Source organism: Bacillus sp. TL12 (assembly GCF_022625245.1).
Classification (GTDB): domain Bacteria; phylum Bacillota; class Bacilli; order Bacillales; family Bacillaceae_G; genus Bacillus_A.
The window spans coordinates 1-57,671 of record NZ_JAJJBY010000003.1 but is presented as its reverse complement, the minus strand read 5'-3'; the positions used below and the strand labels follow the sequence as shown (position 1 = coordinate 57,671).

53 protein-coding genes and 2 pseudogenes (1 of these 55 running past the window's edge) are annotated in these 57,671 nt (G+C 34.9%); 48 read left to right on the top strand and 7 right to left on the bottom strand.

What is annotated here, in order from left to right:
• The 7 genes from nheB to LOK41_RS03890 form a co-directional block, all read left to right on the top strand.
• A protein-coding gene (gene nheB, locus LOK41_RS03920) for a non-hemolytic enterotoxin subunit B (protein ID WP_241815342.1) crosses the window boundary here: on the top strand, nucleotides 1-163 show its end. 1,046 nt of this gene lie to the left of the window's left edge; only the last 163 of its 1,209 coding nucleotides appear in the window; its start codon lies off the left edge, out of view; the stop codon is at nucleotides 161-163.
• Nucleotides 164-346: 183 nt separating this feature from the next.
• Complete coding sequence (nheC, locus tag LOK41_RS03915) at nucleotides 347-1,435, top strand: non-hemolytic enterotoxin subunit C (protein WP_241815341.1); 1,089 nt, start codon at nucleotides 347-349, stop codon at nucleotides 1,433-1,435.
• 218 nt (nucleotides 1,436-1,653) lie between these two features.
• Complete coding sequence (locus LOK41_RS03910; protein WP_241815340.1) at nucleotides 1,654-2,601, top strand: sugar-binding transcriptional regulator; 948 nt, start codon at nucleotides 1,654-1,656, stop codon at nucleotides 2,599-2,601.
• A 363-nt stretch (nucleotides 2,602-2,964) separates the two neighbouring features.
• Nucleotides 2,965-3,636 carry a deoxyribose-phosphate aldolase gene (deoC, locus tag LOK41_RS03905; RefSeq protein ID WP_241815339.1) on the top strand — a complete coding sequence of 224 codons (672 nt, stop codon included), beginning with the start codon at nucleotides 2,965-2,967 and terminating at the stop codon, nucleotides 3,634-3,636.
• Nucleotides 3,637-3,747: 111 nt separating this feature from the next.
• A complete protein-coding gene (locus LOK41_RS03900; RefSeq protein WP_241815338.1) occupies nucleotides 3,748-4,929 on the top strand; it encodes a NupC/NupG family nucleoside CNT transporter in 1,182 nt (393 codons plus the stop codon).
• Nucleotides 4,930-4,965: 36 nt separating this feature from the next.
• Entirely contained in the window at nucleotides 4,966-6,267 is a 1,302-nt protein-coding gene (locus LOK41_RS03895; RefSeq protein WP_241815337.1) for a pyrimidine-nucleoside phosphorylase, read from the top strand.
• Nucleotides 6,268-6,290: 23 nt separating this feature from the next.
• A complete protein-coding gene (locus LOK41_RS03890) occupies nucleotides 6,291-6,686 on the top strand; it encodes a cytidine deaminase (RefSeq protein WP_241815336.1) in 396 nt (131 codons plus the stop codon).
• A gap of 149 nt (nucleotides 6,687-6,835) precedes the next feature.
• Here the strand turns inward: LOK41_RS03890 and LOK41_RS03885 are convergent, their stop codons facing one another.
• Nucleotides 6,836-7,066: a DUF896 domain-containing protein gene (locus LOK41_RS03885; RefSeq protein WP_241815335.1), complete on the bottom strand. Its 231-nt coding sequence runs from the start codon at nucleotides 7,064-7,066 to the stop codon at nucleotides 6,836-6,838.
• Between the two features lie 504 nt (nucleotides 7,067-7,570).
• Between LOK41_RS03885 and LOK41_RS03880 the strand changes: the two genes are divergently transcribed.
• From LOK41_RS03880 to topB, 8 genes are all read left to right on the top strand, one after another.
• Nucleotides 7,571-8,467: a LysR family transcriptional regulator gene (locus LOK41_RS03880; protein WP_241815334.1), complete on the top strand. Its 897-nt coding sequence runs from the start codon at nucleotides 7,571-7,573 to the stop codon at nucleotides 8,465-8,467.
• Between the two features lie 59 nt (nucleotides 8,468-8,526).
• A complete protein-coding gene (locus LOK41_RS03875; RefSeq protein ID WP_241815333.1) occupies nucleotides 8,527-9,375 on the top strand; it encodes a YitT family protein in 849 nt (282 codons plus the stop codon).
• Nucleotides 9,376-9,715: 340 nt separating this feature from the next.
• Entirely contained in the window at nucleotides 9,716-10,774 is a 1,059-nt protein-coding gene (locus LOK41_RS03870; RefSeq protein WP_241815332.1) for a lactonase family protein, read from the top strand.
• A 417-nt stretch (nucleotides 10,775-11,191) separates the two neighbouring features.
• Nucleotides 11,192-11,503, top strand: coding sequence for a metal-sensing transcriptional repressor (locus tag LOK41_RS03865; protein WP_277818470.1), 312 nt, complete (start codon nucleotides 11,192-11,194; stop codon nucleotides 11,501-11,503).
• Nucleotides 11,504-11,515: 12 nt separating this feature from the next.
• Nucleotides 11,516-13,912, top strand: coding sequence for a heavy metal translocating P-type ATPase (locus tag LOK41_RS03860; protein ID WP_241815331.1), 2,397 nt, complete (start codon nucleotides 11,516-11,518; stop codon nucleotides 13,910-13,912).
• Nucleotides 13,913-13,932: 20 nt separating this feature from the next.
• Entirely contained in the window at nucleotides 13,933-14,136 is a 204-nt protein-coding gene (gene copZ / locus LOK41_RS03855) for a copper chaperone CopZ (RefSeq protein ID WP_174101333.1), read from the top strand.
• 418 nt (nucleotides 14,137-14,554) lie between these two features.
• Nucleotides 14,555-15,838 (top strand): aminopeptidase P family protein, encoded by a 1,284-nt coding sequence (locus LOK41_RS03850; RefSeq protein WP_241815330.1) that lies wholly within the window; start codon nucleotides 14,555-14,557, stop codon nucleotides 15,836-15,838.
• Between the two features lie 242 nt (nucleotides 15,839-16,080).
• Nucleotides 16,081-18,225, top strand: a complete 2,145-nt coding sequence (topB, locus tag LOK41_RS03845; RefSeq protein WP_241815329.1) for a DNA topoisomerase III — start codon at nucleotides 16,081-16,083, stop codon at nucleotides 18,223-18,225.
• Nucleotides 18,226-18,372: 147 nt separating this feature from the next.
• Here topB and LOK41_RS03840 read toward each other — a convergent pair whose 3' ends face one another.
• Nucleotides 18,373-19,566: a nucleoside transporter C-terminal domain-containing protein gene (locus LOK41_RS03840; protein WP_241815328.1), complete on the bottom strand. Its 1,194-nt coding sequence runs from the start codon at nucleotides 19,564-19,566 to the stop codon at nucleotides 18,373-18,375.
• Between the two features lie 402 nt (nucleotides 19,567-19,968).
• On the opposite strand from LOK41_RS03840, the gene brnQ reads away from it, so the two are divergent.
• From brnQ to LOK41_RS03820, 4 genes are all read left to right on the top strand, one after another.
• A complete protein-coding gene (gene brnQ / locus LOK41_RS03835) occupies nucleotides 19,969-21,321 on the top strand; it encodes a branched-chain amino acid transport system II carrier protein (RefSeq protein ID WP_241815327.1) in 1,353 nt (450 codons plus the stop codon).
• Between the two features lie 153 nt (nucleotides 21,322-21,474).
• A complete protein-coding gene (locus tag LOK41_RS03830; protein WP_241815326.1) occupies nucleotides 21,475-21,894 on the top strand; it encodes a VOC family protein in 420 nt (139 codons plus the stop codon).
• A gap of 396 nt (nucleotides 21,895-22,290) precedes the next feature.
• Nucleotides 22,291-23,946, top strand: a complete 1,656-nt coding sequence (locus LOK41_RS03825) for a copper resistance CopC/CopD family protein (RefSeq protein WP_241815516.1) — start codon at nucleotides 22,291-22,293, stop codon at nucleotides 23,944-23,946.
• 38 nt (nucleotides 23,947-23,984) lie between these two features.
• Nucleotides 23,985-24,611 (top strand): YcnI family copper-binding membrane protein, encoded by a 627-nt coding sequence (locus LOK41_RS03820; protein ID WP_241815325.1) that lies wholly within the window; start codon nucleotides 23,985-23,987, stop codon nucleotides 24,609-24,611.
• A gap of 48 nt (nucleotides 24,612-24,659) precedes the next feature.
• Here the strand turns inward: LOK41_RS03820 and LOK41_RS03815 are convergent.
• Nucleotides 24,660-25,439 (bottom strand): annotated as a pseudogene (locus LOK41_RS03815) (DMT family transporter); the annotation flags it as partial.
• Between the two features lie 66 nt (nucleotides 25,440-25,505).
• Here LOK41_RS03815 and LOK41_RS03810 point away from each other — a divergent pair.
• From LOK41_RS03810 to LOK41_RS03780, 7 genes are all read left to right on the top strand, one after another.
• Nucleotides 25,506-26,375: a LysR family transcriptional regulator gene (locus LOK41_RS03810; protein ID WP_241815324.1), complete on the top strand. Its 870-nt coding sequence runs from the start codon at nucleotides 25,506-25,508 to the stop codon at nucleotides 26,373-26,375.
• A gap of 128 nt (nucleotides 26,376-26,503) precedes the next feature.
• Nucleotides 26,504-26,935: an Rrf2 family transcriptional regulator gene (locus LOK41_RS03805; protein WP_241815323.1), complete on the top strand. Its 432-nt coding sequence runs from the start codon at nucleotides 26,504-26,506 to the stop codon at nucleotides 26,933-26,935.
• Nucleotides 26,936-27,037: 102 nt separating this feature from the next.
• Nucleotides 27,038-27,688 (top strand): DsbA family oxidoreductase, encoded by a 651-nt coding sequence (locus tag LOK41_RS03800; protein ID WP_241815322.1) that lies wholly within the window; start codon nucleotides 27,038-27,040, stop codon nucleotides 27,686-27,688.
• 73 nt (nucleotides 27,689-27,761) lie between these two features.
• Complete coding sequence (locus LOK41_RS03795; RefSeq protein WP_241815321.1) at nucleotides 27,762-28,364, top strand: nitroreductase family protein; 603 nt, start codon at nucleotides 27,762-27,764, stop codon at nucleotides 28,362-28,364.
• Nucleotides 28,365-28,393: 29 nt separating this feature from the next.
• Complete coding sequence (locus tag LOK41_RS03790; protein ID WP_241815320.1) at nucleotides 28,394-28,786, top strand: nuclear transport factor 2 family protein; 393 nt, start codon at nucleotides 28,394-28,396, stop codon at nucleotides 28,784-28,786.
• A 537-nt stretch (nucleotides 28,787-29,323) separates the two neighbouring features.
• Nucleotides 29,324-30,577, top strand: a complete 1,254-nt coding sequence (locus LOK41_RS03785; RefSeq protein ID WP_241815319.1) for a hemolysin family protein — start codon at nucleotides 29,324-29,326, stop codon at nucleotides 30,575-30,577.
• A gap of 444 nt (nucleotides 30,578-31,021) precedes the next feature.
• Nucleotides 31,022-32,056 carry an AI-2E family transporter gene (locus tag LOK41_RS03780; RefSeq protein WP_241815318.1) on the top strand — a complete coding sequence of 345 codons (1,035 nt, stop codon included), beginning with the start codon at nucleotides 31,022-31,024 and terminating at the stop codon, nucleotides 32,054-32,056.
• Nucleotides 32,057-32,128: 72 nt separating this feature from the next.
• Here the strand turns inward: LOK41_RS03780 and LOK41_RS03775 are convergent, their stop codons facing one another.
• Nucleotides 32,129-33,073 carry an L-lactate dehydrogenase gene (locus LOK41_RS03775; protein WP_241815317.1) on the bottom strand — a complete coding sequence of 315 codons (945 nt, stop codon included), beginning with the start codon at nucleotides 33,071-33,073 and terminating at the stop codon, nucleotides 32,129-32,131.
• A 643-nt stretch (nucleotides 33,074-33,716) separates the two neighbouring features.
• Here LOK41_RS03775 and LOK41_RS03770 point away from each other — a divergent pair.
• The 10 genes from LOK41_RS03770 (at nucleotide 33,717) to LOK41_RS03725 (ending at nucleotide 42,916) form a co-directional block, all read left to right on the top strand.
• Nucleotides 33,717-34,640: a CobW family GTP-binding protein gene (locus LOK41_RS03770; RefSeq protein WP_241815316.1), complete on the top strand. Its 924-nt coding sequence runs from the start codon at nucleotides 33,717-33,719 to the stop codon at nucleotides 34,638-34,640.
• Nucleotides 34,641-34,974: 334 nt separating this feature from the next.
• Entirely contained in the window at nucleotides 34,975-36,192 is a 1,218-nt protein-coding gene (locus LOK41_RS03765) for a substrate-binding domain-containing protein (RefSeq protein ID WP_241815315.1), read from the top strand.
• A 102-nt stretch (nucleotides 36,193-36,294) separates the two neighbouring features.
• Nucleotides 36,295-37,068, top strand: coding sequence for an ABC transporter ATP-binding protein (locus tag LOK41_RS03760; protein ID WP_241815314.1), 774 nt, complete (start codon nucleotides 36,295-36,297; stop codon nucleotides 37,066-37,068).
• Complete coding sequence (locus LOK41_RS03755; protein ID WP_241815313.1) at nucleotides 37,046-37,750, top strand: branched-chain amino acid ABC transporter ATP-binding protein; 705 nt, start codon at nucleotides 37,046-37,048, stop codon at nucleotides 37,748-37,750. Before LOK41_RS03760 ends, LOK41_RS03755 begins: the two co-directional genes overlap by 23 nt.
• 26 nt (nucleotides 37,751-37,776) lie before the next feature.
• Nucleotides 37,777-38,637 carry a branched-chain amino acid ABC transporter permease gene (locus LOK41_RS03750; protein ID WP_241815312.1) on the top strand — a complete coding sequence of 287 codons (861 nt, stop codon included), beginning with the start codon at nucleotides 37,777-37,779 and terminating at the stop codon, nucleotides 38,635-38,637.
• A gap of 1 nt (nucleotide 38,638) precedes the next feature.
• Nucleotides 38,639-39,643, top strand: a complete 1,005-nt coding sequence (locus LOK41_RS03745; RefSeq protein ID WP_241815311.1) for a branched-chain amino acid ABC transporter permease — start codon at nucleotides 38,639-38,641, stop codon at nucleotides 39,641-39,643.
• A 167-nt stretch (nucleotides 39,644-39,810) separates the two neighbouring features.
• Nucleotides 39,811-40,254: a MarR family winged helix-turn-helix transcriptional regulator gene (locus LOK41_RS03740; protein WP_241815310.1), complete on the top strand. Its 444-nt coding sequence runs from the start codon at nucleotides 39,811-39,813 to the stop codon at nucleotides 40,252-40,254.
• Nucleotides 40,255-40,305: 51 nt separating this feature from the next.
• Complete coding sequence (locus LOK41_RS03735; RefSeq protein WP_241815309.1) at nucleotides 40,306-41,247, top strand: ring-cleaving dioxygenase; 942 nt, start codon at nucleotides 40,306-40,308, stop codon at nucleotides 41,245-41,247.
• A 16-nt stretch (nucleotides 41,248-41,263) separates the two neighbouring features.
• The gene (locus tag LOK41_RS03730) at nucleotides 41,264-42,337 is read left to right on the top strand and encodes an LLM class flavin-dependent oxidoreductase (RefSeq protein ID WP_241815308.1); all 1,074 of its coding nucleotides are present in this window, start codon (nucleotides 41,264-41,266) and stop codon (nucleotides 42,335-42,337) included.
• Between the two features lie 12 nt (nucleotides 42,338-42,349).
• Complete coding sequence (locus tag LOK41_RS03725; protein WP_241815307.1) at nucleotides 42,350-42,916, top strand: NADPH-dependent FMN reductase; 567 nt, start codon at nucleotides 42,350-42,352, stop codon at nucleotides 42,914-42,916.
• A 261-nt stretch (nucleotides 42,917-43,177) separates the two neighbouring features.
• Here the strand turns inward: LOK41_RS03725 and LOK41_RS03720 are convergent, their stop codons facing one another.
• Both LOK41_RS03720 and LOK41_RS03715 read right to left on the bottom strand, forming a co-directional pair.
• Nucleotides 43,178-44,119 carry a Na/Pi symporter gene (locus LOK41_RS03720; RefSeq protein ID WP_241815306.1) on the bottom strand — a complete coding sequence of 314 codons (942 nt, stop codon included), beginning with the start codon at nucleotides 44,117-44,119 and terminating at the stop codon, nucleotides 43,178-43,180.
• Between the two features lie 74 nt (nucleotides 44,120-44,193).
• Nucleotides 44,194-44,403, bottom strand: a complete 210-nt coding sequence (locus tag LOK41_RS03715) for a hypothetical protein (RefSeq protein WP_241815305.1) — start codon at nucleotides 44,401-44,403, stop codon at nucleotides 44,194-44,196.
• Between the two features lie 234 nt (nucleotides 44,404-44,637).
• Here LOK41_RS03715 and LOK41_RS03710 point away from each other — a divergent pair, with 234 nt between their 5' ends.
• The 6 genes and pseudogenes from LOK41_RS03710 to LOK41_RS03685 all read left to right on the top strand — a co-directional run.
• A complete protein-coding gene (locus LOK41_RS03710; RefSeq protein ID WP_241815304.1) occupies nucleotides 44,638-44,856 on the top strand; it encodes a hypothetical protein in 219 nt (72 codons plus the stop codon).
• Nucleotides 44,857-44,919: 63 nt separating this feature from the next.
• Complete coding sequence (locus LOK41_RS03705; protein ID WP_241815303.1) at nucleotides 44,920-45,249, top strand: hypothetical protein; 330 nt, start codon at nucleotides 44,920-44,922, stop codon at nucleotides 45,247-45,249.
• A gap of 63 nt (nucleotides 45,250-45,312) precedes the next feature.
• Nucleotides 45,313-45,543, top strand: a complete 231-nt coding sequence (locus LOK41_RS03700) for a hypothetical protein (protein ID WP_241815302.1) — start codon at nucleotides 45,313-45,315, stop codon at nucleotides 45,541-45,543.
• Between the two features lie 173 nt (nucleotides 45,544-45,716).
• On the top strand, nucleotides 45,717-46,988 hold the full coding sequence (locus LOK41_RS03695) for a hemolysin family protein (protein ID WP_241815301.1): 1,272 nt from the start codon (nucleotides 45,717-45,719) through the stop codon (nucleotides 46,986-46,988).
• A gap of 267 nt (nucleotides 46,989-47,255) precedes the next feature.
• The gene (locus tag LOK41_RS03690) at nucleotides 47,256-48,017 is read left to right on the top strand and encodes a TerC family protein (RefSeq protein ID WP_241815300.1); all 762 of its coding nucleotides are present in this window, start codon (nucleotides 47,256-47,258) and stop codon (nucleotides 48,015-48,017) included.
• A gap of 613 nt (nucleotides 48,018-48,630) precedes the next feature.
• A pseudogene (locus tag LOK41_RS03685) lies at nucleotides 48,631-48,825 on the top strand (tyrosine-type recombinase/integrase); the annotation flags it as partial.
• A gap of 299 nt (nucleotides 48,826-49,124) precedes the next feature.
• Here LOK41_RS03685 and LOK41_RS03680 read toward each other — a convergent pair.
• Entirely contained in the window at nucleotides 49,125-49,748 is a 624-nt protein-coding gene (locus tag LOK41_RS03680) for a histidine phosphatase family protein (RefSeq protein ID WP_241815299.1), read from the bottom strand.
• A gap of 735 nt (nucleotides 49,749-50,483) precedes the next feature.
• Between LOK41_RS03680 and LOK41_RS03675 the strand changes: the two genes are divergently transcribed.
• The 6 genes from LOK41_RS03675 (at nucleotide 50,484) to LOK41_RS03650 (ending at nucleotide 57,601) form a co-directional block, all read left to right on the top strand.
• The gene (locus tag LOK41_RS03675; protein WP_241815298.1) at nucleotides 50,484-51,887 is read left to right on the top strand and encodes a cytochrome ubiquinol oxidase subunit I; all 1,404 of its coding nucleotides are present in this window, start codon (nucleotides 50,484-50,486) and stop codon (nucleotides 51,885-51,887) included.
• Complete coding sequence (cydB, locus tag LOK41_RS03670; protein ID WP_241815297.1) at nucleotides 51,874-52,890, top strand: cytochrome d ubiquinol oxidase subunit II; 1,017 nt, start codon at nucleotides 51,874-51,876, stop codon at nucleotides 52,888-52,890. The genes LOK41_RS03675 and cydB overlap by 14 nt, the downstream gene beginning before the upstream one ends.
• Complete coding sequence (gene cydD, locus LOK41_RS03665; protein ID WP_241815296.1) at nucleotides 52,890-54,611, top strand: thiol reductant ABC exporter subunit CydD; 1,722 nt, start codon at nucleotides 52,890-52,892, stop codon at nucleotides 54,609-54,611. Before cydB ends, cydD begins: the two co-directional genes overlap by 1 nt.
• Nucleotides 54,608-56,332: a thiol reductant ABC exporter subunit CydC gene (cydC, locus tag LOK41_RS03660; protein ID WP_241815295.1), complete on the top strand. Its 1,725-nt coding sequence runs from the start codon at nucleotides 54,608-54,610 to the stop codon at nucleotides 56,330-56,332. Before cydD ends, cydC begins: the two co-directional genes overlap by 4 nt.
• A 348-nt stretch (nucleotides 56,333-56,680) precedes the next feature.
• Complete coding sequence (locus LOK41_RS03655; RefSeq protein ID WP_174101296.1) at nucleotides 56,681-56,902, top strand: hypothetical protein; 222 nt, start codon at nucleotides 56,681-56,683, stop codon at nucleotides 56,900-56,902.
• Between the two features lie 249 nt (nucleotides 56,903-57,151).
• Nucleotides 57,152-57,601 carry a DUF6376 family protein gene (locus LOK41_RS03650; RefSeq protein WP_241815294.1) on the top strand — a complete coding sequence of 150 codons (450 nt, stop codon included), beginning with the start codon at nucleotides 57,152-57,154 and terminating at the stop codon, nucleotides 57,599-57,601.
• The last annotated feature ends 70 nt before the right edge of the window (nucleotides 57,602-57,671 follow it).

Genomic DNA, 57,671 nt, shown 5'->3' with positions numbered 1-57,671 from the left:
AAAATATGACTCTTTACTTCAAAATGTTGAATCTATTAGCCCTAACGATCTTGTTTTCATCAAAGAAGATCTAAATATTGCTAAAGATAGCTGGAAAAATATTAAAGATTATGCTGAAAAGATTTATGCTGAGGATATTAAAGTAGTAGATACAAAAGCGTAATAAACCACTAATGCTTTATATAGAGATACTTGACAGTTTTTTCGGATATATAAAGTATGTGATGCAGGTCTCCTGTTCAATTTTGATCAGGAGATTTTTAATCTCATTATTCGTGAGAATCGTTGAGATAAAGAAGATTTTAGTTAATAAAAGTTTCACTTTATACAAAAAGTAGGTGGAGATATGAATAAGAGGTTTTATAAGAAAATCGTGTTGTCAATGATGGTTCTTGGGGTTACGACAAGTAATATCGTACCACTTCATCCTCTTGCAGCAGAACAAAAAAGTCAAATGCATTCATTACAAGAAAGTGAGAAGAACTATTCCCTTGGTCCTGCTGGATTCCAAGATGTAATGGCGCAAACAACATCTAGTGTATTTGCAATGGATTCGTATGCGAAAACAATTCGGGATCAACAAGAAACAGATTTGGGTAAGATAAGTTCGATAAATGGTGATTTAAAAGGGAATATGCTCAAGCATCAAAAAGATGCAAAAGTCAATGCATCTTTTTGGCTAGATGAAATAAAACCTCAAATTATGAAAACAGATCAAAATATAGTGGAATTTAACGGAACCTTTCAGTCTTATTACAGCAGTCTAATAGCAGCTGTTGACCAAAAAGACAGAGAAAAATTGAAATCTGAATTAGGAAAATTATACAATATTATTTTGACTAATCAGAGCGAAGTGGACAAGCTATTAGAAAATCTAAAAACGTTTCGAAATAGAATGGCCGAAGATACAAAAAGCTTTAAAGATGATTCAAATCAATTAACAGCAATTTTGGCAAGTACGAATGCTGGAATTCCACTTTTAGAGCAGCAAATCAATACTTATAATGATTCAATTAAAAAAAGTAATGATATGCTGATTGCAGGGTCAGTGCTTTGTGCGGCGTTAATTACTTGTCTTGCCGGTGGACCGATGATTGCTGTTGCCAAGAGAGATATTGCAAACGCAGAGAGAGAAATCGGAAATTTAAAGGCAAGAATTTCCGGGGCGCAGACAGAGGTAGCAATTTTGACCGATGTGAAAAATAAAACAATAAATATGACGGAAACAATTGATGCAGCTATTACTTCTCTTCAAAATATTTCAAATCAGTGGTATACAATTGGTGCTAAGTATAATAATTTGTTACAAAATATAAAAGGTATCAGTCCTGAGGAGTTTACTTTTATTAAAGAAGATCTGAATACAGCTAGAGATAGTTGGCAGGATGTCAAGAATTATACAGAAAAATTACATGAGGATGTAAAAGTAAAATAAATAGAGAGTAAAGAAAACGGATATGTTGTAGTAAGGAGAATAAAGAGCGACTTGTTGGTGAAAATTTTCACGCTATAAATCGGTCATTTTGAAGTGATTTATCCGTGAGAAGTTGGCTATTAATTCAGATGGTCGAATTTTCTAGAATAAAGCGGTATAATGCTTGTAAGTACGATGTATGTGAGTATAGAAAATGTAAGGAAGGACATATAGTTAGTATGGATAAAGAAAAACAACAACTAAGCGTTGAAGTTGCAAGATTATACTACCAATCTGATTATAGCCAACAAGAAATTGCTAATAAATTGAATATCTCTAGACCAACCATTTCAAGACTGTTAAAATATGCGAAAGAAAAAGGGTTTGTTCAAATTCATATAGCGGATCCATTTGCTGATCTAGATAATGTAGGTAACCTACTTAAAGAAAAATATAATTTATTAGAAGCGCACGTAGTATTTTCCCCTGTACCAGAGTACACGGCGATTACGGAGTATATCAGTAAGTATGCTGCTGAATATATGGAGAAGACTGTTACAAATGGTGATATCGTCGGTGTGAGCTGGGGAACAACTATGTATGAAATCGCGAGAAAAATTGTGCCGCAGCATGTAAAAGGGGTAGAGGTTGTTCAATTAAAAGGAGGCATTAGTCATTCAAGTGTTAATACGTATGCAAATGAAACGATTGCCTTATTTGCGGATGCCTTTCAAACAACACCACGAAACCTACCACTTCCAGTTATATTTGATAACGCAGTTACAAAGGAATTAGTGGAACAGGATAGACATATCCACCATATTATTGAAATGGGAAAACAAGCGAATATTGCGATTTTTACAGTCGGAACTGTTCGAGATGAAGCTTTATTGTTTCGGTTAGGCTATTTAGATAAACAAGAAATGAGCTTATTGAAAGAACAAGCTGTCGGTGATATTTGTTCACGTTTCTTTAATGGTGAAGGTAATATTTGCAGTGAAGAAATTAATCAGCGCACAATTGGTATTGAGTTAGAGGAGTTGCGCTTAAAGAAACGCTCCGTTCTTGTGGTTGGGGGTTCTAGAAAAGTAAAAGCGATAGATGGTGCGTTAAGCGGGGGATATGCGAATGTGTTGATTATCGATCAACATACTGCAAAGGAGCTTTTAAATTATAAAAGAGGTTAGAAAAGAAGGTTTCTCAAAAGTATAGATTTGAGAAACCTTCTTTTCGTATATGGCTGTGCAATATATGCGCTTTTCAATAAAAATTTCATGATGAAATAATGGTTTGCATAAGAAATTTGTGAAATAGATTTTTTTATCCCACATTAACGGGTAGTAAAACTCCCACTGATTAAAGTTTCACTTTATGAATGAATTTTGTGTTTTATGAGGGAGCTGTTAATATGACAGCTCTCTTTTTGTGTCAATTTTTAAAACTTATTTCACTATCTCAAAAAAATGTTGAACATAATTTCAAAAGTGTGTTTACATTTGTTCAAAGTGGAGTTAGAATGAAGTTGTTAAAAGATATGAGGAGTGAACAAAATGAACATTGCAAAGTTAATTGATCATACAGTTTTGAAACCAAATTCTACAAAAGAAGATGTTATGAAAGTGATTGAAGAGGCGAAGGAATACAATTTTGCCTCTGTTTGTATTAATCCTACATGGGTAAAATTAGCTGCTGAAGAATTAGCAGGACACGATGTGGATGTTTGTACAGTTATCGGATTCCCTTTAGGTGCAAATACAACTGAAACAAAAGTATTTGAAACAAAAGATGTAATTGCAAAAGGTGCAACTGAAGTAGACATGGTAATCAATGTCGGTGCATTAAAAGATGGCGACAATGAATTCGTTGAAAATGATATTCGTGAAGTTGTACAAGCTGCAAAAGGAAAAGCACTTGTAAAAGTTATTATTGAAACTTGTTTATTAACAGATGAAGAAAAAGTACGCGCTTGTGAATTATCTGTAAAAGCTGGTGCTGATTTTGTAAAAACTTCAACTGGATTCTCAACTGGCGGAGCAACTGCTGAAGATATCGCATTAATGCGTAAAACAGTTGGACCAGATGTTGGTGTGAAAGCATCTGGTGGCGTTCGTACACGTGAAGATGCAGAGAAAATGGTTGCAGCTGGAGCTTCTAGAGTTGGAGCGAGCGCTAGTGTTGCAATCGTATTAAATGACGAAAAAGGCGCTTCAGACAATTACTAATTTATAAAGATTTAGAAGCAATAGATACACAAATTGCAGGGAGCATGGTGTATCTATTGCTTTACTAATTGAAAAACATGTAAGCGGATACGGAAAAGGAGGGAGAATTTTATGAAATATGTAATCGGTATCATAGGCTTGATTATTGTGCTAGGCATTGCATGGTTAGCTAGTAATAATAGAAAGAAAGTGAAATATCGTCCTATTGTAACGATGATTGTACTTCAGTTTATTTTAGGATTTTTACTATTAAATACAAGCATTGGAAATGTACTAATTGCCGGGATTGCAGATGGTTTTGGACAGTTGTTAAAGTATGCTGGTGATGGTGTTAATTTCGTATTTGGCGGTCTAGTAAATCAAAAAGAATTTTCGTTCTTTTTAGGAGTATTAATGCCAATTGTTTTTATATCAGCTTTAATCGGTATTTTGCAGCACATTAAGGTATTGCCAGTCATTGTAAAAGCGATTGGTTTAGCTTTAAGTAAAATAAATGGGATGGGGAAACTTGAATCGTATAATGCGGTGGCTTCAGCAATTTTAGGACAATCAGAAGTGTTTATTTCTGTTAAGAAGCAACTAGGTTTACTATCAGAAAGAAGATTATATACATTATGTGCGTCTGCAATGTCTACAGTTTCGATGTCCATCGTCGGATCCTACATGGTTTTATTAAAACCACAGTATGTTGTAACCGCTTTAGTACTTAACTTGTTTGGTGGATTTATTATTGCTTCTATCATTAACCCATATGAGGTTACTGAAGAAGAAGATATGTTAGAAGTACAAGAAGAAGAGAAAAAGACCTTTTTCGAAGTATTAGGGGAGTATATAATTGATGGTTTTAAAGTTGCTATTACAGTAGCAGCTATGCTAATTGGATTTGTTGCTTTAATTGCTTTCATTAATGCTGTGTTTAAAGGTGTAATCGGTATCTCATTCCAAGAAATTCTTGGTTATGTATTTGCGCCGTTCGCATTTATGATGGGAGTTCCGTGGCATGAAGCTGTGAACGCAGGGAATATTATGGCAACAAAACTTGTATCAAATGAATTTGTAGCTATGACAAATTTAGCGCAAGGGAACTTTAATTTCTCTGGAAGAACAACAGCTATTATATCTGTGTTCCTTGTTTCATTTGCGAATTTCTCTTCAATTGGAATTATTGCAGGAGCTGTTAAGAGTTTGAATGAAAAACAAGGGAATGTAGTAGCAAGATTCGGTTTGAAATTACTTTTCGGTGCAACGTTAGTAAGTTTCTTATCAGCAACGATTGTGGGCTTACTATATTAAAAGTTTCATAGAATATAAAAAGGATTGGTGATTAAGATGAGAATGGTAGATATTATTGCAAAAAAACGTGATGGTAAAGAGTTAACAACAGAGGAAATCGGGTTCTTTATTGAAGGATATACAGATGGAACAATACCTGATTATCAAGTGAGTGCGCTGGCAATGGCTATCTTTTTCCAAGACATGTCTGATCGTGAACGTGCTGATTTAACGATGGCCATGGTGAATTCTGGAGAAACAATTGATTTATCAGAGATTGAAGGGGTTAAAGTAGATAAGCACTCAACTGGTGGTGTTGGGGATACAACAACATTAGTTTTAGGACCATTAGTAGCTGCTTTAGATGTACCAGTTGCAAAGATGTCTGGCCGAGGTTTAGGACATACAGGTGGTACGATTGATAAATTAGAAGCAGTAGAAGGCTTCCATGTTGAAATTACGAAAGAACAATTTATTGATTTAGTGAACCGTGATAAAGTTGCAGTTATTGGACAAACAGGAAATTTAACACCTGCTGATAAAAAAATCTATGCACTACGCGATGTAACTGGAACAGTGAATTCGATTCCATTAATTGCAAGTTCGATTATGAGTAAAAAAATTGCAGCTGGTGCTGATGCAATCGTTCTTGATGTTAAGACAGGTGCAGGCGCATTCATGAAAACGGAAGAAGATGCGAATGAATTAGCACATGCTATGGTACGAATTGGAAATAATGTTGGGCGTCAAACGATGGCTGTTATTTCAGATATGTCGCAACCGCTTGGTTTTGCGATTGGTAATGCGCTTGAAGTGAAGGAAGCGATTGATACGTTAAAAGGAGAAGGGCCAGAAGATTTAACAGAATTGGTGCTTGTATTAGGAAGTCAGATGGTCGTGCTTGGTAAGAAAGCAAATACATTAGAAGAAGCACGTGAAATGTTAATCGAAGTGATGAAAAACGGAAAGGCAATCGAGAAGTTTAAAGAGTTCTTACACAATCAAGGTGGGGATAGTTCGATTGTAGACAATTCAGAAAAGTTACCACAAGCAAAATATGTCATTGATGTACCAGCAAAAATTTCAGGTGTTGTATCTAACATTGTGGCAGATGAAATTGGTATCGCAGCAATGCTTTTAGGCGCAGGACGTGCGACAAAAGAAGATGAAATTGACTTAGCAGTTGGTTTAATGTTACGTAAAAAAGTGGGCGAAGTTGTAAAAGAAGGAGAACCACTTGTTACGATTTATGCAAATCGTGAAAACGTAGAAGATGTAAAAGGGAAAATTTATGAAAACATTTCTGTATCAGAAACTGCTGAAACTCCTAAATTAATTCATACAATTATTACTGACTAAGTACATTTTGAGGGGGAAATCACATGGATAAAAAAAGATATATTGAAGAAGCGACAAAAGTGTTAGAAAAAGCGTATATTCCATATTCTAAATTTCCTGTTGGTGCCGCGCTAGTTACGAAAGAAGGTAAAGTGTATACTGGTTGTAACATAGAAAATGCTTCTTACGGTTTATGTAATTGTGCGGAAAGAACAGCTATATTCAAAGCAGTATCAGAAGGGGAACGAGATTTCAGTTATTTAGTAATCACAGGTAAAACAGATAATCCAATCTCGCCATGTGGAGCTTGTAGACAAGTTATTGCGGAATTTTGTGATCCGAAAATGCCAGTGTTGCTAACAAACTTAAAAGGTGATGAAAAAGAAGTAACGGTTGAACAATTACTGCCAGGGGCTTTTACAATCGCAGATTTATCTTGAATGTAAGAGTGTTTTAAATTATGAAGTAATCGGATTAGAGATAACGAGATTACATGCTAAAAAGAGCCATGATTTCTAAATATAGAAATTTGGCTCTTTTTATGTTGCTATTATTTTGCGAAATTGTTTGCTCAGCTCAATTTTAGATTTCATTTTCTAAGGTTCATACGATTTTGTGCATGCTGTAAAGTAGGCGGAGTTACGTTTTCTCCGTTAGGATCTACAATCGTTGTATTTAATAAAATGGAATCTAAACTCCCGCGAAATTCTTTCATATAGTTTTGTCGTAACATTTGTTGTTCCTGTTTTTCAGTTTCTTTTAGCCCGGTCGTTCTTTCTTTTTTTGCTAGTTCATTAATACGAAATAATATATTTTTCATTATGTTCACCTCTTGTTCTTAATTATAAAATAGTTACTTACTAATTTATAGTAATTGTAGTATTTCTTTTTGATTATGTCAATAGTTAGTTGTAAATGAAAAAGGCACTCTTTTTTCAAGAAGAGTGTCTAACTGTACGATATTAAGTTCATCCATCATTTTTATAAATGATTTCTATTAAAATAATTCATTTTATTTATTTGTGTTTTAAATATATAATGGCGATTAGATGAGTGTAAAGAAACAGCTGTTTCATGGATGATTAAAGTAGAGAATAAACGTTCTTCAGAGACTTGTTTAATGTGAAAATATGTGAGTTAGTAAAACCAACTAAATTTATGAGAATGATTATTTTTATTGGAGTTTTGTTAAATGATGGACTGTGTTTTTGCGTAAATGGAAAACCGTATAGCTTACATATTCATTTTCGCATTATTATAGAGATATGATTATAAAAAGAAAAGTATCCAGACGGTATAGGATCGTACAACAGGAGGAGTAAGTATGGAGCTGCGCCATTTGAAAACTTTTATTATTGTAGCGGAAAGCGGTGGCTTTACAAGGGCTGGAGAACAACTTGGGTATACGCAATCGACAATCACCAATCATATTCGATCGTTAGAAGAAGAGATTGGGAGTCCATTATTTGATCGCCTTGGCAAAAAAGTAATTTTAACTGATATAGGGGAGCATATGCTTTCGTATGCGCATAAAATATTGGAATTATCAAATGAAGCATTGGAATCATCTCAAATGAACGGGGAATTTTCAGGGACAATACGCATTGGAGCGAATGAGTCTTTAATGATTTATCGATTACCTGCTGTTTTATATGAATTTAAAAGAGAGTATCCACAAGTACATATCATTTTACAACCATCAGAGAGTCAAGAATTGCACAATGAACTAAAATCAGGGAAATTTGATTTTGCTTTATTTACACATCCAGAACAACTAGGTACGGATATCGTTACCCATTCTCTTGTTCAAGAGAAGATTGTGCTTATTGCTCCGCCGAAACATCCACTCACAAAAAAAGTGAGCGTTAGCCCTGCTGATTTAGAAGGAGAAATGTTGTTGCTTACAGAGCCAGGGAGTTACCGAGATTTGTTAGAAAGACGGATTAAAGAAGAGGGTATTAACTGTTCTCATATTCATTTTTGGAGTATTGAAGCGATTAAACAAACTGTTATGTGTGGGTTAGGAATATCTTATTTACCATTTATAACGGTAAAAGAAGAAATCGAGCAAGGCAAGTTAAGTGTACTACCATGGACGTATAGCGAGGATTTCGTTACAACTGAATTGGCGTATCATAAAAGTAAATGGTTAACTCCTGCAATGAAGAAATTAATTGAAATGATAGAAAAGCATGCAGAGGAATGGAAAGAATTCGCTTGATTCTCTGATCTGAAAGTAGGCTGAAAAAATATACATTGGGGTAGATAGGGGGAAAAGTAATGAATGAAAGAGTAATGAATGAGGGAGTAAAAGAAGTAGCGCTTGTCGTAATTGGATCATTATTGTTTGCGATTGGAATTAACTTTTTTGCTATTCCAAATAGATTATCTGAAGGTGGCATTATTGGACTTACAGTTATTACATATTATTTATTTGAATGGTCACCAGGTACTGTAAACCTGTTAATAAATGCAGTATTACTTGCAATTGGATATAAGTTTTTTGATAAAAAGACAATGGTGTATACAATACTTGGTATTGTCTCTTCATCTTTCTTTTTATATATCACAGAAGATATAGCGACTCCGGTAAATCATGATACATTATTAGCTGCTCTATTTGCGGGTGTTTTCGTTGGCGTTGGTTTAGGATTTATGTTCCGGGCAGGTGGTACATCAGGCGGCTCTGCCATTCTAGCACAATTAGCAAATCAATATTTAGGTTGGAGTGTTGGAAAAGGTGTATTAATTATTGATATCGTCGTTATTGCAGGCTCCGTATTCATTATTGGACAGGAAAAAGCGATGTATACGCTGGTAGCGGTATTTATCGGTGCAAAGGTTATTGACTTTATTGTGGAAGGATTGAATACAAAGACCGCTGTAACGATTATTTCAAACTACCCAGATATGATTAGAGAATCCATTATGAAGAATATGACACGTGGTGTAACGGTATTAGAAGGAAAAGGCGGTTACACAGGAAATAACAAAGAAGTATTATATATTGTCATTAATAAACAAGAGCTCATGCAATTAAAGAAAGTCGTGAGTCAGAAAGATGAAAATGCATTCGTTGTTATTCACGATGTACGTGACGTGTTAGGTGGCGGCTTTAAAGCGAGTTAAAAAAACTGGTCCTCAATTTTGAGGGCCAGTTTTTTGTTGGAGTTGGTAAATAGATTGTTTAGCAAAAGAGTGTAAGAATGAGAGGAATCGTTTAGAGATGTATGATTTGTCTTAAATTGAATAACATGTATACAAAAATTAAAAGCTAGAGATTGTGAGATCATATAATATAGATAGATCTTTTAATTAAACTATTGTTTAAAGAAGGGGCTTTTTATAAATAGAACGAATTGATGTATGATTATGTGTATACATTTTGTTTTATTTTTATTTCGATGTTCGTAAGGTTGTTGAGTTCTAAGAGAAGGCAATCAATTATTTCAGAGGAGGATCTAAAAGGATGGATAATAGTAAGTTTATCGGCTATCTAGGAACGTATACGAGAGGAAACAGTGAAGGGATTTATAATTTCACGTTGGATACACAGGCAGCAACAATTAAGGAAGTGAATTTAGTAGCTAAATTAGATAATCCTACATACTTAGCTATTAGCCGAGATAATCGATTTCTGTACTCCGTTATTAAAAAAGGGGAGTTCGGTGGAGTGTCTGCTTTTTCTATTAATAATGATACAAAGCATCTCGAACAAATAAATAGCCAAGTGTTACGTGGGGCACCCCCATGTCATGTGAGTGTTGATAAAACAATTCAAACGGTAGTTTCAGCAAACTACCATAAGGGAACAATTGAGTCTTATATAGTAGATAGAGAAAACGGAACTATAAATCCAGTAACATCTGTTATTGAGCATAAAGGATCGGGTCCGAATAAAGAGAGACAAGAAAAGCCACATACACATTACGCAGGATTTACACCTGATGACAGATATGTAGTAGCTATAGATTTAGGAATTGATCAATTGATTACGTATAAAGAAAATAGAGGTGTTTTAACGGAAGTCAACCGATTGTCGGTTAAACCGGGAAGTGGTCCAAGACACCTTGTATTTCACCCAAATGGAAGATACGTTTATGTTATGACGGAGCTTAGTTCAGAGGTAATTGTTTTAATGTATAATAGCGAGAATGGTGAATTGCAAGAGGTTGAATATATTTCCACTATTCCAGACGAATTTAAAGAAAATAATCAAGGTAGTGCAATTCAAATATCTTCTGATGGTCGTTTTGTGTATGCGGCAAACAGAGGACATAATAGTATTACTGTTTTCAGTGTCAATCAAGATTCAGGGAAACTTATTTTTGTTGAGTCTATATGTACGGAAGGGGACTGGCCACGAGATTTTGCATTAGATCCTACTGAGAAATTCCTTATTGCTTTAAACGAAAGATCTCATAATATTGCAGTGTTTTCAAGAGATGAATTTACGGGTAAATTAAGACTTTTACAGTCTGATGTTACAGTACCTGATCCGGTATGCATTAAGTTTTTGAATGTGTAAGTCGAATTACTGTTTATAGAGGAATGTTATTCATAATGCTTAAAATTAAAAACGTATGTTCATTTTTATGAGCATACGTTTTTAATTTGTTTATTATAGGCCTATTAACAACTAGAAGAGGAGAGTATGCTATCAATCAAAATAGAATTCGATACGCTCATACTACAAGATATAATAAAAATCATATACCTCATTAGGGTACCTTAAGCTGAAGAACATATAGGCAGCAAAAAGAATCAAGATAAAACAAAGTGTTAAAGGTGATTATTTCAGCATTTTGAAAACGAACGTATCATCACTACAATCCCGTATGTTTAAAGATTTTTTAAAAATAGGCATGTAATTAGTTGCGCTTTATACCCCTTACCCGTATAATGTATGTAAAGAGAGTTGATTTCAATAACTGGGGTGATATTGATGGGGCATTGTGAAGATAATGAAACAAATCCAAAAATGGTTCCTCGTACAGAAGAGGAAATTCAAAATGTAATAAAACGTTTAAAGCGTATTGAAGGGCAAGTTCGCGGTGTTCAAAAAATGGTTGAAGATAATCGCTACTGTGTTGATATTTTAATCCAAATTTCAGCGATTAATGCAGCTTTAAATAAGGTAGGTTTTTCTTTGTTAGAACGTCATACAAAGCATTGTGTAGCAAAGGCAATTCATGAAGGGAATGGAGATGAGTCTATTCAAGAATTAATGAATGTCATAAAACAATTTTCAAAGTAGGGGGAATATACAATGGATAACCAAAAACATGTTACGCTTGGAGTTACAGGAATGACATGTGCAGCTTGTGCAACTCGGATTGAAAAAGTATTAAATAAAATGGATGGAGTAGAAGCTAATGTAAATTTAGCTATGGAAAAAGCAAGTATCAAGTATAATCCATCCCAGCAAGAAATCTCTACTATAAAAAATAAAATTGAAAAATTAGGCTATAACGTAGTAGAGGAAAAAGTTACTTTAGATATTGAAGGAATGACATGTGCAGCTTGTGCAACCCGAATTGAAAAGGTGTTAAACAAAATGGAAGGCGTTTCGAGTGCAACAGTTAATTTAGCTACAAACAGTGCGGTTGTAGAATACAATGAAGGCTTACTTTCTACAGAAAATATTTTAGAAAAAATTAAGAAGATAGGGTATAAGGGACAAATACGTAGTGAGGATATAGATCGTTCAGAGAGAAAAGAAGAGGTAATTAAGGAGAAAAAGCGTCAACTTATCATTTCTATTATCTTATCCTTACCTTTACTCTATACAATGGTAGGGCATATGCCATTTGATACGGGGCTACCGATGCCACATATTTTAATGAATCCATGGTTTCAACTTCTATTAGCAACGCCGGTTCAATTTTATATTGGTGGTCATTTCTATGTTGGTGCTTATCGTGCTCTTAGAAACAAAAGCGCGAATATGGATGTACTAGTTGCCTTAGGAACATCAGCAGCTTACTTTTATAGTTTATATGAAGCATTGAAAACATTGAGTAATTCGGCATACGTTCCTGATCTGTATTTTGAAACAAGTGCAGTTTTAATTACATTAATTCTAGTTGGAAAGTATTTTGAAACATTAGCAAAAGGACGTACAACAGAAGCAATTTCTAAATTATTGAGTTTACAGGCTAAAGATGCACTTGTTGTGCGGGAGGGTCAAGAAATACGAGTCCCCCTTGAAGAAGTAGTTATTGGAGATACGATTATTGTAAAACCAGGTGAAAAAATACCTGTGGATGGTATGGTAACTTCAGGGATATCTTCCGTTGATGAATCTATGATTACTGGAGAATCTATTCCAGTGGATAAAAAAGAGAGAGACGCTGTTATTGGCGCTACTATTAACGCAAACGGTGTTCTGACTATTAGAGCTGAAAAGGTTGGAAAAGATACAGCTTTAGCAGGCATTATTAAAATTGTTGAAGAAGCTCAAGGTTCTAAAGCGCCTATTCAAAGATTAGCAGATGTTATTTCGGGTATTTTTGTACCTATTGTTGTGGCTATTGCTTTAGTTGCTTTTATTGTATGGTATTTCTTTATTATACCAGGGGATTTACCAAAAGCATTGGAAGTCGGGATTGCCATCCTTGTAATCGCTTGTCCGTGTGCATTAGGTCTGGCTACACCAACTTCTATTATGGTTGGTACAGGAAAGGGAGCAGAGAAAGGAATTCTCTTTAAAGGAGGTGAATTTTTAGAAGGAACGCATAAAATCAATGCTGTGTTACTTGATAAAACAGGAACAGTAACAAAAGGGAAACCGGAAGTTACTGATGTATTAGAATTTGAACAAGGTATGCTCGATTATGCCATTTCTGCTGAAAGTGCCTCTGAACATCCATTAGCACATGCCATTGTTGAATATGGAAAGAAAAATGAAATTAAATTGAAAGATTTAAAGCAGTTTTCAGCCATTCCAGGTCATGGTATTGAAGCGAATATTGAAGATAAAAAAATCCTTGTTGGAACACGTAAATTAATGAATGAACAATCAGTAGAAATATCACAGCATGAAGAAGTTATGAAAGAATTAGAGTATCAAGGTAAAACAGCAATGCTTGTTGCAATTGACGGAAAACTTGCTGGAATTATCGCTGTAGCTGATACAGTAAAAGAAAGTTCAAAGTATGCGATTCAAACATTAAAAGAAATAGGGATTGAAGTATACATGGTGACGGGAGATAATAAACGTACAGCTGAAGCGATTGCGAAGCTAGTTGATGTTGATCATGTATATGCAGAGGTATTACCAGAAGATAAAGCTAACATTGTAGATGATTTACAAAAGCAAGGAAAACGAGTAGCAATGGTGGGAGACGGTATTAATGACGCACCAGCTCTTGCAAAAGCGGATATCGGTATGGCGATTGGAACTGGTGCAGATGTAGCCATTGAAGCAGCAGATGTTACTTTAGTTGGTGGAGATTTATCTCATATATCAAAAGCAATTGAGTTAAGTCGTAAGACAATGAAAAACATTCGTCAAAATCTATTTTGGGCTTTATTTTATAATGCGATTGGCATTCCGGTAGCTGCGGCTGGATTATTAGAACCTTGGGTAGCAGGGGCAGCAATGGCATTTAGCTCAGTATCTGTTGTGACTAACGCGCTTCGCTTGAAACGCGTCAAAATATAAATGAAATGGAGGAATGTACGATGACTATCACATTAAACGTACAAGGAATGACATGTAATCACTGTAAAATGGCAGTAACAAACGCACTTACAGAATTAGAAGGAGTACAAAACGTTGAGGTGCATTTACAAGAAGGAACTGTAAATGTAAAGTATGATGACACAAAAGTAGATGCAGACAAAATGAAAGAAGTTATTGAAGATCAAGGATATGATGTGAACTAATAGATAATCTCAATTATCTATTAGTTAAAAGGCCGCTTTATAAAAGGGGCCTTTTTCTTTTTAGTAATATATATTTAGGATAATGATATGTTATATTTTCTAGTTAATCGGATTTACAATAATGAAAACTTGATTAAGATGAAAAAACGATTAAAAAACAATAAATAGCCCGCGCATTTATTGTTTTTTTTGGCTAAATTACCAGAAACTACTGGCTTGTTTCATCATTCATTATCACTGAACTTTTCCTTTTGCATAGTTGAGGATTCTAGGTTGAAATGATAAATCACATGTAATCTATTCTTTTGCTTGAGTTTATCGCTAGGTGATTAATTGAAGGAAAATTCTAACGATAATACAATTAAATAAACTGGATAGATAGTTTTAAGGGGATTTATAGAACTTAAGGGGGATTGTTATGAAGCAATCATTTTTTATTGAAAATCGAAAAAGGTTAGCAGAAACATTGCCAGAGGAGTCTGTTACTATTCTATTTGGGGGACAGGCGCCTTATAAGTCGGCTGACGAACATTATAAATTTGTGCCAAATCGAAACTTCTATTATATGACCGGTATCGACGAGCCTAATATTATTCTTATGTTAAAAAAAGTAGGCAATGCAGTGGAAGAAGTGCTTTTCATTGAAAAAGCGGATCCGGTTCTTGAAAAATGGGTAGGCAAAACAGTTTCAAAGGAAGAAGCACAAACAATTTCAGGTATAAAAGCAATTGTGTACTTAGAAAGTTTTGAATCATCAATAGCACGGACATTTTTTGCAGAACATGTGAAGCATGTGTATTTAGATTTGGAGCACCGCGAGTGGGCAGGGACGCAGACAAGGACGTTGGCGTTCGCTAAGCATGTAAGAGAACATTATCCACATCTTTCAATTGGTAATGTCTATCCGAATATTTGTGAATTGCGAGTATTTAAAACTGATGAAGAAATTGAAAAAATAAAGGAAGCTATTATGGTTACAAAAGAGGGCATTTATAATGTGCTGAAGCATGCCAAAGAGGGTATGATGGAATATGAATTGGAAGCTCATTTTGATTTTACGCTAAAGTCATCCGGTATTAAGCATCATGCATTTAATATGATTTTGGCGAGTGGTAAAAATGCAACCGTGCTACATTATGAGGATAATGATTCTAAAGTTAATAAAGGTGATCTGGTGCTGCTTGATCTTGGGGCTCAGAAGGACTACTACAATGCTGACATCAGCTATACGTTCCCTGCAAGTGGAACATTTTCGAATCGCCAAAAACAGATTTACAATATTGTGTTAAAAGCACTGAGGGAAACAATTGAGATTGTGAGGCCGGGATTAAAATTCGCGGCATTAAATGAACATGCAAAAAAGGTGCTCGCCGAAGAGTGCAAGAAGATCGGTTTAATCCAAGAAAACTCAGAACTATCCAAGTATTATTATCATGGAGTGAGCCATTTTCTCGGTTTGGATACTCATGATGTAGGTTCGTATAAAGACCGAGTGCTGGAGGCTGGTATGGTCATTACAGTGGAACCTGGTTTATATATTGAAGAAGAGGAAATTGGAATACGTATCGAGGATGATATCCTAGTTACTGAAGAAGGATACGAAAACCTATCAAAAGATATGATTAGAACGGTTGAAGAGATTGAGAATTTCATGGGAACATACAATTTATATGTGAAAGAAAGGCAGATTGTTGCAAAATAATGGGGATAAAAGGCGCTCAATTTTGGGCGTCTTTCTTATTTAAGAAGCGTAAAATAAGGGGTGTATATGTATGATATATAATGAGTTCCTATTGTGAAGGTGTGAAGGTTAAGCGTATAATATTGTAGGTCTAAAAAAATATAAGACAAATTGTGAATGATAAAAATGATAGATATTTTTTCATCACTTATAAAAAGAGATAAAATGAAAGTAGTACTGGAATTTAGATAGGGAGTTATAAAATGAAATTAATTATTGCCGAGAAACCCGATCAAGGTTTGGCTCTTGTTTCTCAATTTAAATATCGCCGAAAAGATGGTTATTTAGAAGTAGAAGCAAATGAGTTATTTCCCAATGGAGCTTACTGTACATGGGCAATTGGTCATTTGACGCAGTTATGTAATCCGGAGCATTATCACGCTGAGTGGAAAAAATGGTCATTAAATACATTACCAATGATCCCAGAACGTTTTCAATTTGAAGTTACAAAATCAAAATATAAGCAATTTAATGTTGTGAAACAGTTGTTACATAATCCGCAAGTGAAGGAAATTATTCATGCAGGCGATGCGGGGCGAGAAGGGGAATTAATAGTACGAAATATTATCAACCTTTGTAACGTACAAAAACCGATGAAACGCCTTTGGATTTCGTCTTTAACGAAGCAAGCGATTTATCAAGGGTTTAAAAACTTACTTGATGAGTCAGATACGATTAATACGTATTATGAAGCATATACAAGGTCATGCGCTGATTGGGTCGTTGGGATGAACGCATCACGCGTCTTTAGCATTCTGTTAAAGAAAAAGGGAATGAATGATGTATTTTCGGCTGGCCGTGTACAGACGCCGACATTAGCTTTAATCGTAAAACGTGAAAAGGAAATTGAAAACTTTAAATCAGAACCATTTTGGGAAGTGTTTGCAACCTTTAATATAGAAGGAAAGAAATATGAAGGAAAGTGGGAGAAGGATAATGAGTCCCGCTTAAAAGATCCTGATATGGCAAATAAAATCGCAGCATTTTGTCAAAATAAACCGGCTGAAGTAAAGGAAATGAAAACGGAGCGGAAAGAGTTTCAACCACCGTTTTTATTTAATTTATCATCACTGCAAGCAACAGCGAATAAAGCATTTAAATTTTCACCGAAAAAGACCCTTGATATTACACAAGCTTTATATCAAAAAGGGATTGTGTCTTACCCTCGTTCGGATTCTAACTATGTAACACAAGGAGAAGCAGCAACGTTTCCTGACATCTTACAAAAGTTAAGCCAGTTTGATGATTATAAAGATTTGTTACCTGCGCCGATTGAGTCCATTATGAATAATAAGCGATATGTGAATGAGAAGAAGGTTACGGATCACTACGCCATCATTCCGACTGAACAAGTAACAAATCCAAGTAAACTATCTGGTGATGAAAAGAAAATTTATGATATGATTGTTAGAAGATTAATTGCAGCACATTATGAAGTTGCAATTTTTGATTATACAACAATTACAACACTTGTTGATGGACGTGCAGAATTTATTTCAAAAGGGAAACAACAAATTCAAGAAGGCTGGCGCAAAGTTATTTTTCAAGATGATAAAGACGATGAAACGATTCTTCCAATTGTAGCAGAAGGTGAGCAAGGAAAAGTCGTAAAGGTGAAAGTGAAAGAGGGAAAAACGCAGCCGCCAAAGCGTTATACAGAAGGACAGCTTATTACGCTAATGAAGACAGCTGGGAAGTATTTAGATAATGAAGAGCTTGAGAAAGTATTAAAGAAGACAGAAGGTTTAGGTACAGAAGCAACTCGTGCTGGCATTATCACAATGCTGAAAGATCGTAAGTATATTGATGTGAAGAAAAACCAAGTATACGCAACAGATAAAGGGAAAGTATTAATTACCGCAATTGGTGATAAAATTTTAGCCTCCCCAGAAATGACTGCAAAGTGGGAACAGCGTCTTGCGGAAATTGGAGAAGGTACAGCTTCACCAGCAACCTTTATGGAACAAACGAAAAAGTTATCAGCGAAAATTATTGAAGATGCGATTGAAATGTCTGAGAAATGGAATTTTACCGGATTGAATGTAGAGTCGATTGAACGTAAAGGATCGAAGTTTACAACAGGTAAAAAAGTAGGACAATGTAAAAAATGTGATGGCGATGTAATCGATAAATCGACTTTTTACGGTTGTTCGAATTATAATACAACTCAATGTGATTTCACGATCTCCAAAAAAATATTAGGAAAAACGATTTCACAAAAGAATATGACGAAGCTATTAAAAGGTGAACAGACGGATTTAATTAAAGGTTTTAAAAAGAATGATAAAACGTTTGATGCGAAGTTACAGTGGAAAGAGAATAAAATAATTTTTGTGTTTGAGAAGTGAGAAAAGGTGTTACGACATGTCGTAACACCTTTTTTCTAAGTATTTGTTTGAAATGCTAATTCTTATTGTTAATGGTGTGGTGAATATTTCCTTGCGTTGTTAACATAATTTTCATATGTAAAGGGGTCATGTATCTTTCATATTCACTTACCATACAAAGAGCCCCACAAGCATAGCACTCAATAAGGAAACAGCCATTCCACTAACAAGAAGCTTCCAAACATTCTTCCCGATAATTGCTGATTTTTCTGCACCAAATAATGAATTGTAAGTCCCATAAATCATACCAACTGTACTAAAGTTAGCAAAAGAGGCTAAAAATGTTGTTGCAACTGCAACTGTATGTGCAGGTAAAGAGTGTAAATGTGATTTTAAATCCATCATCGCAACAAATTCATTAGTTGTTATTTTTATCCCCATTAATTCAGCGACATACATAGCATCAGTGCCTGATAAACCAAGTAAAAAAGCAAAAGGACTAAAGATAATAGAGAAGATTTTTTGAATTGTTAAACCTGCTACAAAGAAACTTAAAATACCATTTAAACATGCTGTTAATGCTACATATCCAATTACCATAGCTAAAATAACAATAACCATATTCATCCCAACTAACATACTATTTGAAATGGTAGAAAAGAAATCTTTTTTTTCTTTTTTTGGAGGTGAATAAATAATATCTTCTTCTTTAGTGATTTCTAAAGGATTTAAAACATTGGCTAAAATTAATGCATTTAAGCAGTTTAAAGGGATTGCGCTGAAAATATATGTTGCTGGAACCATTGATAAATAAGCACCAAGAATGGACCCGCTGACGCTACTCATACTCATAATTCCAAAAGTCAACAAACGATTTTCTTTTAAAACAGATAATTGATCACGAACTACAGCAAGTGCTTCCGTGTTTCCTAAAAACATCATTTGAATGGAAAAGAAACTTTCTAACTTTGGTAAGCGCGAAATTTTTGAAATGATTGCACCTACTTTATCAATAATCCAAGTTAAAATTCCAAAATAAGAAAGAATATCAAAAAATGTAATAACAAAAATGATAGGAAGTAATGCACTGAAGAAGAAGTCAATCGTTTGATTTTCCATAGCTGATGGAAATGCAAAACGAATACCTTCATTTGCACACGATATTAGCCAAGTGAAAAATGACGCGATTTTATCAATTATGATGTTTCCAAATTTGGTTCCTAACATAAACCATGTAATAAAAAGTTCAAGGATTATCAGAATAATGATTGGTTTCCATTTTATTTTTCTTTTATTAGGTGAACATAAGAAAACTACTAATAATACAATGAAAATTCCTATAATATTTAATATCAAATTCATGTCAACAACTCCTTGAGGTTTATTATTTGTATATAAAAAAGCTCTTATTCTTCATATTTTGGCTAATGAATAGAAATTATGAAAAACAAGAGAGAAATGTAAAAAATATGAAGTGAGTCTATTTTAGGAAAAGTTATTATTTTTTAGGTGTTTTTAATTTGCGAAAAATATTGTTAAGTTTGAAATAATTATGAAAGAAGCTGAAAGTATGAATGGGATTTTATTACATGAATTTTTATGCTGAAAGTGAATTTAATTAAAAAATTCAAAAAATAGTATTGAAATATATTATTCTTAAGACTATAATAAGTGAGAATAACACACTAACTGATTAAAAATTCAGAATCTTCAATTAGTTAAAATTGGAAATTAGATAATGTATTTTATAATGGAGGTTGTATCATGGCGAATAAAGTACCTTTTTCGTTCATAGTAGTTATCGGATTAATGTTATTTGCTCTCTTTTTTGGAGCAGGAAATTTAATTTTCCCTGCGATGTTAGGTCAATCGGCTGGAACAAATATTTGGGCAGCGAATGCGGGTTTTTTAGTAACTGGGGTTGGACTACCGCTACTTGGTGTATTAGCATTTGGATTTTCAGGTAAAGAGGATTTACAATCACTGGCAAGCCGTGTACATCCTATTTTCGGAATTGTGTTTACGACAATTTTATATTTAGCAATTGGTCCATTATTTGCAATACCGAGAACGGGTAATGTTTCCTTTGAAATTGGTCTTAAACCTTTTGTACCAGAAAGTTTAGGATCTATGTCTTTAATTATTTTTACAATTATATTTTTTAGCATTACTTGTTTTTTTTCGCTCAATCCCGCGAAAATTGTCGATATTGTTGGGAAAATCTTGACGCCAATTAAACTAACGTTCATTGGAATTTTAGTAATTGTTGCTTTCATTCGTCCGATAGGGGATATGCAAGCACCTGTTGAAACGTATACATCTAACGCATTCTTCAAAGGGTTTCAAGAAGGATACTTAACAATGGATACGCTTGCATCTTTCGTATTTGGCATTATTATCATTAATGCTATTAAAGAAAAAGGCGCAAAAACGAAAAAACAAATTATGGTTGTTTGTGCAAAAGCAACGATTATTGCAGCGACAGTATTGGCAATTCTTTATACAGCGCTTTCTTATATGGGAGCTTCAAGCGTAGCAAAACTTGGACACTTGGAGAATGGTGGAGAAGTTTTGGCAAAAGTTTCAAATTACTATTTTGGTTCATATGGTGGGGTATTATTGGGATTAATGATTACAGTAGCTTGTTTAACGACTAGTGTAGGACTTGTTTCAGCATGTTCTTCATTTTTCCATAAACTATTTCCAAATGTATCTTACAAAAAAATCGTTGTTATTTTATCTGTTTTTAGTGCAATTGTTGCGAATGTAGGATTAACGCAACTCATTGCAGTTTCTGTTCCAGTATTAACAGCGATTTACCCATTAGCGATTGTACTAATCTTTTTAACATTTCTCCATTCATTATTTAAAGGGAGAAGGGAAGTGTATCAAGTAAGCTTACTGGTAACGTTTATTATAAGTTTATTTGATGGGTTAAATGCAGCTGGAGTAAATATCCAAGTAGTGAACCATGTATTTACTAAATTTCTTCCGATGCACGAAGTAGGGCTAGGATGGATCTTCCCAGCTATTATTGGTGGGTTTATTGGGTACGGTATTAGTCATGTAAGAGTGAAAAATGAAATTCATTCTGGCGTAGCAAAAGTAAATAAGTAGTTATATGTCACAAAAAAGTTATAGCGTTTATTTCTATAACTTTTTTGTTATTATAGGAGATAAATGGCTGAGTTGTTATAGTGGGTAACCGTACGAAATAGCCATTAATATATCTTTTATAAAAAAAGTAAAAGTGAATTTAGGAGAAATATAATGAACAAAAAAATTGATCATATCGGTATTGCTGTTCGAGATATAGATAGTAGTATACGTTTTTACGAGAAGGTTTTATCAGGAACATTAATAGATCGTTATGTAAGTGAGGCGGCAGGTGTTGAGAGTGAAGTGGCGATTCTTGAAGTAAATGGCGATAGAATTGAATTGCTTGCACCGACGAATAATACAACTTCACCAATTGCAAGATTCATCAAGCAAAAAGGAAAAGGTGTACACCATATTGCTTATCGTGTAGACAATTTGGATGAAGCTTTAGAGGAATTAAAACAACAAGGGATTCGAACGTTGGAGCATACATTACGTATAAACAAGCATGGTAGAAGATTAATTTATCTTAATCCAGCCGATACAGAGGGGACGATTATTGAATATTGTGATTATCCTGAGGGGAAATAGCTTGTGGTTTTAAAACTTAAAAGAGTATGAAGAGGTGTTACGTCTATACGTAGCACTTTTTTGTTTTTTAATGTTTAGGAAGTGTTAGGGAATCATAAGGTTGGATTTCACAATTTCTTCACAAATGCTTCACTGTTTCTTTTCGTTCTAAAAAACTTATATTTATATATTATATGTTATAATCATAACTAGCTTTAAAAAGATAAGTAATGATTATATGAATAGTATCTTAATTAGTATAAGTTCAGGGTGGTGTATGAATAGTTCACAATGAAATTTTTAATTTATATTTTATTATTTAATATTTAATGAAGTTAATTTTTGGAAATAGAATAAAAATAGTAATGCTTTATTAACTTCCGAGTGAAATACAGCGATGTAAAAGAAAGAAGTGAAATGAATGTGAGTGTATTAAGAAAACTAGGAGCATGGATGGTAATGGCATGTGTACTGATGATATCGCTACCTACAGCAGTTTCGGCTCATGCTTATATTGTAAAATCAAACCCTTCAGAAAATGAAACATTAGAGAAAGTACCTTCTGCTGTAAGGATTGAATTCGATGAAATATTGCAATCCTCAAACTTTAATACAGTATTCGTGAGGAATGCTTCAGGGAAACGAGTGGATTTAAAAAATGCCCATGTTGATAAAAAGAACCCGAAATTATTAAAAGTTGGAGTGAAACAAGATATACCAAATGGTACATATTCTATTCAGTGGAAAGCTATTTCTGCTGATGGACATCTGATTCAAGGAGTCATCCCATTTCGTATTGGAGCAGAGGCAACGGGAGAAAGTAGCATACAAGCAGAAGAAATTGGTTATTTCCCGCAATTGGATATGCTCATAGAAAGAGGCATTTTATATACAGGTTTTTCTATCTATATAGGTGTTCTATTTTTTAACCTGATAATCTATAAGGGGAATTCCAGTATAGTTCAATCAAGAAGTAATAAACTCATTTGGACTTCATTGCTTGGTATATTCACTAGTTTACTATTTAGTCTTCCTTTGCAAGCAAAGATAAATGCTGGTGTTTCGTGGGGAGATGCATTTCAACCTGCATTATTAAAAGAAACGTTGCAGTTACCTGTTTTTGGATATGTATGGATAATTCAAATGACGCTCACAATTGTGTTGATCGCTGCTACATATGTTGCCTTAAAACGAGGAAAGCTCTCATCGTTTAAAACATGGACAGTTCCAAGTCTTCTTTTTGTTGAATTGCTTATTATGAAGGCGATGAATAATCATGCATACGGTCTAAAGTATAAAGAGATTGCGGTCATTATGGATTTTCTACATCTATTCGCAGCTTCGCTATGGATTGGAGGTTTAGCATCGATTCTTCTTCTTTTACCTAAAGACGATGAGAAAGAGAAATGGACAAAGTATTGGGATGCTATTAAAAAATTTTCACCATGGGCAATGGGGACAGTTATTGTTATTTTTGTGACGGGTCTTTTTAATAGTACTTTCTTTATTCCAACGATCCATTCATTATTTGATACAAATTATGGCTTAGCATTGTTAACAAAATTTCTCTTATTTATTGGTATGGGGATATTGGGACTTATTCATTACGTAAGGGGAAGGATGAGAAAAGAGAAAAAATTGGGGGCTACGCTGAAAGGTGAATTTGGTATAGGGATAGTAATTTTCATCATAGTAGCTTTTTTAACGAATATACAAACACCACCAATGCCGCCAACTGGACCATTTACAGGAAGTCAAAAACTCGATAATGGATATGAACTTACTTTACATGTAAGTCCCAATAAGGTAGGAATGAATACATTCCGCATTGACTTAAAGGATACAAATGGACAGCCTGTTACTTATATGGAACAAATTGTACTGACAACGAAATCTTTAGAAATGGATATGGGAAAAGGTACATTTAAGGTTTCGCCGGTTTCACCAGGATTGTATCAAGCGGAAGGGATGTATATTAATATGACTGGTGAGTGGAATATACATGTTCATGGATTAATGAAGACTCTTGATAGTTTTGATACGGATTTTAAATTCATGGTCGGCGGTCGATAAAGTCAAGTTTATATAGAGAAAAAAGGAGTAATGGAAAAATGAAACGTATAAAAAAATTAGGAACAACAATGATAGCAACAGTAATTGCCATGGGACTTTTCGCAGTACCTGCTAGTGCACATGTAACGGTGAAACCAGCTACTTCTGGTGTTAGCTCTTGGGAAACGTATACAATAAAGGTCCCTGTTGAAAAGGATATAGCAACAACGAAAGTTATCCTTAAAATACCAGAAGGGGTCGAGTTCCAACAGTATGAGCCAGTACCGGGATGGAAGATTGATGAACAAAAAGATGCATCTGGAAAGATTAAATCTGTGACGTGGGAAGCGACTGGGGAAGGGATTTTACCAGGTCAATTTCAGCAATTTACTTTTGTTGCTAAAAATCCAGATAAAGAGCAAAAAGTGGCTTGGGACGCATATCAACAGTACAAAGATGGAGATATTGTAGAATGGACAGGCGGTGAGAAGGCTGATAAACCACATTCACTTACAACAATTACAAAGGGTACAGCATTGACTGGAGAGCATGGAGAATCAAAAGTATCTAATGTGAAAGAGAAAGAAAGTACAAGTATGCAAAAGATAGCTATTATTTTATCCATTCTTTCTATTATAGTTTCATTAGGTACATGTATCTTTGTAGTATGCCGTAAAAAGTATTAAATAAGAAAACGCCCATTTAATAATAGGCGTTTTCTTATTTATATTGGACTAGCATCTTTTAGGTTCAACAGACTGTTTCATGGTAAGTGATTTTGGTTTTATATTTACAAAACAAATACTTACGACAATAAATACGAGTCCGACGAATAAACTAATGGTAATAGCTTCATGCAGGAAAATAGAACTTACAATAATTACGATTAGTGGAATAAGAAATGTATAAGCTCCAACTTTACTAGCTTCTCCAGCTCCGACAAGTGTAAAGTAGGCAAGCCAACCCATTGCAATAACAAAGATTGAAATGAATAGTAATACGATTACAAATGGTATGCTCCAAGCAATGCTAGACCAGTTTTCAAATTCTGAACCGAATCCAATTAAGCAAAATCCTCCAATGATAAGCTGAAGTGTAACCATCCAAATTGCATTTACACGGTTTCCTGTTTTTTTGATAAATACTGTACCAAGTGCCCAGCCAACTGCACATCCTAAAGCAAGGAAAATACCGATAATAGAAATATGTCCGGTTAAGCTACTAGAGCTAATAACAGCAACGCCCGTAAATCCAAGAATAAGGCCGAAAATTTTCAAGCCATACATTGTTTCTTCAAGCCAAATCCAAGAGAAAATCCCAAGTAAGACAGGCTGAAGAAATACAATAGCGGAAAAGAGTCCGGCAGGCATATACTGAAGTCCTACAGTTTGTAGTCCGTAAAATAAAATAATGTTGAGTAAAGCGGAAATAAAGTATAAATGCCAAGTTTCTTTTAGATGTAATTGTTTGTATTTCGGTAATGCGAAAATAAGTAGAATAAATCCTCCTATCACTATGATATGATATTGAACACGATAAATAAAATGAATCTTTTTTATAAGGAGTATAAGTAATTAGTTATGACCATTACGCAACTTCAAGTTTTTGTAAAAGTAGTCGAATTAGGAAGTTTTACGAAGGCAGCTCGAGCCTTGAATATGACGCAACCAGCTGTCAGTCATGCTATTTCTAGCGTGGAATCGGAATTAGGTGTAACACTTATCATACGTGATAAACGAAAAGGTTTGATTCTTACTGATGTAGGGAATCGTATTTTGGTTCATTTTCGAGAAATTTTAAATGGCGTTGAGAAAGTAGAACAAGAAGTAGCGAAGGAGAAAGGGCATGAAGTTGGTACAATTCGAATTGGAAGTTTTCCAAGTGCATCAGCATATTTCCTGCCTAAAATGATTAATATCTTTCGCGAGAAATATCCGAACTTAGAATTAATACTCTATGAAGGAACACTGAAAGAAGTAGAAGAGTGGCTATTGTCACGTGTAATTGATGTAGGAATCGTAATTTTACCAAATAAAGAAATGGAAATTGTACCTTTAACGAAGGGAAAGATGGTTGTTGTTTTAAGAAATGATCATCCTCTATCGGAGAAAGCGACAATTACAATTCAAGATTTAGAAAATGAACCAATTATTATTTGTAAAGGTGGGTATGAACCACCAATTATAGAAATGTTTAAGCAAGCTTCCGTACCGCTTCGTATTGAATACGTTGTGTCTACTGTGAGGACATCCTTGAATATGATACAAGAGGGATTAGGGTTAGCTATATTAGCTGAATTATCCTTATCAGATTTACCACCGAATGTTCAAACGAGAGAATTACAACCACAAGTATGGAGAGAAATTGCGTTAGCTGTTCCTTCATTAAAAGAATCTTCACTAGCTGTTCAACTTTTTATTGAAGAATTTCAAGGGGTGTTTGCAGAATAGTAAAAAGGCATCTTGTTTGTAAGGTGCCTTTTTACTTATTGCTATCACATGTCAAAAAAATTTTTATAGAAAGGGTTGACTTACATTCTTGTTGTAACTATAATGATTACATCAAGGTGGTGATTACGATGAAAATTAGTAGCCGCTTTTCTATAGCTGTTCATATTTTATCCATTTTGAAAAACAATCCATCTTCTGTTTGTACTTCTGAATTTATGGCTGAGAGTGTAAATACAAATCCGGTTGTAATTCGAAAAATAATGTCTTACTTAAAACAAGCCAAATTTGTTTATGTAAATCGAGGGCCAGGTGGGGCTGGGTTATTAAAGGTTTTAAGTGAAATTACATTATTAGATGTATATCATGCAGTAAATGTAGTTGAAGAAGATAAGCTATTTCACATTCATGAACAGCCGAATCCAGATTGTCCAATTGGAGCGAGTATTCAAGCTGTATTAGAATTGATTTTAATTCAAGCACAATCTGCGATGGAAGAAGTGTTAAAAAGTATCACGATGGAGCATTTGTTTGAATCGTTACAAGAGAAAATGAATGCTTAAAACATGCAAAGCTCGATAAAAAGAGGATGCATATTTTTTTCTTATGAATGTAACTAATTCTGTTACAACTTATGGAATCAAAAAAAGGTAAGGTGTAATCATATGACTGTAAAAATGAAAGTGTACTCTGATTTTATTTGTCCGTTTTGCTTTTTAGCAAAAGGTCCATTAGATGAGGTAGCGAAGGAGAAAGATGTAGAAATCGAATGGATGCCATTTGAATTACGTCCAAGTCCATATTCTAAAATAGATCCTTGGAATGAGCCGGAAAAGTTAGGTTCATGGGATTCATTCATTCTTCCTACTGCAAAGAAATTAGGAGTTGAAATGAGATTGCCACGTGTTTCGCCGCATCCATATACACATTTAGCTTTTGAAGGGTGCCAATTTGCGAAGGAACACGGACTTGGAAATGAGTACCATCACCGAGTGTTTACTGCGTTTTTCCAGGAAGAACAAAATATTGAAGATATAGATGTATTAACAAAATTAGCAGTAGAAGTAGGGCTTCCTGAAGCCGAATTTAAAGATGCTTTAGTAACTCGTAAATATAAAGAAAAACATCAGCAAGCGATTCAACATGCATACGATGAAGCGAATATTATGGCTGTTCCAACTGTAATGATTGGAGATGAAGTCATTCAAGGGCTTGCTAGTAAAGAAACATTAGAAAGAGTAATTGATAAAGAAATCGAAAAGGATAAAACAAATTCATTTGAAGGTATGCAATGTAATACGGATGGGTATTGCTAATCCATCTTTCATCAAAGAGTCAAATCGATTTGTTTAAATAAATGATAAAACGTATAAATTTGGAGGGATTATCATGTCGGTAACTACAACATACTTAAAAGAAGCAATTGTGAACCGTCGTTCAATTCGAAAAGTAACAAAAAATGCTACGATTACAAAAGAAAGAATCAATGAAGTTTTACAAACAGCTTTACATGCACCAACATCTTTTAATATGCAAAGTGGCCGTATGGTTGTATTAATGGATGCAGAGCATGAAAAGTTCTGGGATATTGTAAAAGAAACACTTAGAGCTCGCGTGCCAGCAGAAAATTTTGAAACAACTGTAGAAAGACTAAAAGGTTTCCGTGAAGGAGTAGGAACAGTACTATTCTTTGAAAATCAAGCGACAGTAAAACAAATGCAAGAAAATGCACCATTATATAAAGAACAGTTCCCATTCTGGTCTCATCAAGGAAATGCAATGTTACAACATACTGTCTGGATGCTATTATCTGCAGAGGGAATTGGAGCATCATTACAACATTACAACCCAATTGTAGATACTGAAGTGAAAGAAACTTGGAATATTCCAACAGAGTGGAGCTTAGTAGGACAAATGCCATTTGGTGAGCCAAATGAACAACCGGGTGAAAGAACATTCTTACCTACTGAAGATGTAGTGGAATTTTACTAAAATATCCTTGGAAGTATAGGGAGTAATATATGACAGAAAGTACAAATTTGCAAATCATTCGTAGTACGTATCAAAGTCCAGATTACTTAATAAAGGCTCTTTCAAAAGAAGTAGAGTGGACAGAAGCGGCAGGGTTCCCATATGGTGGCACGTATGTTGGGGTAGAAGCTGTAATAGAAAATGTTTTTAGCCGTCTAGCATCAGAATGGGATGATTTTAGAGCGAGCGTGCATACGTATCATGAGGTGAATGAAAAAGAAGTCGTTATTGCTGAAGGGATATACTCTGGAGTATATAAAAAAACAGGTAAAGCATTTCAAGCTGATTTTGTACATGTTTGGGAATTGCGTAATAGAAAAATTGTAAGATTCAAACAATATGTTGATAGCCATACTGTTCAACAAGCACTACTACCTTCTTAATAGTAAATAGAGAGTGAAAAGGGAAGCTGTTTCAGAAATAGTTTCTCTTTTTTGTGTGCTTTTAAACAAAGATTTGTTATTGGGTGGAGTATACCGTCTTCGTTTAGGGAAGCATAGGGACGGTTCTTATGCTTCTTTTCAGTCTTCGACAACCCTCTTCTATCAATACTTAACCTTCTCGAAATGTTCATCTGAGGATGGACAAACCCACAATCCTTTCTAAAAATGATTCATATATTATAAGTAGAGTAAGTGGAGGTTCTTATGTCTCTTTTTTTCAGATGTCTAACATCAGATGTGTTAAATTTAGAAAGTTTAAATACACCCTACATTGGCTGGGGCTAGGTAGCAGTTATTTGCACACTGATGTTCCACAAGGGCGAAGAAAGGGATTTATCCTTTTTCACTTACTCTATTTATTTTCTGAAAATAGGTAACGGAAAAATCTTCAATCTATTCATTGGGATTAAAAATAGGTATTGGATTTGAGGCAAAAGAACTGTCGCCTGTTTCAATCTAATTGGAGTGTGAATTATATTGGATACTATTGTCTTAATTATTGTGCTTGTGGTTTCACTTTATTTATCAACATACTATTCAGCGGCAGAAACGGCCTATTCAAGTGTTAATAAAATCAGGTTAAGATATTATGCTAGTAAAAACAAACCAGGCAGTAAAAAAGCCTTATATATAACCGAACACTTTGACGAAGCCCTATCTACCATTTTAATAGGGAACAATATTACGAATGTGGCCGCTACTAGTATTGGGACAACTGTGGCAGCGAAGCTTTTCGGAGAGGGAGCTGGACTACTTATTAGTACAATTGTCATGACGATTATCATCTTAATATTTGCCGAAATTTTACCAAAAACCATTGCGAATGAAAATGCTGGAAAATATTCCTTGAAATATTCTCGAAGTTTACTTTTTCAAATGAGGTTATTAACGCCGGTTAATGTTTTGAACCATAAGCTGAAAGAATTTGTTTCTAAAAAATTCGGAAAAACCGAAAACCTGCCATCTATTACAGAGGAAGAAATTAAGTTATTGGTAGACATCAGTGAAAAAGAGGGGATTATTAATAAGGACGAGAAGGAGCTCGTTCACCGGACCCTGGAGTTAAAAGAAATAATGGTTGAGGAAATTTTCACCCCACGTATGGATATTATTGCCGTAGAAGTAAATCAATCAATTGAAGAAATTAAAAAAGTTTTTTTGAAGGAAAGATATTCGAAAATTCCAGTCTACAAAGAAAACATCGATAATATTATAGGATTCTTGACAGAACGTGAATTCATGTCTGAGCTTATCCAGCATAATGAGGTCAATATTGCGAAACTTTTACGATATCCTCTGTTTATTGAGAAGTCAATGAGTAGTGGTTCTCTAATGCATAAATTACAAAGGACGAAAAGCCAAATGGCTATCGTTGTCGATGAATTTGGAGGAACTTTTGGATTAATCACCCTTGAGGATATTCTCGAAATATTGGTAGGAGACATTTGGGACGAGCACGATGAGAAAATCATGGTGAAAAAGCTGGATGAGTCTTTGTATAAAGTGGATACCCGGTTTAAGTTAAAAGAATTCGTGGAATTGTTTAATGTCCCAATGCCTGAAACGCAAGCTCATACCCTTGGCGGCTGGATTTTTGAAAAGCTTGAGCGAATTCCGAAAGAAGGTAAAACATTTCAATTTGAAAACCTTCAAATTACTGTACATGAGGTTAATCATTACCGAATTCGAAAAGTTATGATAGAGATTCTCCCTATAGAGAACGAGGAATGAAGCAAGAGGAATGGAAGACGGTTCTCTTGCTTTTTTCATTTTAAAATGTCTAAGCATACTGAAAAAGGATCGTAGCACTTTATATTTGCTTGTACAAATATAAAGAGGGATTATACGATTTAGCAAGAACACAATGTATATAAAGAAGAGTGAAAAATTGCACTTTGTCGTTATGGATTATATGAAACGAGGGAGTGCTTGCATATAAAGGGTAGAGCTCATAAGATTGTGAATGGAGAGCTTTTGAAAATTGTAATACTATACGAAGCAGGAGTTGTTTGAGAATATTACAATATAGATGGAAAATGGGACTTTTCGAAGTTAAAAGAAAGATTTAAGAGTTTTAGTCATAAGATGTTGTAAAGAGCAACTTTATTATGGGAATTGATAGAACTAGTCATGATAAAACAAGATAAAGAAACTGGGAGAGGAAGTTTGAAATAAATGATGCAAATGAAAAGTTTCTTTCAAAGTAGAGGGTTCCAGAGGTTCCTTGTATTAATCATTTTAGCTCTTATATTATACGGGCTAAAAAGTATGATTAATTTAATTTTGATTACCTTTATCCTTACGTTTCTAATGGATCGATTTCAAAGGTTTATTTCTGAAAAGCTTAATCGTTTTGTACGGATAAATAGAAAATTGATTATCGCTTTTTTATACATTGTTTTAGTGACGTTTATTGTTACTACGTTATATAAATATTTGCCTGTGTTAACGATACAAATTTCACAATTGATTTATCAGTTTAAACTCTTTTTTCAGAACCCACCCGATAATGAAATGATACGATATGCGTTTTCGACGATTAATCAAATGGAAGTTTCAAAGTATATTGAACAAGGGGTAGATGTCGTTTATCAATCTTTGGCGAATATTGGGAAGTTAAGTTTGCAAATTTTACTCTCTCTTATTTTGAGTTTATTTTTCTTGTTAGAAAAGGAGCGCATTATTCGATTTACCTCTAAGTTTAAGGAGAGTAAATTGAGAATCTTTTATGAGGAACTCACATATTTCGGTAAAAGGTTTGCGAGGTCGTTTGGAAAAGTGATTGAAGCACAGTTTTTGATAGCTGTTGTAAATGGTATTCTCACTGTGATTGCACTTGTGTTTCTCGGTTTTCCACAACTTCTTGTATTAGCTGTCATGGTATTCTTGCTAGGACTCATTCCTGTTGCAGGTGTGATTATTTCATTATTTCCACTTTGTATTATTGCGTATAACATCGGTGGAATTGCCTATGTCGTATACATATTAATTTTTATTACAGTCATTCACGCAATTGAAAGCTATTTCTTAAATCCAAAATTTATGTCCGCAAAAACGAATTTACCAATCTTTTATACATTTATGGTTCTTATCTTTTCAGAACACTTTTTAGGAATATGGGGTCTTATTATTGGGATTCCGATCTTTATTTTCTTACTTGACGTGCTTGAGGTGCACGATGGAGAGAAATCTTATCCAAATGTAGAATGAATTTTCAAGTTATGTAAAAAGCAATCCAATATCTTTGGATTGCTTTTTTTGAAGGCATAATCAGCATGTATTTTACAGTACAGGAGCCATTGTTTCTTTCAGTACTTGAACAGAGTGATCGAACTTTAACTCCTCGTCTTCACTTAGTTCAACTTCTAAAATTTCACGAACTCCTTGACGGTTTAAGACGGCAGGAACACCGATATAAACATCATTTTGTCCATATTGGCCTTCAAGATATGCAGATACAGTTAATACGCTGTTTTCATCATTTAAAATTGCTTTTGTTACACGTAAAAGCGACATGCCGATGCCGTAGTATGTTGCACCTTTTCGTTCAATGATGTGATAGGCTGCATCGCGAACATTTATAAAGATTTCATCTAAATCTTTTTGGTTATGTTCATTATCTTTTTCAAGAATCGTTTGTAGTTTTTGAATTCCGATTGATACGTGGCTCCAAACAGGGAGTTCTGTATCGCCATGTTCACCGATGATGTAGGCATGAATATTGTGAGATCCAATATTGAAATATTCTCCTAGCATGTAGCGGAAACGAGCAGAATCTAGAGTTGTACCAGAACCAATTACCCGTTCTTTTGGTAGTCCGGATTCTTTCCATGTTACGTAAGTTAAAATATCTACAGGATTTGTAGCAATTAAGAAGATGCCATCAAATCCGCTATCCATAATACTACGAACGATTTGTTTAAAGATCTTAGCATTTTTCTCAACTAAGTCTAAACGTGTTTCACCTGGTTTTTGTGGTAAACCAGCAGCGATTACAACAAGATCTGCGTCTTTACAATCTTCATAGCTACCTTTCCAAACTCTTGTTGGTGATGGAGCAAAGGGAACCGCATGACTTAAGTCCATAGCTTCTCCTTCTGCTTTCGCTTCGTTTACATCAACGAGAGCAAATTCTTCTGCAACACCTTGGTTAATCATGCAGTAAGCATAGCTACACCCTACTGCTCCAGTTCCTACTAATACAACACGGTCAATACCTTTTTTCATATGACAATTCCTCACTATTTCAGTAATTTTGATATGTAAGATAGGTCTTACTTCTATAGAAACAATTCTAGTTTATTACATTTTATGAAAGATATTCAAGTATTTCAAAATATATCTGTTCAAATAGGTATTAATTATAAGGAATGAAACATAGATATCTCTTAGCTGAAGTCAAAATTCATATTTTTGCGAAGGATTAACAGCTTTTGAACAAAGGAAAGAACTCGAATTATTTCCTCATATTACATTGCCATCGGGGGGCATACATTTTGTAAGAGAATATACAATGTTAACATATGGTTGGATACTAGGAACAATTGAATGTGGAATTCGGGTTGCTAATAAAGTGAAACTTTAATCAGTGGGGGTTCTTCATTCCCCACTGATTATTAGCCCTCACCAATCGGGCTTTTACAGGCAGTTTATCTCCCACCTAGCTTCTTTGCTCCCGCCGAATTTTGAGGTGGGAGTATTACTGTCCTAAAATAGCGGGATAAAGTAAATTACTTATCATATCGAGGGAATCAACATAGTGAGCTTGTTTTGTTTACAAATAGAAGTTGTTTTAATAAAATAATGAATATAAATCGTAATAATTACGCTTTAAAATATATTAGAAACGCAGAAATGGATGGTCGGTAATATGAGTAAAGTAGAAATTCATATATTAGGTGGTTTTTTGGGAAGTGGAAAATCAACACTGCTACAAAATCTATTATTAGCGGAAAAGAAGAAAAATCGAAAAGTAGCTGTTTTAATGAATGAAATAGGTGAATACTCAGTAGATACGGATATTATAGGAAAAGAGAATGTTTTAAGAGAACTTTTAAAAGGTTGCATTTGTTGTACATTGAAAGATGAACTTGAAATTCAATTACATTCTTTATATCAACAAGAAAGACCCGATGTCATTTATATAGAAACAACAGGAGTGGCTCACCCAATTGAAGTATTAGATGCATGCTTGTCACCTATTTTAGCTCCTTATCTTGATGTGAAGTCCATTGTTGTTGTATTAGATGCGATGAGATGGTTAAATCGCGATACATTAAGTAAAAATATTCAACAACTTTTACATGAACAAATCAAATATGGAAGTCATATCCTCATTAATAAATCAGATTTATTAAAAGATGAGGAGAAGCAAAAAGTTTTAGAAGAAGTAGCAGCAATTAATAAACATGCTAAATTGTATAAAACACAGTATTGTAATATATCTTTAGGAGATATAGAAGGTTTGGAATTTAAAGGGAATGAAGAGCATGGAACATTACATGTGAAGCAGCATTTACATATACAAACGATGACATATCAATTTACAAAATCAATTGACCAAGATCAACTATATGAATGGCTTTCCAATTTACCGCAGGAGATTTATCGAGTTAAGGGATTTGTAAAATTTCATGGGGATAAGTACCCGCATTTATTACAATATTCATTTGGGGTACCAATTTTATTGGAACAGGACTTTGGATTTCCGACAAACCTTGTGATTATTGGTGAAGGTTTAGATAAGAAACAATTAAAGGCAGGGTTAAGTAGCTTAGAAAATAATGCGTTTTAATGAGTTGATATAAAACAAACAGCGGAGAATGATAGATTCTCCGCTGTTTGACATGTATTCAAATGGTAGCGGATGTAGCATTTAGTCACCACCGGAAAATGCTTACTAAATTGTGGATGCTCAAAGGTTAGGGTGTATAATTCGAATAATTGTATGAATATTTACAAATGCATTGGAAGGGATTTGGAAATGTCTGGCGAATGTAGAGGTACTTCAAGAAATTTTTATTAACAGCCTAATTCACATTGTTAAAAGCGAAAAGTCATGATTACGGATGGTTTACTGCTATGGCGTATTTGATTCTATTAGAAAGTAAAGTATGGGGAGGATCACAATGTCAGCAAAAAAACGTAAGTGGCTAAAAATGGTGTTTACGGGATGTATTCTTGGTTCGTTGTTAGTAACAGCAGGATGTGCAGAGAAAAAGGCAAGTACAGACGATGAGAAGGCGATTAAGGTAGGTGTTCTTGCTTCGTTAACAGGTCCACTTGAATCATATGGGAAACAAACGGTAAGTGGATTTGAATTAGGATTAGATTATGCAACAGGTGGAACAGGGAAAGTAGAAGGAAAGAAGATTAAGTTTGTTGTAGAAGATACGGAAACGAAAGCGGATGTAGCGGTTAAAAAAGCTACGAAACTATTAGAGGAAGACAAGGTTGATTTTCTTGTTGGATCCTCGAGTTCAAGTGATACATTAGCAGTGTTACCACTAGCGGAAGAATATGAAAAAATAATGGTTGTTGAACCTGCAGTTGCAGATAGTATTACAGGTAAGAACTGGAATAAATATATTTTTAGAACAGGTAGAAATTCATCTCAAGATGCAATTGCTGGTGCAGCGTCAATTGCTAAGAAAGATGTAAAGATTGCAACGTTTGCGCCAGATAACGCCTTTGGTCGTGAAGGAATTGCTGCATTTAAAGCTGGAGCTAAGAAACTAGGAGCGAATATTGTAAATGAACAATATGCTGATACGAATTCTACTGATTTTACTGCAAATATTCAAAACATCATTAGTTCAAAACCAGATTATTTATTTGTTGTTTGGGCCGGTGCGAACTCACCATGGAAGCAATTAAAGGATATGAATGTGGAAGCACAAGGGATTAAAATTTCAACTGGAGCACCGGATATACCGGCATTAAAAACGATGGATGCATTAGTGGGTATGCAAGGATTTTCAGTATATTATCATACACTTCCGAAAAATAAAGTAAACGATTGGTTAGTAGAAGAACATAAGAAGCGTTTCAATGGAGCAGTTCCAGATTTGTTTACAGCTGGAGGAATGTCAGCGGCAATTTCTATCGTTGAAGGGTTAAAGAAAACAAAAGGTGATACCGACGTTGATACGCTTATTAAGAAGATGGAAGGAATGGAATTTGAGACTCCAAAAGGAAAAATGAAATTTAGAGAAAAAGACCACCAAGCGTTGCAAACGCTTTATTCTATAACGCTTCAAAAACAAGATGGTGTTGATTATCCAGTACCTGTTTTAGAGCGTGAACTGACAATGAAAGAAATAGAGCCACCAATCCAAAAAAAATAATCAGAATTTTTAGTTAACCGGTAGGTAAAGAGAGGGGTGTCCCCTCTCTTTATAGTTAGTTTTTGAAATGAATAATAAAAAATCCTTATGAGGAGGGATAGAGTGGAGAGTTTATTAGAGACTCGGAATCTTTGTGTCTCATTTGGTGAACATCATGTTATCAAAAATGTGAATTTGGCAATACCAAAAGGAAAGCTAGTTTCTATCATTGGACCGAACGGAGCAGGCAAAACAACTCTATTTAACTTGTTAAGTGGACAGATTTCTCCAACAAAAGGTGAGGTATATTTTAAAGAACGTGACATTACAAAGTTATCGATTTCAGAGCGAACTCGCCTTGGGATGGGACGATCTTTCCAGCTTACAAATATTTTTCCAGAGTTAACAGTAATTGAAAATATACGTTTAAGTGTACAGTCGTTTGCTCAAGATTATTATAGTTTTTTTCCAAACTTCTCGCGATTTAAGCAGCAGATGGGAGAGGCGAGACGTCTTCTGAAGACAGTATTGCTTCACGAAAAAGAAGAAGTGCTAGCGAAGGATTTAGCACATGGAGAAAAGAGAAAATTAGAATTGGCTATGCTGCTAGCACTCAAAACAGATGTATTGCTACTTGATGAACCGACAGCGGGTATTTCTGTTGAGGAAGTTCCAGCTATTCTACAAGTAATCGAGAATATAAAGAAAAATCGAGAGAATACGATTGTGCTTATCGAACACAAAATGGATATGGTTCTGCATTTATCAGATCACCTTATTGTATTATTTCATGGTGAGTTATTAGCGGAAGGATTGCCGAAGGATATTATGAAGAATGAGCGAGTACAAACGGCATATTTAGGGGGATTGCACGGTGACACTATTAAAAGTGGATAATATAGAAACATATTTGGATCAGTTTCATATTTTGCAAGGTGTTTCTTTTAAGGTTGAGACAGGAACGATCACTGTATTATTTGGGAGAAATGGGGCTGGAAAAACAACAACTTTACGTTCAATTATGGGGTTTCATCGAATTTCTAATGGCGAGATTTATTATTGTGATGAAAAAGTAAATGGTTTATCTACTCATCTAATTTCGCGAAAAGGAATAGGCTATGTGCCAGAAAATCAAGGGATTTTTCATGATTTAACGGTAGAAGAAACATTTGCTCTTGCGGGAGCAAAGAAAGGGATAGAAGTCGCGGGAAAAGTAGAATGGATGCTCGATTTATTTCCAGATTTAAAACAATATTGGAATAAAAAAAGTGGGCTGTTGAGCGGAGGACAAAAGCAAATGCTGGCGATTTCAAGGGCGTTCATTAATAGTGATGGGTTGCTATTAATTGATGAGCCAAGTAAAGGATTAGCGCCAATTATGATTGAGAAGTTAATGTCAGCCATTTTGCAAATGAAAGAAAAAACAACAGTTTTGCTTGTGGAACAAAATTTTATGATGGCAAGCCAGATAGGTGATTATTTTTACATTATGGATAATGGCACAATCGTGCACAACGGCCCAATGAATGAACTGAAAGAAGATAAGGAAACATGTCATAAGTATTTAGGGATTTCTTAACATTGATACGGAAGGAGGTATAGAACGTGGATGTGTTAGTGAATTTGTTTGTAAACGGTGTTTCGACAGGTATGCTTATTTTCTTATTAGCATCTGGACTTTCACTAATTTTCGGTTTGATGAGTGTGCTCAATTTTGCTCATGGTGGATTGTTTGCATGGGGGGCTTTTACGGGGGTATGGCTATTCAACATGACGGGTAGTTATGTACTTGCATTAATAGGTGCGATTTTGATGGGAATGTTTCTTGGTTTCGTTTTAGAAAGATTTCTCATTCGCCCGGTCTATGGAAATCATGTTCGGCAGCTTCTCGTTACACTCGGTGGAATGCTCGTACTTAGTGAATGTATAAAAGTATTTTGGGGACCGAATCCCATTGGAGCTAAATTACCATCATGGCTGCAAGGAAGCTTTACATTTGATGGAATTATATTAATTAAGTATCGCTTATTTGTTATTGTCGTTGGGGTCGTGATTTATATTGGTTTGATGTTTTTATTACGTAAAACAAAAATAGGACTTATGATTCGTGCCGGTGTAATGGATAAGGAGATGGTGGAAGCTCTTGGCATTAACGTAAAGGCTATATTTTCCTTTGTCTTTTTATTAGGAGCTGGAATGGCAGCGTTAGGAGGCTTTCTTCTTGCAACATATTCAGGAGTTATTTTTGCTGAAATGGGTATGCAGTATGCGATTTTAGCTTTTATTGTGGTCATTATCGGAGGATTAGGTAGCGTGCAAGGTTCGGCGATTGCATCTTTAATTGTTGGATTGGCAGGAGCGTTTACGGCGTATTATATACCTGATTTATCACTCGCAATCAATATGTTAATGTTATTGTTTTTCTTAATAGTCAAACCGACGGGACTGGTTGGTGAGAAGGGGTGAAATGGTGAACAGTACATTTAACCGTGGTGGGATATATTTTGGGATAGCTGCATTGATTTGTTTAAGTGTATTCCCTTTCGTAAATGATTCAAGGAGCTTACTCATTTTGCTCACACAAATTTTCATCTTTGCTATATTTGCAATGAGTTTTGATCTTCTTCTTGGATATACAGGAATTGTTTCATTTGGTCATTGTATGTTTTTTGGAATCGGTGCGTATTGTGTCGCGCTTTTATTAGATCGACAAGAAGTTTCAATCACCAGTTTTTTAATGGGCATTGGGATAGCGGTTCTATTATCAGCGATAGTGAGTTATATAATTGGATTGCTCTCTTTACGATTAAAAAGTCATTTTTATGCAATGTTAACACTGGCTATTTCTCAATTATTCTTTGTACTGGCTGAAAAATGGCGAGCTGTGACACATGGAGGAGATGGCTTTACATTCGGGGTACCTGATATGTTTCGTGACCGCTTCACATTTTACTATATTACCCTCGTATGTCTACTTGTGATTTTTTTATTGCTTCGCTTATTTACTCAATCTTCTATCGGAAAAGTTTTGAAGGCAATTTCGCAAAATGAGCAACGGGTAGAAGCACTTGGATATAAGGTTCTTCACTATAAAATTATTGCGAGTATAGTTGCAGGGATAGTAGCAGCGATTAGCGGTGGTTTATTTGTTATTACATTACGTTTTGTAAATACAACTGTTTTTTCAATTGAAATGACTTTGAATGCTCTATTGATGGCAATGATTGGGGGAGTTGGAACATTAATTGGGGCAATTGCAGGAGCTGGAATTATTGAATCTTTAAAGTATTATTTATCAGAACTGGCGGCGCAGTATCCAATCTTTGAAAGATGGACCATTTTCCTTGGGCTACTTTATATTATTGTGTTATTAGGTTTCCCGACAGGATTGGTTGGAACGGTGAAAAAAATAAGAAAGGTAGTACAAAATAAAAAGACAGAAAAAGGCAAGGAAGTTGAACATAGCGCATGAAACTTTATCTCAAGGTTTAGAAAGGAATGCGGAAGTTAGGTAAGAGTTATCCATCAGCGGGAGAATATTCTGCTGATGGAGGTTTCAATTGATAAATTTTTTTGCTTGCAATTTTATCAATTGAGTAGTAAAGTGATAGTAAGATCAGTGATGAGGAGGTATTCGAAATGCGTGAAAATACGATAGGATCGTTAATTTGGCTGCGCTTAATTCGTTTTACAAACCAAAGTAATCAGTTATCAAATGATTTTTTAAAACGCTTTGATTTAACGACTGCTCAATTCGATGTACTCATGCAAATTCGAATTTATCAGCCACTCACGCAAATGGAGTTAGCTGAAAAGGTTACGGTTACGCAAGGCGGCATTTCGCGTATGCTAACGCGTCTTGAAAAAGAAGGATACATTGTACGTAAGCAAGATTGGAAAACGAAAATGATTAGTCTTACGGAGAAAGCTGAATCTATTTTAGACAAAGCATTACCTGAACAAGTTGCATTTCAATCATCATTTTTTAATGATGTATTAAACGAAGAAGAACAAGAAACACTATATAAGCTAATAACACGTGTTCATAAGCATAGTGTAAAAAAAGAATTACCATCTGAGTAATTTTTTTTACACTATCACTTGATTAGTCAAATGATAAAAGGAGGAACAAACATGTATAAAATTCCTGGACATCATCACATTTCAATGATTACGAAAAATGCTCAATTGAATAATCAATTTTATCAAAAAGCATTAGGACTACGCCGCGTAAAAAAGACGGTGAATCAAGATAATCCTAAAATGTATCATTTATTTTATGGAGATTTAACGGGTAGTGCAGGAACAGAACTTTCATTTTTTGAAATGCCTATGGCAGGAAGAACAACTGGTGGTACAAATGCAATCACACAAATTGGTTTACTTGTTCCATCGCTTGAAAGTCTTACGTTTTGGAAAAAACGATTTGAACAATTGGATGTAAAGCATAGTGAAATTACAACATATGTTGGTCGAGATGCTTTACATTTTGAAGATCCAGATGGATTACGATTGGTATTGTTAAATAATAAAGATGAAGAGGTACCAGCGTATTGGTCTGCGTGGGATGGTTCTGCTGTAGAGAATGAGCATCGTATTTTAGGTATGGGAACTGTTGAAATCACAGTACGAGACTTAGAGAGTTTAGGGAAAACATTAAAGGATATGTTTGGTTATGTAGAAGCATCTCGTTCTGATGGAGAGGCAATTTACCAGGCTGTTCGTGGACAGTCATTTGGAGAAATTGTTGTGAAACAAAAAGAAGGACCAAAGGAAAAGCCTGGGAGAGGAAGTATTCATCATTTAGCAATCCGAGTGAAAAACGAAGAAGAGTTACGTTATTGGGAAGAGGTTGTTAAAGAAAATGGATTTTATTCAACAGGGATTGTAGACCGCTTTTATTTTCAAAGTTTATATTTCCGAGAATCAAATGGTATTTTATTTGAAATTGCAACAGATGGACCTGGATTTACTATAGATTCAAAAGTAGAAGAACTTGGTAAAGTGTTAGATTTACCACCATTTTTAGAAGAACGACGTGCAGAAATTGAAGGGAAGTTAACACCACTTGATTAAAAAGGAGAGAGAAATGATGAAACAATATCGTATAGATACAAGTAAAGGGATTGAGTTTGGTTTATATTCGATTGGGGATCATATTCCAAATCCGCATACAGGTTCAAAAATTAGTGCAGAGCAGCGCATTCGAGAATTAATTGAGGCAAGTAAGTTAGCCGATGAAGCAGGACTTGATGTATTTGCTGTTGGGGAAAGCCATCAAACATACTTTACAACTCAGGCCCATACGGTCATTTTAGGGGCAATTGCACAGGCAACAAAAAATATTAAAATTGCTAGTTCGGCAACAGTGTTAAGTACATCGGATCCTGTTCGTGTATACGAAGATTTTGCTACACTTGATTTAATTTCAAGCGGCAGAGCTGAAATTGTTGCTGGCCGTGGTTCACGTGTAGGTGCATATGATTTGCTTGGTTATGATTTGCTTGGTTATGATGTGCGTGATTATGAAGAGTTATTTGAAGAAAAAATGGAGCTATTGCTGAAGTTAAATAATGAGGAAAAAGTAACGTGGGAAGGTCAATTTCGTGCTCCATTGAAAAATGCAACCATTTTGCCGCAACCAGAAGGTGGATATATGCCGATTTGGCGTGCAGTAGGTGGCCCGCCTGCTAGCGCAATTAAGGCTGGATATGCGGGTGTACCGATGATGCTGACAACACTTGGTGGTCCTGCTATCAACTTTAAGGGATCGGTAGATGCGTACCGTCAAGCAGCAGAGCAAAGTGGTTTTGATCCAGCAACTTTACCAATTGCAACTACAAGTTTATTGTATACAGCAGAAAATTCACAAGATGCACTTCGTGAGTATTATCCACATATTAATGCTGGAATGTTGGCATTACGTGGCGGAGGCTATCCAAAACAACAATTTGCACAAGCTACAGATTATCGAGATGCACTAATGATTGGTAGTCCAGAGCAAATTATTGAAAAAGTACTATATCAACATGAATTATATGGTCAGCAGCGTTTTATGGCACAAATTGACTTTGGCGGCGTACCATTTGAAAAGGTAGCGAAAAACATTGAGTTGATTGCCACAAAAGTAATACCAACTATTAAGAGACATACAGCGAAACAATAAGGAGTGAATAGAATGAAAATCGTAGGAATTGCAGGTTCTAATGTGGGTTCTAAAACAAGAACAGCGATGGATTATACGTTGAAATTGGCAAGTGAAAAATATCCCAATGCAGAAATCAAATTACTAGACCTTGCAGAATATGAAGTGGTCTTTAGTGATGGGCGAAATTATTGGGAATATGAAGGGGATACAAAGTATGTAACGGAAACAATCATGGCAGCAGATGCGATTATTATTGGTACACCAACATTTCAAGCATCTATTCCAGCGACATTAAAAAATATTTTTGATTTATTACCAGTTAACGCTTTTCGAGATAAAGTGGTGAGCATGCTTGTTACAGCCGGAACAGCGAAACATTATTTAATGGTGGAGCAGCAGTTAAAACCAATTTTATCCTATATGAAGGCGCATATTGTCCCAACGTATGTATTTATTGAAGAAAAAGATTTCCACCGAAAAGAAATCATCAATGATGATATTCTTTTCCGGATGGAGCGTTTAGTGGAAGATACAGTACTACTTGTTGACGCATATGCAGGCATTCGTCAAATGAAAGATGCAGAATATGATTTTTAATTTTATACTCTGAAAAAACGCTGATGAAGCAGGAGAATACTGCATAATCGGCGTTTTTTATGTATTGTTTTTCCATACGGATCACGTCCTTTTTAAGAGTAATAGTATCAGTATGTCCAAGCTTCATAGATTAATTGCAATTGTTTTAAGGTTTTTCACCAAAGCCAGATAACTAGTAAAACACATGAATGGGACAGAGTAGAAGTAACGTATCATTATTTGCTACTTTGCCCCTGGTTACAGCAACGCTGGTACTGAGCCTTATAATGAAGGGTTCTTTTTACGATCGTGTATTTTTAAAATAAACTTTGCAAATTGATTTGTAAATGGCAGGAATAGAAGTGAAACTAATATATTAAAGATAACACTAACATGTGCTAGCTGAACATCTGGATGGGAGGACAGTAGTTGACCAAGGTCAGTAAGCCATCCTATGAAAGGGAAAAATACAGCAACTCCTAATATATTAATCCATACATGAGCCCAGGCAGTAAGTAGCGATTCCTTTACACGTGAGACATAACCAGCAAATAATACATCTACACATGTACCAATATTAGCCCCCAGCATAATCGCAACTGCTGTATCTAACTCCATAATACCTGACGTAAGGAATCCCATTGTAATTCCTACAGTAGCACTGCTTGATTGAATCGTTCCTGCAATTACTATTCCGGCTAAAACAGCATAAAAGGAATTGTTACCTAGTTTTAGGAGTAATTGGTTAACGAATTCCATTTCTAACAATGAGGATGCCAAATATTCAAATCCCCACATAGCTCCAAAGACGGCAGCTAAACCAAGTAAAATAAACCCTGAACTGCGAAGGATTTTTCCTTTTATCAATGCAAACACTCCACCGACAACTGCCATAGGAATGATGAGCGAATCAATGTCCAGCGTAATAATTTCTGCATCTACAGTTGTACCAATATTAGTACCGAGTATAATTCCAATGGCTTGTGGAAATGTCAGTTTTCTGGCGGAAATGAGCCCAATTGTAATGACCATTACTGCAGAACTGCTATTTAGAACAGCTGTGACTAGAGTACCTATTATTAGACCTTTCCATGGCGCACCCGTTATAGTAAATAGCCATTTATTAAGGGATGGTCCTGAAAAATTAAATAGTCCCTTGCCAAATAAGAACATTCCATAAATGAATAGTCCAATAAATAGCAGAAAGAGAAATAATTCTAGCATCTTTAACCTCCTTTCTAATTAATCGATATTTTTTACCATGAACATGCAATGCAAAGGTTTAGCCTCCTATGGGACTAGTAGTATTTTTTAGGATTAAATGCTCTAATTAAAACAGAATCTGGATTCATATTTTTCTCTGAATAGACATTATCTGGAGAAAAGTCTTGACCTTCAGATAATATGTTAAAGATCTTATTAGTTTGGTTTGCAAAAAGTATTCTTAAAAGTGTCAGCTCAAGAATGAAAAAGACTGCCAGGAAAATAAATAGCATTAATTGGTGCATTTTTTCACCTCCCTTATATATCAATATATGATTATAAGCTTGCGATGCTTGGACAATTGATGAATGAAAAGAAAGAGTCTGTAAAAAATGAGAGATTAATAGAGGATGAAAAAAGACATTTTCCCAATATTTCGATTAAACTAACGCATATTTTATTATTCTGTAATAAACACACAGACAAAAGCTGCTGGTATGGAATATAGTAGAGTAATTGAAAGTAAGGAGGAAATCAAATTGACTAATCCAATCTGTCTGCTATTGGAACAAACCCCTCCAGGTACTCTTATACAAGAACTAATGATCAATGGAGAAGATGTATCAAGAGTTGAGGAATTTGTAAAGTATGATAGAGTAACAGGTTTGGCTTTTTTTACCAATAAATCTAATAGTGTTTTTGTGGCAATCGCTGAAAAAATTGACATGATTGAGTTTATACCCAAAATCGAGAACTAAAAAATAGGACTGTCCTATAAATGAAATAAAGTAAAATAATTGAAAGCAGAGGAGGAAATCAAATTGTCTAATTCTATCCGTCTTCTATTGAAACAAACCTCCCCATATACACTTGTAAAAGAACTAATAATCAATGGAAAAGAAGTATCAGGAGTTGAGAAGTTTGTAAAGTTTGATAGATTATCAGGCCTTGCTTATTTCAGTAAAGAGTCTAATGATATTTTTGTGGTAATATGCGAGAAAATTGACAAAATTGAGTTTGTATCCGCAGCCGAAAGCAAACCGAAACCAAAAGCGAAACCGATACGGAAACCGGTACTGAAACCGGTACGGGAACCGATACGGAAACCGATACCGAAACCGATACTCAACTTTAAAACAAAGTCTGAGTAATAATAGGTCAGGCTATATGAATGAAATATAGTAAAGTAATTGAGAGTAAAGGAGGAAACTAAATTGCCTCATCCAATCTGTCGGCTGTTGGAAGAAACCCCTCCAGGTACACTTGTAAAACAAATATTGATGAGTGGAGAAGATATCTCTGGATTTGACACATTTGTAAAGTACGATAAACTAGAAGGTCTTGCCCATTTTACCAATAAATCAAATAGTAGTGTTTTTGTGGCGACCGGTGAAAGAATTGACATGATTGAATTTATAATTGAAATCAAATCCAAGCAAAAATGAGTTTGGATTTATATCAAATTTCTGGATATAAAAATGTAAGTTTTAAATCTTATGCTTGCCCCAGGCGTCTGTGGGTATGATTTCACAAAAAGGGTATATTCCCTTTTTTTATCATTTTATCTAAATTTTTGAAATCGTTAAAAGAAAAAATTTATTTTTTGGAGGTGATATTGATGTTTTCACTCATTCTTTTAGTTTTTCTCTTTTTATTGTCCTCATTCTTTGCATCAGCAGAAACAGCTTTAGCGAGTGTGAATCAAGTAAGGTTAAAAAAATTTGTTAACGAAGGAAGAAGAGGAAGTGATAAAGCTCTTTATCTTACTAAACCCGAAAATTTCGATAAATCACTTTCTTCAATTCTAGTGGGAAATAACATTGTGAACATTGCAGCGGCAAGTATATCAACTAAATTGTTGACTGATATATTTGGCGGAAATATTGGTGTATGGATAAGTACAGTGGTCATGAGTATTCTGATATTGATATTTGGAGAAATCATTCCGAAATCATTAGCGAAGAATCATGCAGAATCCTATTCTTTAGCTATATCAAATGTTATATATATTTTAAATAAACTGCTTGCCCCTATAAATTCTCTTCTCCTCAGTTCAAAAATACTGTTCACAAAATTGTTTTCAAATAATAATAAATTGCCTTCTATCACTGAAGAAGAAATAAAATTAATTATAAATATGGGTAAGGAAGAGGGAGTAATTGATGCTGTAGAAAGCCAACTAATCCATCGATCAATGGATCTAGATGAGATCTCCTTGAAAGAAATTTTAACCCCACGTGTGGATATTGTTGCTATTGATATCACCTTAACCACTGAAGAAATAACAAAAGTTTTTTTTAAAGAGCGCTTTTCAAGAATTCTTGTTTATGAAAAGAGTATGGATAATATTATTGGATTTTTATCTAAGAAGGAATTTTTATCGCATTTGCTAAAGTATAAAGAGATAAATATTAAAGACCTGCTAAGAGAACCATTGTATGTAACGGAATCTATGAAGGCTTCAGTTCTATTACCGCGCTTGCAAAAAGACAAAATGCGTATGGCAATTGTTTTAAATGAATTTGGAGTAACAATAGGTCTCGTAACTTTGGAGGATATTTTAGAAATGATTGTTGGTGAAATATTAGATGAAAATGAGGGATCGAAGAAATTAGTATCTCAAATAAATGAAAATGTATACATTTTTGATGCTCAATACCCTTTACGTGATTTCGCTGAGTTGATGCATGTATCCTTACCTAAAAGTGCCTATTTTGTATTAGGAGGATGGATTCTCGAAAAGCTTGAAGCAATTCCTTTAAAAGGAGATTCATTTTATTATGAAAAATTAAAGATAAGTGTTGATGAAGTAGTAGATAGACGAGTAAGAAAGATTAAAGTTGAAATTCAGGGCAACGAAGTAGCACATAAAAACAGCTCTGAGGAGTGAAAAATCTTCGGAATAATATCAAATCACACACCTCTAAAATACAACAAATTTGAGATGATTTTCTTTATCCAAAACATGTTTAAAGCGTATTTTATAGGTTATTAAGGGAGATTATGACAAACTTCAAAACCCGGAATTTCAAATTGTAAAATAGTTAGAGTGAATGATCAAATAATCTATAGAACACAGGTGGTGAACCAATAACATACTTTCTTTCTTCAATTGTTAACTTTACATGATTATTAGTTTTAGAAAGGAGAGAATTGGATGGAGTCATTATGGCTAGAGTATGCTTGGGCATTGTTAATTCTAATAGGATTAGAAGGATTGCTATCGGCAGACAATGCTCTTGTACTAGCAGTTATAGCCAAGCATTTACCCGAAGATCAGAAAAAAAGAGCGATAAATTACGGAATCATTACGGCCTTTGCTTTTCGATTTGCTACCCTTTTTGCCATTTCATTTATTGTAAATGTCTGGCAGATACAGGCAATAGGAGCGGCTTATCTTCTTTACCTAGGATTAAAGCACATCATTCAGGCGCGGTTCGGAAAAGACAATAAGAATATTCATAAGGACGATGAAAAGGAATCTGCAGGTAAAAGTTTCTGGCCCACAGTAGGAAAGATTGCAGTAGCTGACCTTGCTTTTGCAATTGATTCAATTCTAGCGGCAGTTGCTCTTGCCCTAGGCCTTCCAGATTCACCACTAGACGATTTCGGTGGTATGGATGGAGGACAGTTCTTGGTTGTTATTCTTGGAGGGGTTGCTGGTCTTATTTTGATTAAGTTTGTAGCAACCTGGTTTGTACAGCTTCTTGAAAAACGTCCAGCATTGGAAACAACGGCATATGCAATTGTTGCATGGGTGGGTGTCAAACTTGCTGTAATTACCCTTGCCCATGAGGATATTGGTATCTTAGACCATGATTTTCCACACAGTACAGCTTGGACTCTGATTTTCTATGGAGTTTTAGTCGGTATTGCCCTAATTGGTTGGTTTATACCAAGAAATCAGTCTTTCAGATAAATCCTAAAAGATAAGTGTAAAATAACTTGTATGCAAATCACTTAAATGAATTATATAATATAAATATTAAAGATGATGAATGTAGATACCTCATTAATGGTGATCAGATTGCTGAGAAAGGGAGTATACACTCTTTCTCTAGATTTATTATAGTTATAAAATGAATGAATTGTCATTCGTTTTTTCATTGATTGAAGGCAGAATAGTTCCCGTCACAGTCTGATATCATTAAAACATAATGTTTAAATGTAATTAAAAATTAATATATTGAGGAGGATATATATGGAGCATATTATCGTGGATACGCAGAATGGGGTTCGCACATTGACGTTAAACAATCCTGAGCGTCTCAATGCGGTCAATGATAAATTTAGATCTATATAATCCAGTGAAATTATTTTAGTAAAAGCTAAACCTGGTTTTGTCCGTTGAATAAATAACTTTACACATCTATCTGTAGACTCTGAACAATCCGGCCAGGGGCTCCTATACATAATAGATCCTTCGAAAATCCTATCAATTCCATGCCCAGTTCTCTCCGCCAAACCAATGCTTTTTAGAGCATAGGTAGTAATACTTCATTTTCTTCTTTAACTCCTTAACGAACAAGGAACTTCAGCCCATTACCATTCGTGGATTCAGGCGTATTCATGCTTCATTACTATTTGAAGCTGTGGCAAGTATTAAAGATGTTCAAGTAAGACTAGGGCATAAAGATATTCAAACAACGATGAATATCTTTACTCACGTGACAAATACAGCAAAAGAAAAACTAGCAAATTTATTTAAACATTATATGAGTTTTTGAGGAAGGGTATTCAAGCCGGAATTTTGTGAATTAAAAACCCTTTCTCGGATTTCCGAGAAAGGGCCGTAAATGTTGATATACCAATAATATTAACGATTTGAGAACTGAGGTGCACGATGAGTGCCTTTAAGACCGTATTTTTACGCTCTTTTATTAATTTGCGGGATATATATCTTCACAAGAGAAATTAGATTATCGTTTACCGGTTAACCTCGTTTCACCAGAATTCGGAAATTTGATGTTATCTTTTACCGTTTGATCTAATTCAACCTGTGAATGGGCTTGACCTATACTTAAAATCAAACATCCTCTTCAAAATGAGATGTATCACCTACTGTTTCGAATATGAATCTTTTACCATCCCAATGAAAAACAGTAAGACTTGTCCCATAAATGAATGGAGGATCCCACATTTTTTCGATAGGGATATTCATAGTGTAGAGTAATAAGGCTTTAATCGTTGCTGCATGTGAGACAACGAGAACATTACCACTGGGATTTTCAGCAAGAATTTTATTTAAAACATTCTCGACCCTTTTCTTTAAATCGTTGATCCCTTCCCCTTTATGTGGTCTATGATCGTATAGGTGAGGAGCGTTCCAGTAATCGAAATACTCTTTTTTAAAATTTTTCTCAATCTCTTCCTTTGTCTTCCCCTCCCATTCTCCGTAACTAATTTCTTTTAAATTTTCGTCCGTTATAATGGGAATGTTTCTTCCTGAACAAATATATTTTGCCGTTTGAATGGTACGCTCGTTAGGGCTTGAATAAACGGCACGAAATTCAATGTTCGATAATCTTTTCCCCAACAATTTAGCATTTCTTATTCCTTTTTCCGTAAGCGGAGAGTTTTTCCATCCTTGTAAGCGATTCTCCGTATTCCATTGCGTCTCACCATGACGTACTAAATAAATCGTTAACATAAATTCTTTCCTCCAATATATTTCTTTCCATAATATATAAAAAATAATAGGGCTTTACGCCGATCCTTACTTTGATATCACATATAACATTTTTACGACGTTAACATATTCTTTTGAAACGCCCCTTTTTAATAAGAGTCTTTCTAAACCCGAATAACCCTGGATTTGTGTAGGTAATTCTCCGGTCTAGCACCTTAGACATCATCGTTATACTATATATTATGTAATAACTTCCTATCAGGAAGTGTATAAGCCTACTTCACATGAAAGTGTGCTGTTTCAAAAGGTCTTTTAAGAGTAATAGTATCAGTATGTCCGAGCTTAAGAGATTAATTGCAATTGTTTTAAAGTTTTTGCACCAGAACCGTTTGAAAAGTAGGTTATATGTTTGGAAAACATGTTTTTGTAATATGAAATTTCTATTTCAAAAAAATTACAAAAGACATATTTCAGACAAAATCCTGTCAAGAATACGTCAAAAATCACCTGAATTTATTATGCGGGTATATTATACAATTTGATTAACAAACAAAACACTGTGGAAATAGTGAGAAGGTAAAGTGTAAGTTTTACTTTGATGCACTAAAAGACTGAAAATTTATACTTTCCGATAATACATAAGTGGTACTATCTTTTCGTATTTCCAATGGATTGGATTGCAATGAGAATCTCTTTAATCATTACGACTCAATCTATTTAAAAATATAAACATTTTAAGAAGGAAGTGACTTTGACATGGATACGCTCGAATTAGCAAGAATACAATTTGCATCCACGACGATTTTTCATTATTTTGTCGTTCCGTTGTCTATTGGTTTAGCCTTTATCATTGCGCTAATGCAAACGTTGTATGTGGTAAAGGGACAAGAAAATTATAAGAAGATGACGAAATTTTGGGCGCAGTTATTCCTTGTTAACTTTGCAGTAGGTGTTGTAACAGGTATTTTACAAGAATTTCAGTTTGGTATGAACTGGTCAACGTATTCACGTTTTGTTGGTGATGTTTTTGGACCATCACTTGCAATTGAAGGGCTATTAGCCTTTTTTATAGAATCAACATTTCTTGGGTTATGGGTATTTGGTGCGGATAAACTTCCGAAGCGAATCCACCTTTTATGTATTTGGCTTTTGTCACTAGGAACAATGTTATCATCATTTTGGATTTTAACTGCAAGTGCCTTTATGCATGCTCCGGTAGGATATGAAATGGCAGCAGATGGACGTGCGCAGATGAACGATTTCTGGGCAATTATTCAAAATCCGCAACTATGGGTGCAGTTCCCACATACGATTACAGCAGCATTGGCAACAGGAGCATTCTTTATCGCTGGTGTTAGCGCATGGAAAATTTCAAGAAGACAAGAGACGGAGATGTTTAAAAAGTCTTTCCGAGTTTCAATTACTGTTGGAACAATTGCAACAGCTCTTGTATTATTCTTTGGTCATGCACAAGCGCAGCATTTAATTAAATCACAACCAATGAAAATGGCAGCAGCTGAAGCATTATGGAATACAAGTGAAGATCCAGCACCATTTACAGTTTTAGCAAACATTAATCCGGAAACAAAATCAAATTCGTTTGAAATTCAAATTCCATACATGTTAAGTCTATTGTCTTATGATAAATTTAGCGGTCAAGTAGAAGGTATGAATCAAATTCAAAAGCAATATGAAGAAAAATATGGACCTGGAGATTACATTCCGCCAGTACGTACAATGTTTTGGAGCTTTAGAGCGATGGTAATGAGCGGAACATTTATGATGCTTTTAGGAGCTTACGGATGGTTCTTATCAAGAAAAGATCGTTTAACTGAAAAGTCTTGGTATTTAAAATTAATGGTGTATGCGATTGCTCTTCCATTCATCGGTAATACAGTTGGATGGATTATGACTGAAATGGGCCGTCAACCGTGGGTTGTCTTTGGTGTTATGAAAACAGAAGATGCTGTATCACCAAATGTAACATTTGGTGAAGTATTATTCTCACTTATTTCATTCACATCACTGTATTTAATTATGGGTGGAATTTGCGTTTACTTATTCGTTCGTATTATTAAAGGACATGCGAATAAGAAAACGAAAAAGGATTATCAAAGCCATGATCCATTCGATAAGGAGGAAGAGTATGTTATCTCTTAATGAGTTGTGGTTTTTAATTATCTCAATCTTATTTGTTGGATTTTTTGTACTTGAAGGTTTCGATTTTGGTGTAGGAACAGTTTCGAGGTTTTTAGGAAAGAACGATTTTGAAAAACGAGTTTACTTAAATACAATCGGACCGTTTTGGCATGCGAATGAAGTATGGCTTGTTTGTGCTGGTGGCGCTATGTTTGCGGCATTTCCACATTGGTATGCAACCTTATTTAGCGGCTTCTATATTCCGTTTGTATTTATGCTGCTTGCTTTAATTATGAGAGGAGTTGCTTTTAAATTTCGTGCGAAAATAGACAATCATAAATGGAAGAACGCATGGGATTGGGGCATATTTATTGGAAGTTTGCTACCACCTATCCTTTGGGGAGTTGCGATTGCAAACTTTATGGTAGGTGTACCTATTGATGAAACTAAAAATGTAGTAGGTGGATTCCTGCAATTACTGCATCCATTTGCGTTACTTGGAGGAGTAATGTTCCTACTATTATGTATCGTCCATGGATTACAATTTCTCACAATACGTACAACTGGTAAATTAAGAGAACGTGCACGTATTGCTGCAATAAAAATTGCTCCCTTTTCACTAATAGCACTCTTTATTTTTGCCGGTGTGGGATTATGGAAAACCGATATTTTCACTACTCATGGCACAGAGTGGATTATGGCTCCAATTGGAGCTTTTGTAGCGTTATTTACGTCAACGTTATTAAATAAAAGAAGAAGAGACGGCTTAGCTTTCTTTATGACGAGTTTAACAATCATTTTGCTAAGTGCAAGTGTGTTTATTGGCATGTTCCCTCGTGTCATGATTAGTACGTTAGGGGCGATGAATGATTTAACAATTTATAATGCAGCATCAGGGGCTTACGCATTAAAACTCATGACGTATTTTTCGATTGCTATATTGCCGTTTGTAATCGGAAGTCAAATATGGAGTTTTTATGTGTTTAGACAACCTGTTAAGTCAGACAATGATTTGGAGTACTAATGAAAAGAAAAAGAGGACTTCCGTCTTATCCTGGTAGCCGTATTTTATATGTAGCATTAAGTATTATTAGTATTTTAGAAGCTTGTAGCATTATTGCACAGACCGTTTTTTTAGCTCGTGCTATTACGTTTTTATTTCATGGAGAAGTAGTTCAAACAGTGCTAAATGAAATTTTATATTTTGGAATTTCATTTGCTGTACGTCAAATATTGGTTCGAACATCACAGTTACTTGTTGAACGCTTTGCTGAAAAAGTGGGATTGCTACTACGCAAACAATTAATTGAGGCATATTTCACATTAGGACCAAGATTTGTTCAAACAAGTGGAACTGGTCATCTGGTGACCTTATTAATTGAAGGGGTAGAGAAGCTTAAAACATATATTGAGTTAACAATCCCTCGAATGATTAGAAGTTGTATCGTTCCAGCGCTTCTTGTTATATATGTCTCGACACTTGATTTGGAGTCAGCGGTGATTTTAGTTGTAACAATTCCTATTGTCATTGTATTTATGATCCTTTTAGGACTAGCAGCACAGAAAATGGCCGATAAGCAGTATGACACGTATCGTATACTATCGAATCATTTTGTAGATACGTTAAAAGGATTAGAAACATTGAAATATTTAGGGAAGAGCAAAGAGCATGAAGGTAAAATTGAAAAAGTGAGTAAAAGATATAGGAAAGCAACCATTCGCACATTGCGAGTTGCTTTTCTTTCTTCTTTTGCACTTGATTTCTTTACGAGTTTATCGATTGCTTTTGTTGCAGTAGGTCTTGGAATTCGTCTAATAGACGGAACGATTCTGTTGTTGCCAGCTCTTACAATTTTAATTTTAGCTCCAGAATATTTTTTGCCAATTCGCCAAGTTGGGGCCAACTATCACGCGACATTAGATGGACAAATCGCAATGGAGCAAATGGAAGAGATTTTAGATCAACAAAAAGGTGTGTCTGCTCATATAAGTAGTGTGAAAATGATGTGGGATTCATCTAGTAGTATGGAATTAAAAGATATAAATGTTTGTAATGATGAAACAGGAAAAGCGATACTAGAAGATATTTGCTTTTCATGGAAAGGTAATGGAATGATTGGCATTATTGGAGAAAGCGGAGCAGGGAAATCGACATTAATCGATGTATTAGCAGGATTTCTTCAGCCGTTACATGGAAGCCTGATTGTGGATGGAAATACAATACATGCATATACGCGGGAAGCATGGATCCAAAATATTGCTTATATTCCGCAGCAACCATATATCTTTCCGATTTCATTAAGAGATAATCTTTGTTTTTATGAGACAAATACAACTGATGAAGAAATAGAAAGAGTAATCGATGAGGTCGGTCTTCGTTCACTTATTGGTTCTCTTCCAAATGGAATGTATGAAAGAATTGGAGAAGGTGGGCGTATGCTAAGTGGTGGGCAAGAACAACGCGTTGCGATGGCCCGTGCTCTTTTAAGTAAAAAGCCTATCATTTTATTAGATGAACCGACAGCTCACCTTGATATTGAAACTGAATTTGAGATAAAGCAAGCCATGTTACGTGTATTTAAGGGGAAGCTTGTCTTTTTTGCAACTCATCGTCTTCATTGGATGAAACAAATGGATCATATTCTTGTTTTGGAAAAAGGTAAGATTTTAGAAAAAGGAACATATGAAGGGCTTTTTGCGAAAAAATCATTACATTTTCATACTGAAGGGAGGAGAGCGAAATGAATAACTGGAGTGGGCCTTATATAAAGAAAAATAAAGGGGGAATGACCCTGACTCTTATTCTCGGCCTTCTTGGGGTAAGTTCAGGGGCAATGCTACTTTTCATTTCAGGTTATTTAATTTCTAAATCTTCCCTTCGGCCGGAAAATATAATGGCTGTATATGTTCCGATTGTGGCAACGCGTGCGTTTAGTATCGGGCAAGCAGTCTTTCATTATGTAGAGCGCTTAGTTGGACATGATGTGGTTCTCCGTATATTAGAAAAAATGCGCACAAAGTTATATAGAATAGTAGAACCGCAAGCTTTATTTTTACGGTCTCGCTTTCAAACTGGCGATGTATTAGGTGTGTTATCTGAAGATATCGAGCATTTACAAAATCTATATTTACGAACAATATTTCCTAGTATATTAGCGTTAGCTATATATAGTATATTTGTTGTTGTCCTTGGTGCGTTTGATTGGATGTTTGCACTTATAGCAGGAAGCATGTTAGCTGTTATTGTCTTTCTCCTTCCATTCGTCTCGCTATTCATGATGAAACAACATCATGTTATATTGAAGCAGGGTAGGAATCGTTTATATCAACAATTGACAGATGCTGTATTTGGGTTATCCGATTGGCAAGCAAGTGGCAGAACAACTGAGTTTGTAAAAGAATATACAGAGCAAAATGTCCAGTTAGTAAAGATTGAAAAGAAAATGAAGCGTTGGCATCATATTCGAGATGGGATTATTCATTTAATAGTAGGAATGGTTGTTATTTCCATGATCATTTGGACTGGAAATCAAGCGGAAAGCGGGCAAATTGCACCAACAGTGATTGCGGCATTTATATTAATGACACTATCAATAACAAATGTGCTTATCCCTGTCTCAGATGCAATTGATCGAATTCCATCTTATATAGAGTCTGCACATCGGCTTAATAGTGTGGAAAATGAGATGGCTCCACAAGACGAACAAGAGAAGGGTGAAGATAAAAGAGATGTTGTGCCCAAAGATGTAGAAATTGAATTGCGCAATGTATCGTATAGTTATCCGGAAAGTAACGAGTTAGTATTAAAAGATGTATCGCTTAAAATAAAGGCAGGAAAGAAGATTGCTATTTTAGGGAGAAGCGGAACAGGGAAATCTACTTTATTAAAGTTATTAACAGGCGCTCTGAGTCCAATAAATGGTCAAGTTTTACTAAATGGAAAATTAGCACATACGAACCTTATATCAAAATATATTTCTGTGTTAAATCAAAAACCACATTTGTTTGATACGACAATTGGGAATAACGTGCGGATTGGAAGACCTGAAGCTGCTAATCAAGATATTTGGAAAGCTTTAGAACAAGCACAAATCGCTTCTCATATTCAATCTCTTCCGAATGGATTACAAACGAAAATGCATGAGATGGGGAAGAGATTTTCCGGAGGTGAAAGGCAAAGAGTAGCTTTTGCAAGAACTCTTATGCAAGAAGCACCCATTATTATACTGGATGAACCGACTATTAGTTTGGATCCTAAAACGGAAGTAGCTTTATTGAAAACGATGTTTGCGGCAACGAAAGATAAAACTGTAATTTGGGTAACACATCATCTTGTAGGAATTGAGTATGTGGATGAAATTATTTTTCTCGAGGATGGTCACATCACGATACAAGGTAGTCATGAGCAACTTCTTGTAGAAAATGAGAAATATCGTAGACTCTATAAGATGGATCAAGGAATGTAAAAAACATCGTTATGAAAAGCACGAATTCTTGCTAGTTTAAGATTCGTGCTGTTTTATCCCGCATTAACGGGCAGTAATACTCCCACCTCAAAATTCGGCGAAAGCAATGTCCAGCTCTAGTGGCTAGAATCTCCGGTCGTTTCGCCCCCCTCGGATGAGGTGAAAAGAGCCTCTCTGCCTAGGGCTCCAACGTCCAGCGATTTTGAGCGAGCCGCTTCCGCTTTTCTAAAGATGGAAAATGAATGTTCATCGAATGCAGAGTAGCATACGATTTGTAAGTGGGTTTAGAACCTAGCACATAAAGGCAATACTGAGCCATAGTAGGAATGTAAGTGAAAGGATGATTGTATGTTTGAGGAAGATGGGATGATTTTACTTATGGAACCTGAAGATGAAAGAAATCTTAGGAAATTCAGTTTGACTATACCTCAGTCAGCTTATAAGAGAAAACAAATTTCTTTACAATATGGAGCGGCTATAGGAGAAGGATACACAAATGTTATTGAGGAAATTATCAGTGTTCATATAGAATCAGAACTTGTCACAGTTATAGGATATGTAAGAAAGTAAGCGGCAGGATAGAGAAAAGGACATACTTAAGTGATGCTTAAGTATGTCTTTTTCTTTATGAAAATTCCGTATGCTTTTCAAAATTGATTATGAAAAGGAAAATGAAAAGTTTTGCTAGAATATATAAGTTGAGGTAAGGAAAATAAAAAATTAAGTAGCTAGTATTTTAAATCAAGTATAACGAAAGGAATAAGTGTTTATACATGTATAGAAGAAGCAATGGATTCGTATTCGTTTAGGAGGTAAAATATGAAATTAAAAAAGACAATATTACTTGTGTTTTTAATTGCAATTGGTTTAATGGGATGTTCTGTAATTGAAGAAGGTAAGAATTCAATTGATTATGCTCAAAAGGCAACAGACTATGTGAATGAAGTAAGTGCGTTTGCAAATGAAGCACCGGGATTAGTAGAAAAGGCAATTAACGATAGTGCTGCTCGAAAAGAGTTAGAAACTAAGCTTGGGGAGATTAAAAAGGATATTCCAGCTTTTAATGAATTGACGCCCCCAGATGTAGCAAAGGACATTCATCAGCAAATTGTTGGATATAATGAAAAATTAAGCGCATTAATTGATACAACGATGAAAAAGATAGAAGAAGGGAAACTGGATGTAGAACAATTTAAAAACTCAGAGCTTATGCAGACAGTTCAACAAGTTCAGGATTTAAAAGATAAGGTTCAAAATTTAGGGCAGTAGAGAGGGGATAAAAAAAGTCCGTTATTTATGAGGCCACTGAAAAAGTCCCTATAATTGAAATGAACGAAGG

What these genes read in the sequence shown, in the direction of transcription:
- nheC (WP_241815341.1), top strand. Translation starts at nt 347, where the DNA reads ATGAATAAGAGGTTTTATAAGAAAATCGTGTTGTCAATGATGGTTCTT.
- LOK41_RS03910 (WP_241815340.1), top strand. Translation starts at nt 1,654, where the DNA reads ATGGATAAAGAAAAACAACAACTAAGCGTTGAAGTTGCAAGATTATAC.
- deoC (WP_241815339.1), top strand. Translation starts at nt 2,965, where the DNA reads ATGAACATTGCAAAGTTAATTGATCATACAGTTTTGAAACCAAATTCT.
- LOK41_RS03900 (WP_241815338.1), top strand. Translation starts at nt 3,748, where the DNA reads ATGAAATATGTAATCGGTATCATAGGCTTGATTATTGTGCTAGGCATT.
- LOK41_RS03895 (WP_241815337.1), top strand. Translation starts at nt 4,966, where the DNA reads ATGAGAATGGTAGATATTATTGCAAAAAAACGTGATGGTAAAGAGTTA.
- LOK41_RS03890 (WP_241815336.1), top strand. Translation starts at nt 6,291, where the DNA reads ATGGATAAAAAAAGATATATTGAAGAAGCGACAAAAGTGTTAGAAAAA.
- LOK41_RS03885 (WP_241815335.1), bottom strand. Translation starts at nt 7,066, where the DNA reads ATGAAAAATATATTATTTCGTATTAATGAACTAGCAAAAAAAGAAAGA.
- LOK41_RS03880 (WP_241815334.1), top strand. Translation starts at nt 7,571, where the DNA reads ATGGAGCTGCGCCATTTGAAAACTTTTATTATTGTAGCGGAAAGCGGT.
- LOK41_RS03875 (WP_241815333.1), top strand. Translation starts at nt 8,527, where the DNA reads ATGAATGAAAGAGTAATGAATGAGGGAGTAAAAGAAGTAGCGCTTGTC.
- LOK41_RS03870 (WP_241815332.1), top strand. Translation starts at nt 9,716, where the DNA reads ATGGATAATAGTAAGTTTATCGGCTATCTAGGAACGTATACGAGAGGA.
- LOK41_RS03865 (WP_277818470.1), top strand. Translation starts at nt 11,192, where the DNA reads ATGGGGCATTGTGAAGATAATGAAACAAATCCAAAAATGGTTCCTCGT.
- LOK41_RS03860 (WP_241815331.1), top strand. Translation starts at nt 11,516, where the DNA reads ATGGATAACCAAAAACATGTTACGCTTGGAGTTACAGGAATGACATGT.
- copZ (WP_174101333.1), top strand. Translation starts at nt 13,933, where the DNA reads ATGACTATCACATTAAACGTACAAGGAATGACATGTAATCACTGTAAA.
- LOK41_RS03850 (WP_241815330.1), top strand. Translation starts at nt 14,555, where the DNA reads ATGAAGCAATCATTTTTTATTGAAAATCGAAAAAGGTTAGCAGAAACA.
- topB (WP_241815329.1), top strand. Translation starts at nt 16,081, where the DNA reads ATGAAATTAATTATTGCCGAGAAACCCGATCAAGGTTTGGCTCTTGTT.
- LOK41_RS03840 (WP_241815328.1), bottom strand. Translation starts at nt 19,566, where the DNA reads ATGAATTTGATATTAAATATTATAGGAATTTTCATTGTATTATTAGTA.
- brnQ (WP_241815327.1), top strand. Translation starts at nt 19,969, where the DNA reads ATGGCGAATAAAGTACCTTTTTCGTTCATAGTAGTTATCGGATTAATG.
- LOK41_RS03830 (WP_241815326.1), top strand. Translation starts at nt 21,475, where the DNA reads ATGAACAAAAAAATTGATCATATCGGTATTGCTGTTCGAGATATAGAT.
- LOK41_RS03825 (WP_241815516.1), top strand. Translation starts at nt 22,291, where the DNA reads ATGAATGTGAGTGTATTAAGAAAACTAGGAGCATGGATGGTAATGGCA.
- LOK41_RS03820 (WP_241815325.1), top strand. Translation starts at nt 23,985, where the DNA reads ATGAAACGTATAAAAAAATTAGGAACAACAATGATAGCAACAGTAATT.
- LOK41_RS03810 (WP_241815324.1), top strand. Translation starts at nt 25,506, where the DNA reads ATGACCATTACGCAACTTCAAGTTTTTGTAAAAGTAGTCGAATTAGGA.
- LOK41_RS03805 (WP_241815323.1), top strand. Translation starts at nt 26,504, where the DNA reads ATGAAAATTAGTAGCCGCTTTTCTATAGCTGTTCATATTTTATCCATT.
- LOK41_RS03800 (WP_241815322.1), top strand. Translation starts at nt 27,038, where the DNA reads ATGACTGTAAAAATGAAAGTGTACTCTGATTTTATTTGTCCGTTTTGC.
- LOK41_RS03795 (WP_241815321.1), top strand. Translation starts at nt 27,762, where the DNA reads ATGTCGGTAACTACAACATACTTAAAAGAAGCAATTGTGAACCGTCGT.
- LOK41_RS03790 (WP_241815320.1), top strand. Translation starts at nt 28,394, where the DNA reads ATGACAGAAAGTACAAATTTGCAAATCATTCGTAGTACGTATCAAAGT.
- LOK41_RS03780 (WP_241815318.1), top strand. Translation starts at nt 31,022, where the DNA reads ATGATGCAAATGAAAAGTTTCTTTCAAAGTAGAGGGTTCCAGAGGTTC.
- LOK41_RS03775 (WP_241815317.1), bottom strand. Translation starts at nt 33,073, where the DNA reads ATGAAAAAAGGTATTGACCGTGTTGTATTAGTAGGAACTGGAGCAGTA.
- LOK41_RS03770 (WP_241815316.1), top strand. Translation starts at nt 33,717, where the DNA reads ATGAGTAAAGTAGAAATTCATATATTAGGTGGTTTTTTGGGAAGTGGA.
- LOK41_RS03765 (WP_241815315.1), top strand. Translation starts at nt 34,975, where the DNA reads ATGTCAGCAAAAAAACGTAAGTGGCTAAAAATGGTGTTTACGGGATGT.
- LOK41_RS03745 (WP_241815311.1), top strand. Translation starts at nt 38,639, where the DNA reads ATGGTGAACAGTACATTTAACCGTGGTGGGATATATTTTGGGATAGCT.
- LOK41_RS03740 (WP_241815310.1), top strand. Translation starts at nt 39,811, where the DNA reads ATGCGTGAAAATACGATAGGATCGTTAATTTGGCTGCGCTTAATTCGT.
- LOK41_RS03735 (WP_241815309.1), top strand. Translation starts at nt 40,306, where the DNA reads ATGTATAAAATTCCTGGACATCATCACATTTCAATGATTACGAAAAAT.
- LOK41_RS03730 (WP_241815308.1), top strand. Translation starts at nt 41,264, where the DNA reads ATGAAACAATATCGTATAGATACAAGTAAAGGGATTGAGTTTGGTTTA.
- LOK41_RS03725 (WP_241815307.1), top strand. Translation starts at nt 42,350, where the DNA reads ATGAAAATCGTAGGAATTGCAGGTTCTAATGTGGGTTCTAAAACAAGA.
- LOK41_RS03720 (WP_241815306.1), bottom strand. Translation starts at nt 44,119, where the DNA reads ATGCTAGAATTATTTCTCTTTCTGCTATTTATTGGACTATTCATTTAT.
- LOK41_RS03715 (WP_241815305.1), bottom strand. Translation starts at nt 44,403, where the DNA reads ATGCACCAATTAATGCTATTTATTTTCCTGGCAGTCTTTTTCATTCTT.
- LOK41_RS03695 (WP_241815301.1), top strand. Translation starts at nt 45,717, where the DNA reads ATGTTTTCACTCATTCTTTTAGTTTTTCTCTTTTTATTGTCCTCATTC.
- LOK41_RS03690 (WP_241815300.1), top strand. Translation starts at nt 47,256, where the DNA reads ATGGAGTCATTATGGCTAGAGTATGCTTGGGCATTGTTAATTCTAATA.
- LOK41_RS03680 (WP_241815299.1), bottom strand. Translation starts at nt 49,748, where the DNA reads ATGTTAACGATTTATTTAGTACGTCATGGTGAGACGCAATGGAATACG.
- LOK41_RS03675 (WP_241815298.1), top strand. Translation starts at nt 50,484, where the DNA reads ATGGATACGCTCGAATTAGCAAGAATACAATTTGCATCCACGACGATT.
- cydB (WP_241815297.1), top strand. Translation starts at nt 51,874, where the DNA reads ATGTTATCTCTTAATGAGTTGTGGTTTTTAATTATCTCAATCTTATTT.
- cydD (WP_241815296.1), top strand. Translation starts at nt 52,890, where the DNA reads ATGAAAAGAAAAAGAGGACTTCCGTCTTATCCTGGTAGCCGTATTTTA.
- cydC (WP_241815295.1), top strand. Translation starts at nt 54,608, where the DNA reads ATGAATAACTGGAGTGGGCCTTATATAAAGAAAAATAAAGGGGGAATG.
- LOK41_RS03655 (WP_174101296.1), top strand. Translation starts at nt 56,681, where the DNA reads ATGTTTGAGGAAGATGGGATGATTTTACTTATGGAACCTGAAGATGAA.
- LOK41_RS03650 (WP_241815294.1), top strand. Translation starts at nt 57,152, where the DNA reads ATGAAATTAAAAAAGACAATATTACTTGTGTTTTTAATTGCAATTGGT.